The sequence below is a fragment of the Paenibacillus sp. ISL-20 genome (assembly GCF_018613005.1).
In the GTDB taxonomy this organism is placed as follows: Bacteria; Bacillota; Bacilli; order Paenibacillales; family Paenibacillaceae; genus Paenibacillus_AQ.
This window is the reverse complement of sequence record NZ_JAGGRD010000035.1, coordinates 115,343-173,013: the sequence shown is the minus strand read 5'-3', so window position 1 is coordinate 173,013 and position 57,671 is coordinate 115,343. Positions and strand designations below refer to the sequence as shown.

Here is a 57,671-nt window from a genome sequence, read left to right as displayed (position 1 = left end):
CTGCATGTACTGTATTTCAGTCATTTAGTCAATGAGGATCGGCTGGAGCGTGACCTGCTCCCTCCTTTATTGAATTCTGAAGCGCCGTTGGAGCTGTTAAGAGAGCAATCCCAATTTGAAAAAGTAACGGACACCAAAAAATGCGTTGAAGGCATTCTTGGCGGTATGGCGGTTTTCTTTTACGAAGAAAAAGCATACCTGATCGATGTCATTTTTCCGGTATCACGTACGGTTGCTGAATCCGAAACAGAATCCATCATTATTGGTCCGCACGAGGCTTTTACCGAACAAGCTTATACAAATCTGTCGTTGATCCGGAAGCGAGTTCAGAGTTCTCATCTCAAAGTCATTAAATTGTCCGTTGGTGAAGTGACCAAATCTGATGTCTATGTTCTTTACATCCAAGACATCGCAAATGAGAACTACGTAAAAGAAGTGATAAAGCGAATTAAGGATATCGAAATCGATGCTATCCATGATGCGAATATGCTGATTCAGTGCATTGATGATGATCCGTATTCGATCTTTGCACAATTTCTGACTACCGAGCGGCCGGATACGATCGCATCCAAGCTGGTTTCGGGTCGTATCGTGGGAATTATGGACGGGAGCCCCACTGCCTTCAGCGCCCCGGTCAACTTTTTTGAATTCTTCTCATCCTCCGATGATTATTACCAAAGGTGGAGCATAGGTACGGCAACCTTGTTCTTGAGGTTTGCAGCGCTCCTGATTACGGTGACGTTGACAGCCCTTTACGTCTCGGTGACCTCCTTCCACTATGAAATGATTCCGGAGAATCTAATCTTGACACTGACAGAGTCCAGAAGTAAAGTGCCTTTTCCCCCGATTTTTGAGGCGCTGCTCATGGAGACTACCATCGAGCTGTTGCGGGAAGCCGGTGCCAGACTGCCTACCAAAATTGGACAGACCATCGGCATCGTAGGCGGTATCGTCATAGGGCAAGCGGCAGTGCAAGCGGGATTAACCAGTAACATACTGATCATTGCCGTCGCCTCTTCTGCTATTGCTTCCTTTGTTATACCCAATTATGTCATGAGCGCATCCTTTCGCCTCTTCCGTTTCGGGCTTATTGTAATGGCTGGATTATGGGGGAATATGGGATTGGCTCTTGGCTTGGCCTATATAGTCATTCACTTAAGCGGTTTGACGAGTGTCGGCGCCTCCTACTTATCACCCATTGCTCCCTTTGAGCCCTATGACTGGAAAGACGTATTCATGAGACTGCCTTTTTCCGCATTGGCCAAGCGGCCAACCCAAGTTAAAGCCAGAAATAAAGTGAAGTTAAAAATGAAGAGGTGAGGACAATTGAAAGAAAAACTATCCCAATTTCACACCGCGATCCTCATCTATATGATTCAAACAGGTGTATATGTATTCAGCATTACCCAGGTCGAAGCCCAATATTTTGGTACAAACGGTTGGCTTATCACCATCCCGGTTTCACTTCTGGTCTGTCTGAATATATACATGATGTATTGGGTGTACCGGCTGGGCAAAGGACAGTCGATCTTCGTCATATTGGAGAAAAGCATTCCCAAGTTCATTCTGACCCCCTTCTATCTGGCGATCAGTACGGTATGGGCACTTATCGGCTGTCTCGTCGCCAAGGAGTATGTACTGATCTTTCAGATGTTCGCGTTCCCGACAACCAACCCCATGGTGTTCAAGATTGCGATCGATGTTCTTGCATTTATGCTGCTGACCAAAGGGCTCTATAACATTTCCAAGGCTTCGACCGTTTTCTTCTGGAGCACCATCTGGATGAGCTTGCTTTTGCTTTATTATGTAGGGGAATTCAGAATAGAGAGATTGACCCCCTATATTTTTAAAGACAGTTACAGCATGACCGAGGGTCTTTTTCAAATTTATTTGGCATACTTGGGTTATGAGCTGTGCTTACTTTTGTTTCCCTATACCGATAAGAAGACCAAACTGTTCAGGGCGGTATTCTATGGAAATTTAATTCGTACGGTATCCTATACGCTCTCGGGCTTTGTTACGTTTGGCGTAATTGGTTCGGATATGCTTAAGGTCATGTTATTCCCGTTACTGGATCTTCTGGCTTACATCAAGCTTCCGTTCATTGAGCGAATCGAGAACCTTTTCTACGGCTTCTTCCTGTTTACAACCATTATCTCCCTTGTCCTTTACTTCTGGGCGGCAGGCGAAAGCACCCAAAGAGTCTTCCCGAAGATCAAAATCAATGTACACTATTTCTTTATCATTTTAGTAGCTTTGCTCATCTCCTACATTCCAACCATATTGAATAAAATCAGGGAGTGGCTTTTGTTTCTGGGTTATATCCAGATTGGATTCGCCTACATAATGCCGTTGATATTAATTCTTCTGCTGCTATGGCAGCGGCGCAAAAAGGCAGCGTGATGAGATATGTTAAAAAAATGTACATGCTTGCTCCTCCTACTGTGTATCATCCCTATTTTCGGCTGCGGGGATCAACGCATTTTGGAAGATCTGGGATTCATCCAAACGACCAGCTATGATATGCTCCCAAATGGCGAGTTAAGCTTCTCGGTCTCCATACCCCAAGCGGATCCGGAGACTTCCGCTAAGCGCGAAGTGCTGACAGCAACAGCCAAGAGCAGTAAGGAAGCAAGAATGATCATGTCCAGACAAACGGGGATGTTGCTGGTGAGCGGACAATTGCGTAATGTGCTGTTTGGTATTTCGTTGGCGGAAAACGGACTGCACGGTCATCTGGATACCTTGTTTCGGGATCCTTCCATTTCATCACAGGTAAAAGTGAGTGTCGTTGATGGTAATGCAGGTGAACTGTTGATCGATGATTACAAGCAGCATCCGCGTACAGGTCGATATATCGATATGCTGCTTGAGAAGGAAGCATTCGGGCAGACCATTCCAAAGGTCACGTTATTTAATTTCGCCAGGGATTTTTTTGATCAAGGCGTAGATCCTGTTGCTCCGATTATTAAGAAGCATGGGAACAATTACATCACGACGAATGGCATCGCCTTGTTTAGAGACGATCGTTATGTTACGAAGATCGAACCTCAGGACGCATTGGTTTTCGCTTTACTAAAAAGCAAATTCAGAGAAGGCCAAATTAATATTGATCTGACGGAGATTAACGGCAAGAAGGAAAACGTCATGTTCAGTTCATTGATCAGCACACGAAAAGTCAAGGTTACCCGCGGAGTTCAAGGCGTTGAGAAGGTTACATTTCATGTGAAGGTAACCGGCTCTGTTCTGGAATACATCGGCGATGCCAAGTTAAACAACGACCAGGAACGGCATGAGTTAGAGCAGCGAATCAGTCAATATATTTCAAAAAAAGGCGATGCCATGATTGCGTTGATGAAAAAACATCAGGTGGATAATCTCGGAATCGGCAGTCATGTTCGTAATCGGGTTGGCTATGAACAATGGAAAAAGATGAACTGGCGGAAAGAGCTTCAAAAGCTCCCGGTGGAATGCTCGATTGAAGCGCATATTAAAGATTACGGCAAGTTTCGATAATATGGGAATGGGCAGTGTCACTACCTTTGTTGGGTGAGGACCGGGCCTCCTACGGGAATACTGAATAATTGTGCTTTTCGGGGTATGGAATTAGCAGCAGATCAACATAAAAACCATGAGCTGCTTGGTATGCGGCTCATGGTTTTGCTTCTAAACGGTTATACATCTCCATGGTTTACTTCTCAATCAGATGTTTCTTAGCAGCGCATGCGAGCATGCCGTCTGAAGATCCCTCCAGCAGCGATTGATTTCGGTGTCTTCCATCGCAGCGGATAAACCCAACAGTGGGAACACCTGCTGGCCGCAGGATAATGCTGTTTGGGCTGCTGCTACGCTTCGGGTGGTTACCTCTGCTTCTGTTGCATTCAATAATCCACCGTTACTCAGCAGCTCCTCCCATGAGCCCTCCACCGTCTCATAAAAATCCGAAACGGATTGCTCCAACATTGCTTTACGCTCCTCCAGCTTGCCGATCACATGAGAAGAGCTCCCTTTCTGTGCCGCAAGTGATTCTGCTGCTTCAAGGAAATGCTCGGCGATGCCAACGGCGACTCCAGCGAAAGATACTTGGGCAAACGGAAGGAAGGGATATTGATAGATTGTTTCGTTCTCATACCCTTGGGTTTCCGTAAGGGAGAACGTCATCTCCACCGGCACGAACGCATCCACAGCGGATATCGTATGACTCGCCGTTGCCCGCAGCCCGAAGGCATTCCAATCCTCCAGAATCTCGATTTGATCAGGATTCAGGATAAAGGATCGAATATGGGGCTCGTCCTGACCTGTAGCCGGTACGTCAGCTGCATCTTGTACCGTGGAACCCTGTTCAATAACTGCATTGGCTGTAAAGGTCGTTGCATAGGTAGAACCGCTGCAATACTTCCAGCTGCCGTTCACAATATATCCGCCGTCCACCTGTCTTGCCGTACCAGTCGGCATCCCGCTGCCCGCAATCACCGCTTCTCGATGCGCGAATACGCGGCGGCTCACTTCCTGGCTCATCAGTGCCGCGAAGAATCCTCCACCTGCTCCAATTGTAACCAGCCATCCCAGGTTACCGTCGATCCTGGCACTCTCCTGAAAAATGCGTGCAGCCTCCGGCAGAGAGGTCATTCGTCCTTCAAGCTCATCGGGCACAAATAAATGAAATAAACGATGATCGTATATAGTTGCCAGCACTTCGGGCGTAACTTGACGATGCTTGTCCATCCCAAGCGCTTGTTCTCTTATAGTTTGAATCTGCTGCTCCGTAAATAACATGTCTCCACCGCTTTCCACTTTCATTTCTCTGTCTGAATGATATAACGATTCCAACCTTGTACGAATGTGCTTAATTTATTCTTTCGGAGCCGTTTCATCGATCTGGGTTAACACCTTCTCCAGGGAACCCATGAAGGACACACGTTGTTCCTGATGATGTTGATACGTGCTCAACAGGCTATCGATTTGAGTTTGTATGCTGCTCCTAAATGCTTCCGGGTTGGTGGAAACAGATGATCCCAGTCCCTCTGCATCCAACTGGCGTAGTTCTTCCATGAGACCACTCTCCGCATGATTAATTTCCATCATCTCAAGCAGCAGCGACTTCAGCTTTACGACCTTGGCCAGGCGCTGTTCATGGGTCCACTGCTCCTCGGGAGTTGATGTATCTACAAGAGAGATACTGTAGTTTCGCATCGCTGTCAGCTCGCCGTTATAGGTTAAAGCCCCTTCCTGAATCAGATGCCGGACCCGATACTCGATGAAAGAGTCGGAAACGGTTAAATCACTCATTCCGATCACCTCGCCAATAATGCGGGCTGATTTCTTGAAGAACCCGTGTCTAGCCTCAAGGCGATATGCGGCTTGCAGTATATCTGCATCATAGTAAGATTCAGGAACGGTGCGTAACTCCTCGCCTTGAAGCACGCGCAGGAACCCATCATCGCTTACGAGACGCTGCCAATCCGCACGATAGCCAGCCTGATCTTGCGGCGACAATGGAACATGCTCCTCAGATGTGTCCATCACGATCTGAAGTTTTTCCGAAGCCATCTCAAACGTTCCTCGATACCAACTGTTTGGATTTTGCTGACGATGAATACTTGTCGCATTCACCAACCTAACATCGAGATGATCCGGTATCAGTGATAACAGCCTGCGCAGACCAAGTTGTTCCGAGGCGGAATCCCCTGCCCATATCAAGCATGGCAGCTCGTTCAGCTGCTGGGGCAAGGTCAGCCAAGCGAAGGCAGCTTGCAGCATCGTTAATTTTCTGTCATCCGCATGCGTAATGCTATATCGTTCCTGAAACCACTTATTTCGGATAGAGAACGAACGGGAGAAATCATGGTCCTTCGGGAGCGGTCCGATCATGAGGTCATCGTGCAATGTAACTACGATTTCTCCCGGTTTCGAGCGCAGCAGCATCTTTAACGACCCTGCCGTTGAATCATCGAACGCAATATGGACACGCGATACATTCCCGCGATGAATCGGGGATTCGTGCAGGTAGACTTCATTCCCCATTGCCCACTCTTTATCGAACAACTGGAGAAAGAGCTCGAGACTTTGATGCTTGCCATCTGCCAGCAGTCTTGCCGATTCCGTATTCATCTTGTCCTTTAGCTTCAGAAGCTTTTCATAGAAATGGTTAATGGCCGTGCTTTTGCCTTTTCGATATTCCTCTGGTGTCATTTGCTCCCGAAGAGGAATGAATGGATCATACATGCTTTGTCCCTTCCATCCGGAATAAGCAAATGTACGGGCAATACCGATTGCGCCAATCGCATCCAGACGATCTGCATCCTGTACAATTTGCCCTTCCAATGTACGCATGGCGTTCCCCGTGCCCCCAGAGAAAGACATCGTGCTGATAATCTCCAACACGGTTTCCTGGTCAGATGCTTCCACACCGGCTTGCTGCAACCACTGCTGAACCCGCTCGTAACCTGCTTCCTTTGATTCATTCAGCTTCTCGTCAGCTACGTCATGGAGATATGCTGACAATTCACATATGTATGGATTCGCGCCTTCAAGATACGCCAGGAGTCGGGCGATTCGGGTGACACGCTGCACATGCCACCAATCATGACCGCTTGCATCCCTTTCGTGCACTGTGCGCGCAAAATCTTGAGCTTTCTGAATAATATGACTATGAGTTGATTTCATTTGATTCAATTTCCCCCATCCCAGCTTCCTGCTTCTAAGCTCTATTATTCCTGATTTACTATAACGTCGCAACTTAGAGGATGTTATAAGCGAGTTGTATCCGCCTTACGCATGTGGGCATACGATAAACAGAATTGTGTTAAAGATATCCGTTTTGTAACAACTAAGATGAATACAGTAAGGAGCTGAACGGTCATGCTGGTGTTTATTCTTCCAGGTTTATATCCTCATTTAAGCGTAAATACCGCGTCCTCGGTTCAACGTGTATTTTCATATGCCCAATCTATAGTGATCCCTAGCGAAGAAGAGGCTGCAGCGATCATGAATGAGACGCTATCCCTGGAGACTGATCCGTGGTTCGTGACCCTCTATGCGGGAGATTCTGTTCAGCCACATGCAAACAAAGAAATCGAACGATGGCTTAGTACATGCAGTGACCGCTCAGCCGGCTGCATAATGAATCCCGTTTCTATTACAGGTCAACCGGCTCTATCCAACCACAGTCATCTTCCATCCTCCCCTTTTCCCCGTGGACCCCTGTTATGGCGCACGGAGATGGTCATGAATGGGCAGATACCGGGTTTTACGACAAAAGAGCAGCTGCCATTCCAGAAGTACGTGTTGATCGATAAACAGATCCAGCTGTCCACCCGATATGAATGGACGGAAGTTGATTCCGATGGGATCCTATACCATCAACGCGCTGCCCCTGCTTGGATGAGGGAAGCTGAGGAATGGAACGCAATCTCCCCGCTTCTCCATGCTTCATCCCGTGTTCAGTATATAGATGAAAGACAAAACTCTCCAATAGTTACCATTGCTCTATGCACATATAACGACGGTGAATACTTGCCATGGGCTATTCGCTCCGTATTATCACAGACGATCACAGCTTGGGAGCTGATCATTGTCGATGACGGTTCAAGTGATGATACTTCAAGTATTCTGGCGAGACTCCCTGTTGATTCAAGAATAAATACAGTGAGACAAAATCAAAACCTGGGTAAAGCTCATGCCCTGAACAGAGCACTTCAAATGGCGAGGGGTTCCTGGTTTCTTGAGTTGGATGCCGATGATTGGATGTCACCTGATTGTCTGGAAGTCCTTCTACATGAAGCATGCAAGGAGCGGAATGTTGGTGTATTCTATGCGAATCATGTTGAATGGCTCGAGCGGATGAATAAACAGCTCCTTTACCAGGGTATCAGAACTGGACCATCCCATTTCTCCTCCAGGCGACTCCTCGCTGAAGCCGTTGCAGTCGCCCCAAGAATGTTCAACGTCTCTATACTCAAGCAGGTAGGAGGTTGGAACACCATGGTCCCTTTCGAAGGACGTCTATACGAAGATATCGAGATGTTATCCAAGGTTTCCTGCTTCCATCCGGTTCATCATGTTCCTCAACCGCTCTATCATAGAAGGTTAAGAAGCTCCAGCATGACACATCGGCATCTTAATTACTATGAGAAATGGAAGAACGCCATGAGCGACATATTGAATTAGATTTATTGAAATAGATCTTGTAAAGTTCACCATTCGAGAAATCACTGAGGAAGTATACGGACTAACGATATATTATCGTTAATTATGGTAACCTGTCTTGATGTTGGCAAATAATTTGAGCTTACTACCTGTACCGTGATCAATCCGGCTGTAGCTGATAATAATTGTCCTTGAAGGAACTGATTGGCCTGGATTACCTCTACCGTCCTACCAAGGAAAGTTGCCAGTATCTCCGAAAAATCCATCCTCTCTTCCCTCCCTATTTATCATTATTCAATGGATAAAATACCACGCTGCGGTATAATGGCAATGCTTCCGTTAGGCTCCGAGATTTGAATATAATCTTCTCCAATAGATACCAATGTACCGAAAATTGGACCTGCTGGAGTTTCGATCGTTATACGTGTATTAAGTCGCGACCTTAAATAGGCAATGACATTACCTCGCGCCCCATAGCTGCTTTCTACTTGCCTCTGAAGTGTATTTACCCGCATGGTAAGTCGTCTGAGCTGTAATTTGATCTGAGAAATGCTCTTAATCAGTCTCCAGCGCAACCTATTCAGCTTGCCCAATACCGGGATAGACTTTTTAGCATGCTTATGTTTTCTCTTACCTTTAATGACCTTGCAATCGTTTGGATGGCTTCGGTTCCAATATCTCCTCACGCTAGCGGCCTCCCTCCATGTAGTCACTGGTACAATATGTATAAATCATAACAATGGAAACTCAAATAGCCAAAGATAAGAAAACCGCCTACAGCATAGATCTATACATCCTCCTCCAAGATATTTGAATGCTGGAACCATACACACTCATTTTGATAAATCCAATGTCAAATGGTGTTCTACCCATACAGATACTGTGGGTGATTCATACTTTGTTAAAGAGACAATCACACACGAGAGAGGAGGCTACTCTTGAATAAAATCACGAACAACCGGCGCAGATCTTTGACGATTCGCACCAGTCCCCATCAGATCAAGCTTCGGAAATCAAACCATAAATTGAACAAGAAGAAACGTTTGGTTCACTCGGTACCTCTGGTATCCCTATCACAATCAACTCATCAACAATCCACTGACCCGTTTCAATCCACGTCTGCTCCTAAATCGTTTGCGCCTCCGGTATCGGAGGTTATCATCCCAACGAAAGCTCCCCTATACGATATTATTCGTTTTCCTGTCATTGACTGGCAGTTCCGATGGCAACGTCCACAGCAATTATCAGAACAATTCGCTCAACAGGGGCATCGTGTCTTCTATGTAACAACAGAGATCATTGGTTTACGCAAGGAAGAGGCTTCCCAAGAAGAGGTAAGCCGCTTCGTCACCATCAAGAACATCGATCGAAACGTATGGCTCGTTACTCTGTGCGCGAATCAGCCTCTAAATCTATATAAAGATAAGATGAATCATTGGGATATCCAATACCTGAAATGGTCTATTGAGCACGTACGAGCCAAATTTGGCATATCCCAATTGGTATCCATTGTTGATTTACCATTCTGGACACCACTTGTTATGGCAATGGAGCAACATCATATCGTTTATGATTGCATGGATCATCATGCGGGCTTCTCGACAAATGAGCCTGAAATGCTTCAGCAGGAGGAACGCCTGCTTCGGGAGGCCGGTCTTGTCGTAACGTCCTCTCAGCACTTGTATGATTGGGCAACAGAATATAACCCAACCACCGTTCTTATCCGCAACGCAGCAGATATTACTCACTTTTCGATGCCGCCCGAAGAACCTTTGACGGAGCTTGAGTCCATAGAGCAGCCGATAATCGGTTACTATGGAGCGATTTCCGACTGGTTCGATATACGTCTAATCGAAACAGTGGCTAGAAATCGACCGGAATGGACATTTGTTCTGATCGGACACACTTTTGGTTGTGATACCTCTCAGATCGAGAAGCTGGGCAACGTAATATTTTTAGGCGAAAAGCCCTATCATGAGCTTCCGAGCTATTTGCATCGATTCCAAGTTGCGTTAATTCCTTTCATGAAGAATATGCTTACAAAGGCTACAAATCCTGTTAAACTTTACGAATATCTAGCTGCAGGAAAACCTGTCGTATCTACCCACCTTCCAGAGGTTGAAGCCATTGCTTCCGAAATCGTCTCCATAGCACATACTCCGGAGGAATTCGAGCAGGCGATTCAAGAAGCGCTTCAGAACAACGGTACGGAGTTGATCAAACGCAGGCAAGATTTCGTCCGGCATAATAACTGGGTTCAAAGATACAAGGTTTTGAACGAATACATTATCCAGCATCTGTTTCCCAAGGTTAGCGTTATTATTGTTGTTCATAATAAATGGTCTTACACTGAGCAATGTCTTCGCAGTCTGTTTCATAAGGGGCATTATCCTAACCTGGAAGTTGTTATTGTTGATAATGCCTCAACGGATCAAACTTCTCTTCAACTTAAAACACTTAGCAACCCGTTAATTAAAGTTATATCGTCTCCTGATAATCTTGGTTTTGCCGCAGGCAACACACTTGGATGCCAGGAGTCAACAGGCCAGTATATGATTCTGCTAAACAACGATACAATCGTACCAGATGGCAGTTGGATTTCCAGATTGCTTCGGCCATTTCACGAAGACCCGCAAATCGGAATGACGGGTCCCATGTCCAATTATGTGGGTAATGATCAAGCGCTTGATCATTTCATAGGCGACACAGTATACGGAGCCGATGCTCATTGGTTACATGATTTTTATGAACTGTACCGTCAGAAAATCAGATATACCGATTTACTTGGATTTTTCTGTGTGGCTATAAAACGGAGTGTATGGGAACAAGTTGGGTCTCTTGATCCAGCCTATGGAATTGGCATGTTCGAGGATGATGATTACTGTGAGCGTGTCCGACAGGCAGGATACCGTCTAGCTATCGTTGAGGATGCTTTTGTATATCATTACGGCAGTGCCACCATTAAAGAATTGAGGCCGCAGGTATACGAATCCTTATGGAATGATAATAAGGCATACTATGAACAGAAATGGAACAAATCTTGGAGAACACCGAAAGGTCCGCACAGCATCTTTCATTTAGCGGATCAGCCAGAGGATATTGCGAGTCGAGTCCGAGAAACAGGAAAGCAGTTCGCATTGGTTCTGGGCGAAAAAATATGGGAGACAAATTCAAGACGATGGCAGAAAATCGTCAAGGGATTGACTGAGGATGAAAATCTGTATGTCATCGTATATACACATGTATATCACGGCAACCAAGTAATTGGCACGCGCAAAGCGGGGCCTCAACTGTATTTCACAAACCGAATCGATTTATTCTCACAAGTCACATTTGATCATGTGCTGTACTGCGGTTCAACCGACATTTTCCCACACCTGTATTCCGATCATTTTGTCGCAGATTCGCTTTGTTATCACGATCATCAGCTAATAGCGCTTTTATCCCACTTACCCGATATCGATGTTTTGAAGGACGCACAAGTGACTCAAATTGTCCGCAATATCATCTCGTTCACAAAAAATATATCGACTGTATAGTTAAATATAATTTGAAACCTATAACGAAAATTAAAAGCCCCCCATGAATTTCTGAAGCTGGCTCAGAAGCTAGTTCAGAAACATGGTTAGGGGCTTTTTAGTTTGAATGAGGCTCGAATCCAATAGCCTTCAAGTGACGCCGAACCACTTCAGGATGTTGACCTTGAAACGGCGCTGTGGCAATCTCGTATTCGGAATGCTGGTAACTCCAATCTGGCATACCTTCGTTTTCGAGTAAATTAACGTCTCTTCTTCGATTATCATTAAATTTGATCTTTCTTCCTAAGGCGTAATGGTAGTGGTATATAAACACATCACTTCGCCCTCTTGGAATACTCCATATACTCTGGCCCTCGGCCGCCTCTAGCGTACAATGATGTTTCTCGTTACGATAACGGATTCCTTTATTCGCCCTCCACATCCTCGTTATATCATTGGACCATCGCTCATCGCCTGGACTGTTAATTCGAATTGTCCACGGATCTCCCCAGAAATTGACGAACGGGAACTGGTATATATCCACCTCTTTATTGCCCATAAGTTGCGGCAGTACCTCCTTAAAACGATCATCCATTAGTTCATCGATATCCAAGTTCATGATCCAGTCTCCTTGAGCTTGATCAATCAGAAAATTACGTACTAAGGATTCATTCCAATCCTCGGTGTACGGCATCCCGATCTGTTGGAAACGGAATAGCCGGATCGAACAAAGATTCTGTAACCGTTCAATATGCTTCAAAGTGCCATCTGTGCTTCCTCCATCCACTATAATTATTTCATTAGCAAAACGACTAACGCTTTCAATATATAAAGGAACGAACGTTTCTTCATTCAATACTGGTACAATCACCGACAGTTTCATAGACAACCTCTCCTTCTCCATTTAGGCCTTTATTCTTAAGGAATCAGTTTGCGCATAGATTGAACATGTCCCCTTGCCTCTTTGTACTTTTTAAACAAGGCATAGTTGGTTTCATAATGGGGATTTCCTTCGGGTCCAACAAATGGGTGCCAGAAGTGCACCATTTCCCCGTCCAGTCGTACGTGAGTTCCGATAAGGGTGTCCAATGCGTATGCGAAGGCTTCATCCTCTCCCCCCCAGCCGATAAACCGTTCATCATATCCCCCGACTGCTTCAAACGCATTTCGTTGTAATACATTCAATCCTCCAAAATAATAAGCGCTGTTCTCATCTCGATTTCCCAGCTCCGTAGAGATCGGCCAACCAGGTGTTTGAGCCAGGACTAGCTGTGAAGCGTCCTCTGGCAGCCGTAAAATACGGCTGAATGGAATAACCCATTGATAGTCATTCACATAAGATATAGATTCCAGCACGAGATTTGGATCATATACAATATCGCAATCTGCGATAATGAACTTATTTCTGGTTGCTTGACAGGCTGCACAGTTAATGGCCTTTGACCTGCTGAATGGATTACCAGAGACTTTTCCGATACATATTTCTATACTCGGCATCGACCGTGTGTAGAAATCCAATACCCACCTGAATGCAGCATCCCTCGGCCCGTCATTATCCGACTGGTAGGGAATCAGAACGGAAACTTGGTCAAACATCGTCTCTTCCTCCTCACCGACATGTCTGCGCTATTTTTGAAACAAAACCGTGAGCCATCGGCTCATCGCATGCTCAATGCCCCAGCCTGATTCTATTTGTCTCCTGCATTGCCGTCCAATTTCTTGAAGCTCTACCAAGTGATTCAACCAATGTCTAATCGAGCGTATAAAATCATCAGGATCGTCACTATCCAGAATCAAAGCATAAGCATTCGGGTGAGCTGCGTTCTTTACATTACCAACATTCGTGGAAAGAACCGGTACCCCGCAAGCATACGCTTCCAGCGCCGTTGCTCCACTTCCTTCGTTGGCCCCCGTGATCAACAACAAATCCAGCTTATGATAAAAATTCGGCATATCCTCATAGGTATAGGACCTAGAGGTTTCTATAAAAGTGACCCGTTCCTCATTCTTGAAATGTTCTTTAATTCGCATGTACAATGTGTTGTAATTTTTAGAGATTTTCGAGGGATCTCCAGCCCATCCAATAATGAATGAAGTGTTGTTTAATCGAGCTGTAGGCGATGGTTGAAACAACTTGTCATCCACGAAATGACCTATATATTCAACAGATGCGTTCGGAGCTACGGCCTGCAAGGTTAAAGCCAGCCTCTGATTTATGGCGCCTATCTTACCAATTTTAGGAATAACCAATCTAAGAAAGTCAGGATCTGGAATAAGTTCATCCACCCATTCTCGAAAGATTTCATAATGCTGACTGAAATAATAGTAGGAAACGGCTACTGCTGAATCGATCCGTACATTCTTGAAGATACAATAAGCTGCAATGCCAAGACACATGGCAGATATGTGTTCATATTGGTGATTTAACGCCCCACTGCTCTTATGCGCCAGATACAGATCCAATTCACTCATAGACATTAGGTCCAGAGATGGATGGTACTGCTGTATAACTTTGGCATTTTTGCCGAGGATCCACCAGTCTACATCATAGATCAGCAAGTGCCTTCCCATAGTTTTGTCCCCCTTACTCACTCCTAACAGATTATATTCGATTTCTTCCCAACAAGTTTGCGAGATAACATAAAATGATGAAACCGTCTATCATTAACAATAAAAAGCTGCCTTTAGTGTAGAAAGCATCTACATCTAAAGGCAGCAATTAAAATTCATTTATATCTGACTGATAACTACAGTCTTTTATCCACGATATGCTTGTTCTCTTTCAGCTCTTTAATGTCCTTTCGCAGCATTCTCATTTCTTGGAGCATGGCATCCATTCTTATGATGATTTTCGATGAATTGATGGCGAAACGAATGACAATAATGGCAACAATGATACTTAACACAGTCATAAAAATCCCAACAAACTCCATGAATATGAACCTCCGTTATATATGCTGAAAGAAGCCCTTGAGCAAACCTTGCATCATCGCAAAGACCAGCTCGGAGTCCTGCAGCTCGTTCTCCTTAATCCGGTGCAGGCATTCCGTTACACTCATTCTTACTACGTCAATGCGCTCGTATCCCTCGAGCTGTTGATCCGCTTGATTTATCACCTCATCGGTATAATAAACATGGGCGATTTCATTGCATCTCCAGGACGCCGGATACAGCTTGCCCAGATAATGAAGTTTGCCGCATGTGCAGCCCGTTTCTTCCAGCATCTCTCGGCGTGCTGCCGATTCCAGGTCCTCCTCCTCGAATACGCCACCGCCGGGTAACTGAATGACGTAGTCATCCACGGCGGCGCGATATTGACGGATTAGCAGCAGTTGATCGCCATGCTTAGCCAGAACAACAACAGACACATGATCCTCTTTGGTATAATACACTTTACCTGACGCTTCCTCGTAAATCGAAATTCCGTTATGACGGATCAACAAATTGGTATTATCCATGTAGGCAGGAGCTCCTTAACAATATGATAGATTTTAGACCTCGAATTCATCTTTGAGGATGGAGAATAAATAGGAATCATGGTAAGCACCTTTAAACCATAGGTGCTGCCGAAGATGCCCTTCCTGCTTCATTCCGATATGGCGCATGACCGCAGCTGACCCGATATTTCCCGGCCTGCAGGTGGCGTAGATCCGATGAACTCCCAGCTCCTTAAAACCAAAACGGCACATGACGCTAGCAGCTTCCGTTGCATAGCCCTGTCGCCAATAGGCGGAATTCAAGCAGTACCCAAGCTCTGCATTCGTCTTGGATCGGTGAAGACCCACACCCCCGATTAAATGGCCACTATCTTTCAGCACGATCGCAAGTTCAAAGCTGTCTCGAGGGCTCTGCTCTTTCATTTGGCGGATTTCCGTTAAATATGCTAAGGTATCCTCTTCCCTGTTCGGTCCCCACATCGTATACTCGGTCACTAATGGGTCCGAGGCGTAGGCATGAATACTAGCAAAATCCTCCTCCTGAAAATCCCGAATCACCAGTCTTGTTGACTCTATCTGCAAATGTACTCACTCCTTGAAATAATTTCATAACAACACGGTCATTTTTTCCTGATTATACCATACCCTAAGTTTTGGAAGACAAAAAGAAGCCTGGGCATCTTATCGCCCAAGCTTCATACAGCATTCTTTTTTAGGATACACCGTCCAGTTTCTCTTCACTGCCGTGTGTACTAAATTTATGAAGATAACGGGAAAGCACGCCATGTCTCGGAGAGAACAGGAAGCTGATAATAAATACAATTCCGGTGGCAAACGCCATAGATCCTGAGATGGAGGTGTCCAGCCATAACGCGACATAGTAACCCATGATTGCAGAAATGACGCCGAATGCTCCGCTTAACACCAGCATGATGGAGAGTTTATCCGTCCATAGATAGGCCGCGGCGGCAGGTGTTATAAGCATAGCCACCACCATGATCGCTCCTACGGCATCAAACGATGCAACCGTTGTGATGGAGAGCAGCGACATAAATACATAGTGCATGAGTACGACAGGAATGCCAATACTGGCCGCCAAAGCCGGATCAAAGGACGTAATCTTCCATTCCTTGTAGAACGCCAGGATGACGATAAGTACGACCATGAGCACGGCTGCCAGCATAAAGGTAGCCTTTGGCACATCTCCTAACAGAGGAACGTGCATTAATTCCCAAGGCACAAACGTAATCTCGCCCATGAGGGCATGCTTGGTATCCAGATGCGCATTGCCAACCTGAGTTGCAATCAGGATAACGCCAATTGCAAACAAGGTTGTGAATACAACCCCGATAGATGCATCCTGCTGAACGCCCCGGGAATGAAACCATTGAACGAGGACCGCTGTCAGCAATCCGGCAATAATCGCACCGATCAGCATATGAGGTCCGCTTAGTTCTCTTGTGACGATAAACGCCGTTACGATCCCAAGCAGCACAGTATGACTGATAGCATCAGCCATCATCGCCATTCTGCGCAATATCAGGAACACGCCAATGATACCGCAAGACAATCCGACGAGAGAGGCCGTAAGCAATATCCATCCTGTGTAGGTCATTGATTGCCCCCCCTTTCGGACAGCCGGGGACTTAAAACAGGTTGGTTATTGGAGTCCATATGTTCTTTTTTCTGAGAGCGGAGCTGCAGTGCCTGGATCAGCAACCCCTTCTCAGCACCGAAGATCAGGGAAACCGTGAACAACACGGAAGAGGCTACAACGATAAACGGCCCTGTTGGCCATCCTTTCCCCATTGTGCTGACCAGGGTACCGACAAACCCGGAGCCGCCTCCAAATATAGCTGACAAAATAACCATCATTTTGAAGGATTGAGTCCAATATCTTGCGCTGACGGAAGGTATGATTAGCATGGCTGCCATCAGAATGACGCCGACAGCCTGAATGCCAATGACGATGACGAGAACGAGCACCCCCATATAGAGGGTATTCATCACACGGCTATTCAACCCTAATCCCCGGGCAAAATCGGGATCAAACAGAAACAGCTTCCATTCCTTAAAGCCAATCGAGACAACCAGAATAACTAAAGCAGCCAGGATGAGCATCGTAAAAACATCCTTACGAACCATGGAAGCAGCCTGGCCGAAAATAAAGTTATCCAGTCCGCTCTGATTCCCGCCCGCTGTACGGTTCACAATCGTAAGCAGCATAATGCCCAATCCGAAAAATACGGATAGAATCATGCCCATGGCCGTATCTTCCTTAATACGGCTGGAGGTACGTATCCACTGGATCATCCAGGCCCCGATTAATGCGCTGGCAGCAGCCCCGAGTATCATCACCAGCAGATTCTTGCTTCCCGTCAATGCAAAAGCAACCACCACACCGGGAAGAGCCGCATGAGACAGCGCGTCACTCATCAAGCTTTGCCGCTTCCAATAGGCGAGACAGCCAATCATGCCAGCTGCCATGCCCAGGATTAACGTGCTCAACAGCACCCACTGCGTGTTTGGAGACAATAATGAATTTAGCATGCGTTACGCCTCCTTCATCCAGCGAAGCGAACCGCCGTAGGCGCGGTATACATGTTCCTTCGTGAATACGTCTTCCGTCTTCCCATGCGCAATGACCGTACGGTTCAGGAGCAGCACATGGTCGAAATAATCCTCAACCGTCTGGAGATCATGGTGGACCACCATTACGGTTTTACCGGCCATTTTCAGATCCTTCAGCGTGGTCATAATGGCCCGCTCGGTTGCCGCATCAACTCCGGCTAGCGGCTCATCCATGAAATAGAGGTCGGCATCCTGGACAAGCGCCCTAGCGAGGAATACGCGCTGTTGCTGTCCACCGGAGAGCTGGCTGATCTGCCGGTCGGCAAAGTCCGCCATGCCCATTTGATCCAGCGATGCCATCGCTTTTTCCTTATGGCTCTTATTCGGTCGCTTCAGCCAGCCCACCCGGCCGTATAAACCCATCATGACAACATCCAGTGCATCGGTCGGGAAATCCCAGTCCACGGATCCGCGCTGCGGCACATAACCGACACGAGTCTTGGTTTTGCTTAAGCTTGATCCAAAAAATGAGACACTACCGGACAGCTTGGGGTGAAGCTCCAGCATGACCTTTAACAGCGTTGATTTACCGGCGCCGTTTGGCCCGACAATGCTTGTTAAAGAGCCTTGTTCCACTTTAAAGGAGACATGGTGAAGCACTTTATTTTTACGATAGGATGCATTGAGGTCTTGAACTTGAAGTACAGACATTTTATTCACCACTTTCTGTTAATGCATGATAGATTGTTTCAACGTTATGACGATACATTCCGATATAAGTCCCTTCCGTTGTTCCCGCTTCGCCCATGGCATCGGAGAAGAGCTCTCCTCCGAGCTTTAAATCCAACCCTTTCTTGGCAGCACCTTCAATGACGGCATTAATCGAAGCCGGATTGACACTGCTCTCGACGAATACGGCAGGCACCTTGTGCTGCAGCAGAATATCGATCGTTCCGTTAATATCCGAGAGGCCGATTTCATCCTCCGTACTGAGCCCCTGCAGTCCAACTACCTCCAACCCATGCAAGCGGCCGAAATATCCAAAGGCATCATGAGCGGTTACCATGACCCGCTGCTTTTCCGGAATCTGACTCAACTTATCCTTGGCCTCGGCTTTCAATTCATCCAACTGGGCAAAATACTTCTGCTTGTTCTCTTCAAAATAATCGGCGTCATCCGGGGACAGCGACTTCAGCTTCTCTACCGCGGAATCGAGCGACGCTTTCCACAGATCGATGTCAAACCACACATGGGGATCGATGGCCTGCGTATCATCCTGCAGCAATTGATCCTTCGGGATGGCATCCGCAATCGCCAGTACAGGTTTGTTCTTACCGATCTGCTCGAATATTTCCGTCATGTTGCCTTCGAGATGAAGCCCGCTATAGAAAATAACATCACCACTATCCAATTTCTTGATATCGCCTTGGGTCGCATTATATAAATGCGGATCGACGCCAGGTCCCATCAAGCTTAGTACCTCGACCCGATCTCCTCCGATAACGGAGATGGGTTCCGCAATCTGTCCAATGGTTGTAACCACGCGAATTTTCTTATCCCCCTGTTCACCCGCTGCTCCGTCCTGCTTCACTTCTCCCGAAGCGCACGCGGATAACACCAGCAGCAAACTCAGAATGGCGGCCGCCCCTATAAATATCCTGCTTCTACTAGTCCTCTTGTTCTTCATCTTCTTCTCCTCCACTCCACATTAATAATGAGTTTGCTTAATCCTTAGACGATCTTGGACATCTCAAGCCTCGTCCTGCCATGAACCAATTATTTTGCTCTAATGCAACTTTAATTCCTATGTACAAAAAATAATCCATCTTCAGGTTTTTGTCAATGCAATTTTATGAATTCGTACATCTCATTCTGTTGGGCACCTCCATTTCCTCTTGATTTTATTGATAATATACGTACATCCAAAGCTTGTTTTTCATTAAGGCAACATATTTAGCTATATATAAAATATTTTTTTGGTTTGATTTTGTGTTATCTTAAAAACACAAAAAGACGACTTCTCCATTAGAGAAATCGTCTCTTTTTTCTATATCTGGGTATCGTTATATTCCAGCTCTCACTAAAACTCTACACCACGCACTTTTGAATAAACCTTCAAATGTGAAAATCCGCCACAATCCCTCAGCATCACATTTCTCAGCGTACCTTCTAATGTAAACCCGCAGCTTTCCGCAACCTTAATGACCAGATCGCTGCGCTCCATAAACTACAGACGAGCCGTTCGCACGTAAGCTTCAGATTCAGACACAGCGGGAATGCTTCTTGCAAACGGAAGCCAGGGTTTAAGCCCCTCTACACTTTCAAGTATGGCTTCATTGATATGCTCTCCGCCACCCCACTCCGGTGCACGGATAATAAGCCGTTCCGTCTCAAATCTGTCTGGAAAGGACAATAAGATCGGATTTGTTATGGTGTGTTCATGCCGTCTATCTCCTGTCCATCTACTTGTTATCCAAAAAATCGGATATGCGAAAATTTGGTTTTGATTCGATCGAGTTTCTTCTTAGCTGAGCTGCGATGATCAGGCAATAACTTCACATTTGCCAAAGCGCCAATCGTCTCTACAACCTGGTCGATCGATAAGCGATCTGTGTCGATATGATGCTGGAACAATTCATTCGAGAACCCGCTGATACACCGGTCAATTTGTTGTGCGGCCCATGAATTCGAACCTTCCCCTCTGCTTCGCAGTCGTCTAAGGAGTACTTCCTTGGACGCACACAATGTAAAATGCTGGACGACCACGCCATCACGTCTCAAATTACCAACGATTTCATCGAAATATTCCGCGTTCGTTATCGTCATCGGAGTTATGATCAATTGATCCGATTCCTGGTCCAAATACTTAAACATGGAGTAATTAAACTCCCTCCACATCGGATAATGCTGGAAGTCATCGCGTTTGGCATCCCTCGGCACATTATCGCGAATGAAGTAACCTGCATTCTCCGGATCGTACACGTATGAGTTCGGGATTCTTCGCTGAAGCTCATGCGCAGCCTGGGTCTTACCCGAACCGAATGCGCCGTTAACCCATATAATCATAGATGAATCCCCCTTCTTAACAGGGCAATCTTTTATAAATCCCTTTAATGATACCGTCCTCATATCCGAGGGATTGATAGAATTTATGACTATCAGCCATCTTACTCCCAGTAACGACTAATCCTTCCTAAGGAAATCTGGCATACGAGTCAATGTCTTTCCGTGATCGCGGACAAAACCGTATTGTTCGTACAGACCATGGGCATCCCGCGTAGACAATATACCGAATAAATTTCGGTAATCCTCGTGGGTGGTAATCGTTTCGATTAATTTCTTCCCCACGCCAAGTCCACGATAAGCCTCATCCACAAACACATCACACAACCAATAGACGGTTGCGCCATCCGTCACCACGCGAGCAAAGCCGATCTGTCGGTTGTCGTAATATGCTCCAAAGCATGTAGAGCCTTCTAGCGATTTCTTGATTTTATCGTCAGAACGTTCGTTAGCCCAATAGCTTTGCCGCAAAAAATGTACAATGGCGTCCAAATCCAACAGCGAAGGTTCGCTGCTAATAAGGACCTGCTTCATGTCGATTCCTCTCATTACACCACCTAGTCCCTCTTCCCGGAGCCAAATGCAATCACATAGCCGTCCGGATCTTGAATTGCAAAATCCTTCCACACACCCCAGGCTGCTTCCATTAATACAGGCTCCTGTACCACTTCGGCACCTCTGGAGGTCAGTTCCTCATACAATTCATCCAATTCGTGGTGAGTATCCACGTATGCGTATGTATCCCATGGTGTCTCTTGATCCTTGCCTGCTGGATTCGGTGTGACATCTGTACTCGATTTCGCCTGGATCAGCTTGAATCCGAGCGAAAAATCATCCCTGACCGCCCAAACGTCATTCACTTCGCAGCCCAGCACTTCTTCATAGAACTGTTTGGAACGGGTAAGATCGGACACCAATCGAACTTGGACTGCGAATTGAATCTTGCTCATAAGATCATCTCCGACTATTTTTTATTCCATATTACAACCGTCCAGTTCGCATAACAAGAACTTTTCGTAGGCTTATATTTAAGGCTGTTCTTTTCCGTAATATTCTCGCAAAATAGGTGCGACTTTGTTCACGACATACCCGCTGCCACCCCGGCCTTCAACATGCTCTACCATCATCGCGAGCAGGAGCTTGGACTCCGTCGTGTCAAACGCAACGAACCAGCCGTTCTCCTGTCCTTTTTCGGCTTTACTGATTTTCAGTTCGGCAGTTCCCGTCTTGCCTGCAAGTTCAATACCTGAAATATCGACACCATGTCCGCTACCTTTGGGATCTTGAACCACATCAACGAGCATACTCTTGATGATCTCGGCAGTGTGCTTATCCAGCACCTCTTCCGTTTCCTTAGGCCTCTTCTCTTGCTCTGATGAATCCAGCACAGGCTGAATCAGCTCCCCGCCATTTATAAAGGGGGTATAAGCCAATGCCAAATGTAAAGGACTCATCAGCACTTCCCCTTGACCATATCCGGAATCCGCGAGTTGAATTTCGCTTTTTATCCCCTCATTGGCCAAGCTTGCTTCCGGGAATGGGAATTGAAGCGGCAGTCCCTCTTCGAAGCCGAACTTTACAGCTTCCTTCAAAAAAGCATCCGCACCGATCTCCAATGCTTCCTGCGCCAGATAGATGTTATCTGAATACACAAGAGCATCTCTCAGATTCAGGACAGGAACTTCCTTCACGCGAGTCACGTAATAATTCCCCCAGCTCGGATCTTTGGACCAACGCAAGCCGTGGATCTCCCTGGTTTTTCCAGGGGTAGTGATCCCAAGCTTCAGACCAACCGCAGCCGTGATCGGTTTAAATACCGAGCCCGGAGCATACAGCTTAGTAAAACGATTCAATAGCGGCTTATCCGGATTGTGATTCCATTCATCCCACTGCTCTGTCGATAATCCAACGATGAAAGCATTGGGATCATAGGACGGGCTGTTAACCAATGCCAAAATTTCTCCGGTCTTGGGGTTGATGGCCGCTGCGGTACCTGCATCCTCACGAAATGAAGCATATATGGATTGTTGAAGTTCTGCATCAATGGTTAAACGGATATCTTGACCATTTACCGCTTTCTTCTCGGCTACGATTTCTTTGACCTGACCCGAGGAATCCACGATCGATATCCGCTTACCGTCCCGGCCGCGCAAAATCTCATTATATACTTGCTCGGATCCTGATTTACCGATAAGTTCATTCGGCCCATAATGCGCCTCAGGCGCATTGGTCAAATCCTCCTTTGTCACTTGTCGGATATAGCCTGTTAGATGTGCTGCCGCCGCACCGTAAGGGTAGACTCGAGCACGCTCATTCTTCTTCACAACGCCTGCCAAATCACTATAATCCATTCTGCCCTGCCGCGCATTCAGGTTCAAGATGGGTACGAACAGATCGTCTTTCACCCATGCCGCATCCAGCTTTCGCTTTATAATCTCGGTCGATATTCCCAACCGTTCAGCCAACATAGCCAAGGTCTGTTCTCCATCGTCACCGAGCTTACCCGGAATAATACCGATGACCTCAATCTTGCCATTAATGGCCAGACCGTGACCATTACGATCCAAGATCTCGCCCCTGCTGGATGGTAACGTCTGCACATTCACTTTATCCAAGGCATCCATGGCCGGCAAAATCAAGGAAGGATGCCATACCATTCGCCAAGACAGGCTCTTAGCATTGGTTTGATTGTCCTCTTTTAAAAGCTCAAACGTACCTTTAGCCTGCACTCGACCTGCCGATGTTTCCAATTGGAGTTGGTAGGGATAGAACACTCGCTCATCCGTTGTTTCGCTTGCTTCCTTAGCCGTAAAGTCAGCCTTTATGGTGAGGTCTTCTGCTCCAATCCCTTCATAGATGGTCTGTAATCGCGTTGCAAATTCTTCCTTTGTCATCTCCTGTCTGGACTCCTGTGACAGCAGATCATACATCGATTCATAGCTGCCTTCTTCCCACCATTCAACATACTGTTTCGCAATCTCTTCTGGATCCGGTTCCTTGTTGCGGTCACAGCCCGTATGTATTAGCACTAAACTCAGGCACAAGAAGACCCATATCCATTTAAAATACATCGCTTCCACTCCTCAGATCCCATAATTAATCGTCATTACATCGTTCGCCTAACGATAAAAATGATCATGATCAGGACACATTCCATCCCAATCAACATGAACAATTTGGCATGCTGTTTCCAATGAAACGTTATCCCGGTTTCTATGAGCGCAACAGCAAGTAAGCTCCACAGAGAGACCTCCATAATCGGAATAAGGAGGATAACCCAGATGATGGCAGCGTTGCTCACCATCAATAATAAACATAAAATGATGGCAATGATCGGAGGGAGCAATTTCACCCTTGTCGATTTCTTCGCGCGATATGCCCACAGTTGAAACAATCCCATCCCCATAAGCGTAAATACATATTCATTACGTAAAAAAGAGTCCATCCTGATCCCTGCCTTCTCAATTAAAAACAATCTCTAACCAAAGCATGCTGTATTCTAGAGTATACTTATAGCGTATTGTTGTGAGAATGCATGTTATCCGGCTCTGTACCCGTACAGATCGATTGGAGGAATTACGAGATATGAAATACACCGACATTATAAAGTCAATTGAATGTCAAATACAGGGTGGACTATTGAAACCCGGCAGCAAGCTGCCATCCATCCGTGCTTTGACAGCATCCTATTCATGCAGCAAAAACACAGCCATACGGGCCTATGCAGAATTGGAAAAGAGACATATCATCTATGCTGTTCCCAAGAGTGGTTACTATATCGTTGAGGGCAGAGTAAACATAAACTGGTCGAATTCCATGGATCAAGTGATCGATTTCCGATCTGCGGGACCTGACAAAGCGATCATGCCCTACCGAGACTTTCAGCATTGCATGAACCAAGCGATTGAAATATATAAAGAAGAGTTGTTCACCTATTCCCAGATTGCGGGTTTGCAATCGCTCCGTGTTGAGTTAGCCCGGCATTTACTCGACTTGCAGGTTTTCACGGTTCCTGAGCGGATCTATGTGGTGTCCGGTTCGCAGCAAGCGCTCCATCTGCTCGTCTCCCTCCCTTTTCCTAACGGAAAGAACCATATCTGCGTGGAGCAGCCCACGCATTTTAGCATGATGGACTCCCTCAAGATCCATCAAGCCGTGACATACGGGATTGAGGTTACGAAGGACGGAATTGACCTTGGGCGGCTGGAGGACATTTTTAAAACTCGGGATATTAAGTTTTTCTATACGGTCTCCAGGTTCCATAACCCTACAGGCTACAGCTATTCCAATGAGGAGAAGAAGCGGATTGTTGAGCTGGCGCAGAAGTATGATGTCTATATCATTGAGGATGACTATATGGGAGATTTGGATCCGGATTCTAAACATGATCCGATGTTTGCCTACGATCCGTCCGGTAGGGTGATCTACACGAAGAGCTTTTCCAAAGTCATGCTCCCCGGACTAAGGCTAGGCCTGGCCGTGATCCCCGAAGAGATGAGTAAAATATTCCAGCGAGCGAAGCACGCTGCGGACATCCATAGTCCCGTGCTCATGCAAGGCGCACTCGAAATCTATCTGAAGAACGGGATGTTCCGTGCACATATTCAGAAGATGAGGCAAACCTATAGTAACAAAGGGGCTTTGCTCCAGCAGGCTTACCAAACTCATCTGCCGCCCTTCTTATCCTTTACGGGTTCGCCATCCGGATTTTATTCCACGATCCAGCTGCCGGGGCCATTAAAAGCATATCAGTTGGTTAACCATCTGGAGAATGAGAACGTTTATGTTCAGGATGCCAGCAGCATGTTCTTGCCTGAGTTTAAGAACGAATCCATGATACGACTGAGCGTATCTCAGGTGAAGGAGGAACTAATCGAAATCGGTGTTCAGAAAATTGTGGAAGGAGCCGCAGAGTTGTTGAAAAGGCGCAGCGAGGTGAGGTTCATCTAGTCGGACCAAGCCGCAAGCGACTGGACCGACAGATGAAATAGGTTTAAGCGATGGGAGTTCCATTCGGCAGATCGACATCCGGCTTCAGGAGCACGACGTCTCCCTGCTCCGGTACCCCGCCGAGGACGAGCACTTCGGATTGATAGCCCGCTATGCGTCTAGGCGGAAAATTGACGATAGCCACAACTTGATTACCTACGATGGTGTCCGCATCATATCGATTCGTAATCTGGGCACTTGTGCGTTTGATCCCGAGCGGGCCGAAATCAATTTTCATTTTGATGGCCGGAACGCGTGCTTCCGGGAAAGGCTCTGCTTCCACGATCGTCCCGATCCGAATATCCAGTTTGGTGAAATCATCGATGGTTGCCATGACTAAATCTCCTTACAGCTAGGTTATGAGGCGAATGATGCTTCACAACACGAATTTTATGTACCATCTTACCACCTGTGTTTCTGAGTATTCAAGTGACAGATTGGTTTAGTTTGTTCTATGCCTCAAGAGACACCCATGAACCGAATTAAGGAGTAGCATTCGACGTCTTCTATACTCGCTCATTCTCCATAAGCTTCATCCAATTCTGATGCTGCTTGCATACCTTAGCCCATATCAGGTCCCGTTCGATTATGGAATAGTTGACGAGCGGCTCATTAAATATGTCCGCCAGGATCTCGAACCATTCCGACTTCGATGAAATCTCTACCGTATCCAGGGCGTTACCGCTCCACTTTCTCCATATGCAGCCTTTGAGTTCATTCATGCCCAGCTCGTGCCGTTGCCTGACAATGAACAGATCCATCCATGGAGATTCCGGTGATTGACTATAAAATGCATGGTTTGATTTAAACATATCCAGGCTGTTCACAACATCAGGGGCATAATCTACGCCTACATATGAATAATGGGGAGCATCGATCACCCGCTTTCAGCGTGATTTGGTCATAAACATTTTATTCGGCTTGGCCTTGGACTCTTTCATGGACATTTGGCCATGTGCCTCCGTGATTTTTTCAGCCTTCTTCATCTTCTCATCCGCTGCCCGGATCAAACAATGTTTCTCTTTTACGTACCTCTCGTGTATATCTTGCTGCTGGATTCGCTGTAGCTCCTTCTGTTTAACGTAATCTGTATAATTGCCTGTATATTCGGTTATACGGCCATCTTCTATTTCCCATATTTTCGTTACGAGCTGGTCCAGAACATAACGGTCATGGCTAACCGGCACGAGCGCGCCGTAATAATACGTAAGTTCCTCGATGAAAAACTTCGTCCCAGCTGCATCCAGATGCGTCGTCGGCTCGTCAATGAATAAGCTAGGAAACGCAATCTGAATAGCCACATCTTTAACCGTCCTCCTTGGATTCGAAAGTTACATTTGTTATAGAGTCCTCTTCTGACATTGTCAAAGTTAAAAATGAACATGCAGGATGAAATAAATCACATCCCCGCTGCTTAAATCTTCCTGAATATGTTATCATTACTATCGAAGATGCCTTAGGGAGTCACTGTTCGCGCAGGTCTTATTAGGGTAAGTCATTAGGAAGTATAACCATTCACCAAATTTCATTAACTCAGTACAAGGGAGAGAAACACTTATGACAAAAAATGAAGCTCAGCGCCCGTCCCGCGTGGTGATCATCGGTACAGGAGCTGTAGGAGCAACGACTGCGTACACCTTATTCTTGCGTGAGAGAGTATCTGAACTGGTATTAATCGATGCGAACCATGACAAAGCTCTTGGCGAAGCCTTGGATATGAATCACGGCCTCCCCTTTGCCGGAGGCGTGAAGCTTTGGGCTGGAGATTACAGCGATTGCAAGGATGCAGACATCATTGTCATTGCCGCAGGCTCCAACCAAAGACCTGGCGAGACCCGAATTGATTTATTGAAGCGCAATACGGCGATATTTGACGACATTATCCAAAATATCGTGAAATACAATGATCATGGCATCATTCTTGTGGCTACGAATCCGGTTGATATTCTGTCTTATGTCACGTTGAAGAAGAGTGGCTTCCCGGTCAATCGCGTAATCGGTTCCGGTACCTTGCTAGATAGCGCCCGTTTCCGGTATTTGATCGGACAAAACAAAGGCATTAATCCGCGCAGCATTCACGCCCATATTGTCGGGGAACACGGCGATTCCGAGCTGCCGCTCTGGAGCATTGCCAACATCGCGGGGATCGGAATCGATCTGACAGACGGTGAGAAAGAGGATATTTTCGACCGCACCAAGAATGCGGCTTATGAAATCATTAACGCCAAGGGCTCCACTTCCTATGCGATCGCCTTGGCGCTCGATCGGATCATCGTCTCCATTTTGCAAAACGAAGGTTCCGTTCTCAATGTATCCACGCTGCTCACGGACTACCACGGTGTGTCCGATGTATACTTAGGCGTACCATGTGTGGTTGATCGTACAGGGGTTCGGGAAATTCTGAATCTTGAGTTAAATGACGAGGAACTAAACCAGTTCCAGGCATCCGCTAACAAACTGAAAGAGCAAATCTCCAACATTTTCGAATAAAACAAGGCAAGGCTTTCCGAATGAGTAATCCGGGAAGCCTTTTTCTTTTAGTTAAAGCGTCGATAACACCACGATGAAGCGAGCATATCAGTTGGCGGCATAAATAGAAAATGCGCTGTAAAGGAGCAGCAACCCCATCGATATATTAAACGGGCGCTCATATCGGGATAACAGATGCTGGAACAGCGAACCGAACAACGCCCAGGTCATGTTGGCACAAATGCCGACGATCGTGAGCAAGAACGAGTATGATAACAACTGCGCATGGGAAGTAGAGATTGGCATTACGAAGGTCGATATGGCCGTAATCCCGTATAAAATAACCTTTGGATTCATGAACTGAAAGATGAATCCGAAGTAAAAGGTATTGAATCCACGCGCCTTATCGTCTGCACGTTGCGGCTTGCTCTTCATGATTTTAATGGCAAGATAGATCAGGTACAGGCATCCGATGATGTTCATAACAAACCTAATCTTCGGGATGAATGGATATAATACCAGATTGAAATAGCTGGACAACAACATAATCACCAAGCATCCAGCCGCTACCCCTCCGATAAAGCGCATCGTTCTTTTAAATCCGTGGCTCCGTGCATTCGTCATCGAAATGATGTTGTTGGGGCCAGGCGTAAATGATGCGACAATCGCATAAGTCAACAGCGGAACGATGAACACGCGCTCCCTCCTTTCACATATGTTATAGTAGTTGTAATTGTGCGTTATAGCGTCTGTGCGTTATAATTATACATTATGTATGTCATAACGCACAATCTATAAAAAAGGCGGTGTATGATGTTGAAGCCCATTCATTTAATATTGGCGAATAATATGAAGCTGCTAAGGGAGCAGAGGAAGCTAAGCCTCGATAAAGTCGCGGAATTGACTGGAATCAGCAAAACGATGCTGGGCCAGATCGAACGTGGAGAATCGAGTCCCTCCATAACAACCGTATGGAAAATCGCGAATGGGTTAAAGCTTTCTTTTACGTCTTTGATTAATGAGCCTCATTCCGAAACGGTCGTGGTATCTCAAGAAGAGATACAAGCGCTGGTAGAGGATAACGGAAAAGTTCGGATTTATCCTTATTTCCCATTTGAGGACGGGCGGCGCTTTGAAATGTATTCGTTAGAAATGGACTATGGTGGTTATTTAAGTTCAGAGTCGCATATCGAGGGGACGGAGGAGTTTATTACCGTATTCGAAGGGGAGATCACCATTCGTATCGATCATGAGGAATATACAGTAAATCAAGGGGAATCCATTCGGTTTAAGGCTGATAAACCTCATGTTTACCATAACTCCGGCGCCTCCATGAACCGGCTAAGTATGGTGATCCACTATTCCAAATAACCAGGATATATGAAAAAGCAGCAGCCCCCTCCAAAAGAGAGAGCTGCTGCTTCGTATCATGCACCACGTTCAACGACGCAGTGAATTTGTACTGACCACCCCGTAACGGGACAACAACTTGCGACCGAGCAGACCCACGGCACGGTCCGTTATAAACCCCATCAAACCCAGACAAATCAATCCGACAAAAATCCAATCCGTACGGAAGAACAAACGTGAATTCCAGATCAGATACCCCACGCCTTCATTGGACGCGATCATCTCTGCCCCGATAATCGCCATGAACGAGGTACCCATGGCAAGCCGGATGCCGGTGAACATAAAAGGGACCGTCGCAGGGATGATGACATGTTGCACAATCTGCCATTCGGATGCCCCCATGCTGCGGGCGGAGCGAATCTTATCCTCTTTCACGGCTAAGACGCCCGTCAACGTATTTAATACTACAATGAAGAAGGTTGCATACAGAATAAGCATAACTTTCGATGTTTCCCCGATGCCAAACCAGACCAGAAACAAGGTGATGAAGGCAATCGGCGGGATGAACCTGATGAAATTTAGGAAAGGCTCGGCGAAAGCGCGGATCGGCCCGACCTTTCCGATGATGAGTCCGATCGGAATCGCAATCAGACTACCGAGGGTCCAGCCGAGAAGCACCCGGTACGAACTGATCCCGATATACTGTATCAGGGTGCCATCCGTCAACAATTCGTATCCGCCCTTGGCGGTATAGATAGGACCCGGCAGAATTTCAGGCCCATACGCAAGGGAAAGCAACTGCCAGACGCCAAGGGCAGCGATCCAAAGCAGGAAATGAAGCGACCATTTCTTAAGTTTCTTGCTCATGGGTTTTCCTTCCTCTCTACTCGTCAAAATGCGATTGAATTTGGTTATACAGCGCATGGAAAGCCGGATCTGATAAATCTCTCGGGTAAGCCAGAGGCACCTCGTAGATATCCGTTATTTTCGAGGAGGGTCCCGCTGACATGATGCCGATACGTCCTCCTAATAGGAGGGCTTCCTGAATGTCGTGCGTCACGAAAATGACGGTTTTGTCGGTGTCCTCCCATATGCGTACCAACTCCCTCTGCATGGTCCGCCTTGTCATCGCATCCAAAGCGCCGAACGGTTCATCCATGAGCAGAATCGCCGGATCATTGGACAATACCCTTGCCAGCTGTACCCGCTGTTTCATACCGCCTGACAGTTCGCGTGGATATTTGCTCTCATGCCCCGCAAGACCTACTAGCGAAATAAACTGGTTGGATATGTCCTTTCGCTTCGCAGCGGGTATGCGTTTCATGCGAAGTCCAAATTCCACATTTTCTCTTACGGTCAGCCATGGGAACAGGGAGGAATCCGCTTGCTGGAATACCACGGCGCGATCCTGGCCCGGGCGCTCTACCTCCTTCTCGCCCACTCTCACCTGGCCCGACGTCTTGGATACAAAACCGGCAATCAGATTTAGCAGCGTCGACTTACCGCAACCGCTCGGACCCAGAAGAACAAAGAACTCGCCGCCTTTTATCACCAGATTGACGTCCTGGATAATATAGTGTAAGTCACCTGCCGAGGGTTGCTGTATGTAGCTTTTGTTCAACTGTTCAATATGGATTTCATTCTGCCTTGACGCTGCTCTCATCGTCTTCATCTCCTCAATTTAATTCAATGACTCGATCCGGGAATGCTTCTCTCACCAATTCCAGGTTCAATTTCTCGTTGAGTTCGAAATCCTTCTCAATGATGCCGTTTTCCACCATATATTCCTTCTGTCCCTGCAATCCTTCGTAGGCTTTCTCCGTAAAACCAATATTCCATGGATTCTTCGGCAGATCCTTTAGGGTCGCTTCTCTCGGCTGCTTGACTTCTTCATACATCAGGTCCGCCGTTTCCTCCGGATGCGCCTGGGCATAATCTGACGCTTCATCCAGCGCTTTCAGAAGCGCTACAAATCCTTTCTTGTTGCTGTTGATCAATTCATTCGAAGCGATTAATCCCGTTCCAAGCCTTACCGGTGTCTTGGACATATCCGACAATTCTTTGGCTTCGGTAAGGACGCCGAACTTCTCATTCAGCACTGCCCCATATACCCAGGCAGCGTCGATGTCGCCTTTTTTGAGCGCCACATATGCCTCGTCGAAACCTCCCTGTCCGATCAGCTCCACATCCGTCAACGCAACTCCGTTATCAGCCAAATAAACATCCCATAGATAGGGGATGAACGTGCCTCTTGAGAAACTTAACCTTTTACCTTTGAGATCGGCAGCATTCTCAATCTCTTTACGAACGAACAGCTTCCATTCGCTCGCGCTTAAATCCGTTGCAGTTCCGGATGAAGCGAAGATGGAGTAATCGCCTTTGCTGACAGCGTTCAGGAGCGGAAAGTCCGCTCCGAATGCAACGTCTACCTGTTTGATGAATAAGGAGTTCACGCCTTCAGCTGGCGTAGCAAAGTTAACCAATTCGGTATCAATTCCGTGTTTGTCGAAGAAACCCTTGTCTTTAGCCACACGAAACACGGTATTGGTGGAAATATCCGCGATTTTCAGTTTGAGCTGACTCCCCTGCTGCTCGCCCGAACCATTGCCACACCCGCTTAGCATACTAATAGTGAGAATCACCGACAGAAACCAAAACCTCCATAGCTTCAGAGATGGGTTTCTACTCATCGCGATCCCTCTCTTTGTGCACAACTTCATCCGTTCTAGCTATGCAAAGCGCACCCTCACCATATGAGATTGTACCTTCGATTTCCACGCTCGTAATGGCACCTCTCGGCGCGGCTCCCGGCAGGCGGTAATCGGCAACATCAAGCGGAGCAATCTCTGTCTCAACGGGCAATTCAAGCTGTGGTACCCATTCATAAGGAACCCGGTATGCACGATAGACCATGTTGGAGTTGCGTGCGTTTTTATATGGCGAAATATATTCCCACACCAGCTCGAATTCTCGTGTCACTTCGAATATTCGCCCGTCCGCCCCTTCAGTGATCAAGGTATTGCCGTTCGGAAGCCGCTGAGCCGAGCTAATATATGGGCTGTAAAAACGGTAAGAGTCAAGCGGAGCCTGGAATCCGGCTTCCGTCGGCGTATATTGCCATTCAATCTCTAAAGAAACGGGGTTGATCTCCAAAATGCGGGAATGGTCACGCCGAGCTATTTTCAAACCATCCCCCGCTTCCGGATTCGGCTTTCCGTAACCGCCCCAGCCACCGTTATCAAAGATCAGGATGTTGCCTTCGCCCGGCAGGCCCTTTGGAATGAGATGCACATGATGCTGGCCGATAATCCAGCCGATATGCTTCGTTTCCTCCGTGGAATAATCCGGCCCAAGCTTCCAGACGATGTCCCCGTTTTTTTTATCAATGATGGCAATAATATTCGTTTCCCTAGCATCCCAGATAATATTATCGGGGTGGAAGCGCTCGTCCCCTACATCATAAAATCGGTTTGGCCCGAGCACCGATGCCGAATTAATATGCATCCAGTCCCCCGCATGAGCTCCAAAGCCGCGAGTATTCGGATCACGGGATAATGCGAGCTTCGCATCCTCATCAAATCCGAGTTCATCAAAGTGATCGCTGACGGCCCACTCCCATACTACATTCCCTTCCCAATCCACTTCGATAATCGCGTCGTCCAACAGCTCGATATCGGATATCTCGGGACGTTTCACATTTTTGTGGGCCAGAATGAGTGTATTGCCCGAATCCACTTTCGGATCTTGCCCTGGAACATAATAACCGACGGGATTGCCTTCCCGCTGATAGTCATGATGCTGGCGTGCCATCCACTGCGGCGAATGCCCCGGATCCTCTATGTATTCATAACGGTCAAATTTCCAGACGATATTACCGTCCCAGTCGACCTGCACCAGATTGGTCTCATCCTGAAACCCGTATTTCGGATCGCGCTCTGACGTGCTGCCAAGCACGTAACCACCCGGAAACAGCTTGTTGGGAAAACCTCGAAGTCCTTTCCACAAATGAACCTCTTTCCCATTCATGTCGATGAGGAGAGCCCCTGTATCCGCTGCTTGATAAATCGTGTAACCGCTCCAAGCCTTCTTTGGGTTATATACCGTTGTACCTGTTGGATAAATCGTCGGATGTCCCATCGTCACAAACTTCCTTTCAAATTTGAATTTAGTAAGAAATAAATGCATTCGAACGTTTCAAGGAGCCGCGATGACCTTGAACATTTCCTTCGTTGGGTTCGGTGGATAATGCGCACTGTCGCTGCACGGAATCCGAGAAACCTTCAAGATGTTCATTGAGCCGTTTAAAATAATGAATCTGTTCCCTGAGCTCCTCGTGCGAGAATGCGCCGAAGATCAGCTCAATCATGTACCCGCCAACATTTTCGTTACGCTGCAGCATCTGTCTTCCTGCTTCTGTAATGTCTAAGGCAATCGCTCTCCGGTCTGTCTTGCTTCGCCTTCTGATCGCGAATCCGGAAGTCTCCAGCTTGTCGCATATCGCCGTTACCGCTCCAGATGTGAAATCGAGCTGTTCCGCCAGCTCGCCAAGCCTTTGCTCACCGTCCCGGAATATCGTGTTGAGGATCAACAAGCCTGGTAGTGAGATGCCTTCTACCGAGATTTTGTCACGCTCTTTGACAAATCTGCGTACCACTTTACGAAAATGCCAATCAGCCTCCTCCAATAAATCCCAATCCTGCTCTTCCATGTCGCTCCTCTCTCGGGTCATATACCTTCGTATGCAGTCCTTATCTCCCGCAGCTAACTCTTGAAATACAGAAAGACCCCCATCTACCCCTTTTGTCGTACTAACGACAAAACGAGTAAACAGGAGCCTTTGGTGGACCAATCGGCTGACCGTATCGTTCAATGCTAAGATAATGAATGATCATTTAATGATCATTTAAGGGAAATGCCTGTGGCTAGATTAAACCAATTAATACCACCTGTCAAGTAGGATTTACTCTCCATGGTTCGAAAGAAATGAATAGTTAACTAAATGAACGACAACCGCGCACCAATTTGACGGATATGGTTGACGTCAGCGAACAAGATAAAATAATTGTAGAACGTTTCCCCAATTTGGACAGGGCGTGGGTATCTTACGATCAGGGCGGACTGCTTATTCATCTCCGCTGGTTGGTCGGCTGACGGAAAAATAAAACACGCTTCTTGATTTTGTATCTTCACAGGAACAACTCTTGGTGACGAACCGTAAGGCATCAATGGGTGAAAGGCTTCAGAGTGGCACACTTCGGTAATACCTTCACTCGATGAAATCGCAGATACTTGAAAAAAACCGTCGGCCCCTTCGTATCTCTCTTCACTGACCCGACGCCAGTTTGCGGGATATGGAAAGGATACCCGGAACACAAAGCTGGTGAAGATGTTTTCCAAAATCCTTCTGGCTCTAGGAGACCACTGCAAGGCTGTAATCCGGCCGCCGCTGACAACGTTCATCGGCACCTGATCCCTGAGATCCACAATCCAGAGCTGACTTGCACTTTCTACACCTGCGCATCCCGATAAATACGCGATTTTCATACCGTCCGGGGACCACCCTACGGGAGTGGCAAAACAGTCGGATGCCGCAATCGTTCGTTGATTCTGACCGGTGCGGCTGTCGATCTGGATAAGAGAATAATAATTGGGCTCTTCATAAGCGGTTGCGCTGTAGGCGATGCTCTGGGAGTCCGGGGACCATGACGGAAAATAGTTTTTGGCGAGTGGTCCGCCTTCCAGGGTATAGATGGTACCCGTTGCCAAATCCACAGTTGAAATTATGGAGATGCTTGCACCAGGGAATGTATACAGTGCGAAGGTTCCGTCCGGGGATATCCGAACGTCGTGTAGCGGTCCGTTCGTATTTTGCGTGATTTGTCCCCGGTTCGTGCCATCGGTTCGCATGCGGAAGAGCTGCGTGATGCCGCTGGCATCGGGAGCCGCAAATAGAAGCTCCGTACCCGAAGGAAACCATTGGACATCACTAGCTCCTGGCTCTGAGAAGGTATAGCTCCGATGCGTGATAGTATCATAAACGACGATTCGGTCGTTTTTAACATACACCAGAGACCGGTTGTCAGGAGACCAGTCCAACAGCGTGAAGAGGTCGATTTGGTCAATCCTGGCTACAGTACGCGTGGCGATACTCAGCAAGTAGACCACATTTCCAATTCCGATAAATGCGATATTCCTGCTGTCGGGCGACCAATAGGGAACGGAAAATTCCGCGCCAAGTCCCCGAGTAAGTTGAACATGAAGTCCATCCTGCGGTCGGTACAGCCAAATATCGAACGGTCCGCCGCGATTCGATGTGTAGGCAATCCACCCTTGATCGAGAACATGAGAAACAGCTTGCAAGGCCAACATCCTCTCTTGAATCATCTGATACTCCAGATATATTCAGTGGAGGACGGTTAGGCGACCGTCCCGGATGGATTTATAACGCTTCTTCATTTCCATTTGTCTTATCCTCTGGAAAAGATAACGCTCCACCAGAAAAATGATGGCCGATTCATGCCTAAGAGGCGTATCGAGCAAAGCGACCCTAAACCAGGGGTAACGATTCTCAATAAGTTCACCTCAAATTGCGATTGTGTAATGAGTACAAAGGTTCCCATCCGATGACGTCCAAGAAATTCTATCATAAAGATTTCTCATCAATTTTTATGCATAAAATTTAATTGCAGGGTTACCTGAGAACATGGTTTTGGAATATTCGCCGGCCTTGTATTCTGAGATAACTTTTGTCCAAAAAGCTTGGGCTGACAGATTTTTTTCCAACCAAGCGATACTCCAATTGCCCTTAAACATTTCGAACACTTTGAAAGCTGCCTCTTTACCAATTGCCTGCTTTCGGTATTTTTTTAAGATGAAAAATTCCGCCATGGAGTAGTTTGTAGTTGCATCACTTGCTGTTTTGATTTCTCTCACCAATACAAATCCGGCCAGCTTCCCCGATTGTATAACAAGGTAAGGATACCGCCCATCTTCCGTCCAGTAATGGTCTAAGTACTTATAATCGTACAGGCCAAATTCGTTAACGTCATTCTCACGCTCATCTTCATATTGACTCATATCGTACTGATAGAGCTCCATGAGGTTACGTAATATTATTTTCTGCTCATATGAAACCCTTAGAAGTTCCACCTACCCACCTCCATTCCTCCGTATGTATGTAAAAAAACATTCAATATGGTTATGGATCAATCCTGCCTATATTAGAGAATACCGCAGTCAAAAAACGTTCCCACATCGGCCAATCATTCGTGTTTTTCTAGTATTGCCCAACACAATAAAGGTTGGTAGAATATAACAGTTATACTATCGCGCATTTATAAGGAGAGAAACACAATGACAGTACAACAACAAGCAGCTAAGGATTCCATGATCGAATGGCTGGCAAATGAACAAGAGCTCGGCCATAAACCCAGCAAAATCGAATTAGCGGGAGAATTTGTTCTCCACGACATGCATTATTATATATTCAAATATAAGAAGACGGTGTTTGGCAAATGGCTGGTCGGCGTCTGTGGCGGTTATGAAAGTCCCTCAGACACCGAGCATTGTGGACATGTATTCAGTGAGATGCAGCCATATCATCCTGCCACTGCGGAACAGGAGGCTGTAGCCATGGTTAACATGATTCGTGAGTATTGGATGAAGCAGGCGGCACGATATGAGGCAGGGGAAGCTCCAGAGGATAACACGCTGGATTCCAATGAATCATCCGGGATATTTAATGGCTTCGTTCTGTTGAACTCCCCGGAATGCGACCTGGAACAGATCAAAGCAAATCTTCTGCACGATTGGAATATTTCCTCTTCCCCGGAGGATGGCAGCTCCGGAGAGGAAAAAGAAGGAATTCTGGTCTTTGAGGCAGACGGCTGCATGATCGCGGTCAGCTTCGTTGATGCTCCGGTACCGGATGGCGAGGCTGAGCATTACGCGCAAGGCAACTACTTGTGGCCAGAGGCTGTGGAGGTAACCAAAACCCATGTCAGCCAGCTTATTCTGGCTGTGTTTTCGCGTGCTGCCTCCCCGCTTGATAGCGGCAGGGTGTACACCAAGCTGGCGGCGAGCTGTTTGAAGCTGCCTAATGCCGTCGGCCTCTATTCATCCGGCACGGTATTTCAGCCTGAGCTCTTTGTGGAAATGGCTGAAACCATGAAATCCGACGATCTTTTTCCACTGTTAAATCTGGTATACTTCGGGCTAGTTCGTACGGAATCCGGAGTCAATGGATATACATATGGGCTCAGAGCCTTTGGTAAAGACGAGATCGAAGTGCTGGACAGCCAGGTGACACCTGCCGAGCTTCGTGAATTCCTTATGGATATTTCTTTATATATCGTTGAACAGAACGTCACACTAAGGGACGGGGAAACCATTGGCTTTTCGGCGGAGCAGAAGCTGCCGATTATGCGTTCCGAGGGTGTCTATCTTGATGGTGACACGCTTAAAATCAAGTTCTGATTCAATGTAATCTTCTCCAATAATAAGGCTCTCCAAGTCATTCAATTAATTTGGAGAGCTTTTCACACTTTCCAGCTCGTAGCTTGCCAAGAGATCCAATAATTGTTCTGGTTGTAACATATAGTCGTCCCCTCTACATAAGTCCATCCTCTAATCGTTGTCACCACTCATCTTCTTCCTAAACGCGAAAATGGCTACAACCATGATTACAGCGGAATATCCAATCACCCACCACAGGTGAGGTAAGATCGAAGCGTATTCTCCGGAGATGGCGGCTCTTCCCGCATCAACCGCATGAGCAAAAGGGAGAACATACGCAATCTCTTTAAACCAACCGCCGACAAGATTCAGATCAAACCAAGTGCCGCTAAGCCATGCGCTAAGATTCGTCAATAACGCTCCACATATACCGCTTACCTGCTTATCATTAAATATACTGCCTGCCAGCAACCCGATTCCTATAAACAGAACAGCTGTTGGAAGGAGCACAAGAACGGAGAGCAGAACATTCAAAGTTACTTGTAGTCCCAAGAAGGTTGCCGCAGCAAAGGTTATGGCAACTTGGAGAATCGCCATCGGAATTAAGGGTAATGTGTATCCCACGATATAATCCGGTGCTGTTAGCGGCCCCGTGTACAATCTCATCAAAAATGATGAGCTCCTATCTTTCGCTATGAGCATCCCAGAGAAAAGTGAAATGAAGGAGAACCCAAACACGGCAACGCCCGGAACAAGATGATCAATCACAAATAGTTCAATTTCAATATTCCGCTGAAGGGCAGAGAGCAGCAACAGTATCACCAATGGGAAGCCGATGCCAAAGGCCAAATTCAGCGGATCTCTAACCATTTCTTTGTGGTTTCGTGTGGCAAATGCTGTAGATCTCATCCTGTTGCCTCCTCTAATGCAGCTAAAGATACAAAAGCATCCTCAAGTGTTGGAGTATTTGTCTTTTCTGTTAATTCTGCAGCAGTTCCAACTGCCTTTAATCTCCCATTCGCCATAATTCCGATTCGATCCGAAAGCGCTTCTGCCTCCTCCATATGGTGAGTTGTCAGAATGATGGTGATTTTTCCTTTGAGCTTTTTAATAGCTGTCCAAAGCTGCCTCCTTGCGATGACATCCAGTCCCAGTGTGGGTTCATCCAGGAAAAGGATCGAAGGGTTCGTAATGAGGGCCATCGCAATACTAAGTCGTCTTTGCATGCCTCCCGATAGCGTTTTTGCTTTATCTTGAGCTACCTCGCGAAGACTAAAAGTATCCAGCATTTCTTCCACCTTAACGGCAATAGAAGGACTGTCAAATCCGTATACTTTAGCAATAAACTCAAGATTTTCTTTCACAGACAAATTCCGAGCAATAGCCGTTTCCTGAGGGGACACATTAATCTTTTCTTTTACTGCATACGGATTGGCAACGATACTATCTCCTAACAGAGCGGCGTCGCCGCTACTCGGCTTACTGAGACAGGTTAGCATCTTGATCGTCGTCGTCTTTCCTGCACCATTCACGCCAAGCAGAGCAAACAGCTCCCCATGCTCAATCTTAAGGTTTAGTGAATCAACCGCGGTTTTGGTCTTGTATCTTTTGGTTAAATTCATCGTTTGTATGGCAATCACTCATCTTCCTCCTCGAATGTCTGCGCATTTAATATATCCTCTGCAAACTGCAGCAAGCCATGGCTTTTCATAATTGCAATTCCCTTCTGCTCCTCATCACCCAGAACCACCAGGCTATCACCGGGGCGTATATCGAATATATCTCTGGCTTTTTTGGGAATCACGATCTGTCCTCGTTCCCCAACCCGTACCATTCCAAAAATATGTTTTCCCTTCGGCCGCAGGCCGATTTCTGAATGCTTATCGGAGTAATGGACCAGATCATCCAGTACTACGCCATACAGATCCGCGAGAGCTGTACAATGCTGAATATCTGGTACAGTCTCTCCATTTTCCCACTTCGCAACAGCTTGTCTTGACACGCCGATCTTTTCGGCAACTTCTTCTTGGGTGAATCGGTGTTTTTTTCGCAATTTCTTCAAATTCATATGAATCATATGGATCACATCCTTTTTTCCCATTATAAAGCCATTTTCCGAGCAAACCACCAATCAGGGATAACATTCCATGTTGCTTTCAGTTGCCGCAGAACAACCTCACATAAAAAAGCCCCCATTTCTGAATTTCAGAAGGGAGGCTTATTTGCAATTATGATAGTAGAATTACGCCTGGATAAACAGGCTGAATTCCTGGCCGTTTTTGACTGGCTCCTGTGCCATGGTGTAGCCGTGTTTTATGACTTCCTCCGGCACGTTGCGAAATGCGGACGGACAGTCCGAAATGACCTGAAGCGTTTGTCCTTTTTTCATATCACGGAGCGTTTCGAGTGTGTAGATGACCGGGTATGGACAAGATTCCCCCCGGAGGTCCAGTGTGAAATCAACGGACATGGGTTGCATCCCCTTTCTTGAATCCTACGCCGAAGCGGTAGTTTTTTTGCCAGTATGCGGCGACAGCGAATCCGCCACCGAGTACGAGCAGCGTAACAATCAATGCAGCCGCCGGACCCATGACGGTGATCATGTTAATAGGCGAGCCACTCTTCACGAGAAGGTTAAATACTCCCATATGATCCCATGCATATGCCAAAGCGGTTGCGCCTATAATGTTGCCGATAAACACGGGTAAAAAGACAACTTGTCCCTCCATCAGCCGGTACATCATGCCGGTTTCGCAACCGCCGGCCATGACAATACCCAGGCCGAAGAGCAATCCACCGATAAAGGTGCTGGGCGCGGCAATTTTTGTGATCGGGTCCAGACCGTATACAAGAATAACGATAAGCGTAGCAACGGAGCTGACTGCCATGCCAACAGCAATCGCTTTTGTCATCGTGGCTCGGCCGCTGATCCACAGATCACGGAAAGCCGAAGTAAAGCAGATCTGCCCCCGCTCGATCAGGATGCCGAATGCCGCTCCGAAAAGGGCGGCTGTCCCCAGCATCGTGCGGCCAGTTACATAGAAGTATACGATCAGCGCGATGTACGCAAGACCTAGCACAGCCCCCAATAGAGGTTGCCTGTTCTTACCCGATTTAACCGACGGCACAGTACCGCCCATTTTCAGAACGGGCTTCCCTTTCCACCACCTTGTGTTAACCAGCCGTGCACCCAAGAATGTGCCCGCGCCAGTAGCAACGATGAAGATCCAGGAATGAAGGGAGAATTGAGGCACGCCGGTAAAAAAGGCTGCGAGATTGCAGCCCAGAGCCAGCCGGGCTCCGAAGCCCGCGATGATTCCGCCGGTAAATCCCTGAACGTACCGCCGTTTCTGTCTCGGCATCCGGATCTTGAAATTGCTGCTCAGCAGAATCGTAATGAGGGCTCCGATAAACATGCCCCATACAATCCAGCCGTCGGTCCGCGTCCATGTCGTTCCGTCCATATGGACGAGGTCGAAATACGCCCAATCCGATATGTCCACCCCGATGAATTCCAGAATATGCCCCCCGAGACGGGTAAACTCACCGGTTACAGCCCATACCGTATGGGTGATTCCAAAGTAGACCGCGCTGAGAATACCGGCCAGAGCCATAACCAGATAAGGACTCCAATAACTTCCGAACCATGTTGAATATAACTTTTTCACTTGCTCAAAAACTCCTCTTCCCCTAAAATCACGACACTAATCTATAAGAAAACCCACAAATACCATTGTACTATAAAAACTGCAATGCGGGGATGAAATTTGTTCATGAACTTACATCGTAAAAACAAAAAAGCCGCGATTGTTCGCGACTTTGAATGCGTGTAAGCTCTTGTTCCCTGAGCTTTATTCTTGTTTAAAGTGGCGGATTTTCTACTCCCATTTGTATCCACCCTTCTTTTGAAGGTCCATATACCGCAGGAATATTTAACCCCGCCTGACGCATAAGAACAGTAACCTGTCCTCTATGATGAGCAATGTGCTTAATCAATCCCATAAAGATAGTAGCATTTGATTCCTCACGTCCAAAGGCATTCTGAAATTGCTTTAAAGTATCATCCGTCCATTGTGCTTCAAGAGCTGCTACTACTTCAGAGCTTATTTTTCTAAAGGTCTCGGCGATTTGGTTCGCGGAGGGTACTTCCTCAGAATCTTGTACCTGATCGAGAACAAGCCCGAATTCACTCAAGTATTCAGGGGTATTCGTTACGAAATGCCATGCAATTCTCCCCAGAGTCCTGCCTTCAGGATATACTTGCTGCCGTAATGATTCATCTGTCAAACTGTCTAACACCTTTTGCGTTAATTCTGCTTCTCTCTTCCATTCTGTAATAAAATCTGAAACGGTTATATACATGATTAGTTCATCCCTTCTTATCATTCAATATTTGATGAAAATCGTAACTTCTCTTCCCCCACTATGAAAAAGAATGTAAGATGATTATCCTTAGCTCAATCATAACTGCTAATAGTGACAAGGATTGTCATAGTTATATTTTTTCAACCTCTTTCTGGCTACTTTGCAAAATCTGATCCCGCCTCCATAATGATTCCGTCCCCTATACCCTTATTGCATGTTCAGTGTTTTATCGTAAGCGAACAATCGGCCTGCTAACAAGAGCGCTACCAAAACCATGACAAACCCGGACCAGCCCAGGTTGCCAATGGAGGAGCAGCTGATCACCAATCCCCCGATTCCTGAGCCGAGGGCGAAGCCAAATTGGATAAACGAAGTGTTGACACTTAAGGCTATATCCGGCGACTGTGGGACCAAGGTAACTAAATACAACTGCTGTGCCGGGGATGTCGCCCATGTGGCGGCCATCCATATCATGATTAATGGAATAACAGCATAGATCGAACCGTTGAACAAAGTCAGGAGCAGTAATGTTCCGGCTTGGATGGACAGTCCGGCGTAGATTGTGAACCTGGACCCCTTCGCATCCGCAATCCCCCCTCCAACTTTGGAGCCGGCAAAACTGCAAATGCCCGCAATCAATAAAATACCGGAAAGCGCCGTTGCCGTTAAGTCGGTACTCTGTTGCAAATAGGGGGATATAAACGTAAATAGCGAAGAGTATCCCCCGATATAAAACAGCGTAATGGTAACAGCCAGCACCATTTTTTTATCCTTCAAAATCGACAGCTGCATTCCGAGTGTAATGGCTTTTTGTTCGGTAATGGACGGGACTTTGGCAAAGACTGCAAGAAGCGGAATTACCGTCAGCAATCCAGCGATGATGAATAAGATTCTCCACCCCATGGTTTCGCTTAAAAGCGTACCGATTGGCACGCCGAGCACCAGAGAACTGCTAAGTCCCATCAAAATCGTGCCGATCGCGCGGCCCCGATTCTGTTCTTCAACCATACGGGTGGCTACAGCCATTGCAATGACTGTGGCAGTTCCACCGCTGAGGCCCTGGATCATTCGAGTCATCAGCATCATCTCAAGTGAGTCACTAATATAAACGAGACAACTGCTTAATATAAAAATGCCTAGCATGATGAGCAGCATTTTTTTACGGTCCACTCGGATGGTTGCGGCGATCACCACGGGTGCGCCAATCGCTGCGGAAAGGGCGAATGACGTAACGAGTGATCCGGCTGTGGACGTCGTAATCCCAAGGTCTTCTGCTACGATGGGAAGGATGCCGCTTATAATGTACTCGATCGTCCCAATGAGAAACACGGCTAGGGCCAGCAAATAAACGATCCATTTATTTCTCATACCCGTTCCTCTTTATTTTCAATGGGTATTTGAATTTCGATGAGACAAATCCCCGGCTCACCGGATAAAGGTACATAGGTTTCTCTTCCGGGCTGGTCGCTTCGAATGAAGTAACCATGCTGCTCAATCCATTCGGCAAGATCCAGGCATGCCGTTTCGGAATACATTGAATCCGAGCGGAATAACAGCGTGGCCATGGTCTCAGAAGGCAAGGATCGATACTGGAGGTGCTCGGGCAGCTTGAAAGTGTCCGATTTCACGGCATAACCGGCTTCGAACTCAAACACTTGCTCCTTGCTGCCGGATACGTTCCACAACAACGTCTGCGGCCCGTATAATAGCGACTTGGCTCGGCTATCAAGCAGACCACTGAACATTTCGAAAAGACTTGGGATATCCTCAACAGTGCCATGGGAAGCATAAGTGATCATGTGCATGGCTTCAACGCGTTTCATGACAACCTCTTGTTTTTTATCTACCTTTCCATCACGTTCCAGAAGCTGCATCCTTTCTTTAACCCGGGCGAGCCTAGACCGCTCGATATCAAGCTGCCGCGCGATTTCACTCTCCTTGAGCCTTAGCATGCCGCGAATCTGTTCCGTTGATATATCTTCATGAAGGAGCCGCGCGATCTGCTGTAACGTGAACCCCAACTCCTTAAATATGACTATCCGGTTGATCTCTAGTAGCTGTTCGGCATAATAATACCGATATCCAGTCGATTCATCGGTCTTGGCCGGCTTCAGGATGCCGATCTGATCGTAATAGCGCAGGGTTTGTAACGGAATCCGGCTCAGCCTGGAAAATTCGCTGATTTTAAACAATGCTTTCACCATCTCTCTTGATTTGTTGGTTTGAGTATAAACTCTCTAGTTAGGTATAAAGTCAAGAGGGCTAAATAAATTAGTGCACAAGCCGCGATGGTAAGGACAGTTCCGTTAAACATGTTGATAGATGTAAAGCCTCTCCTTACGTATAACAATTGTCCACCAAGCTAATTCCTCTCTATGACGATTTCCCAATTGTGATTACATGCAGCCGCAATGTTTCCGCGCTCCGAGATATACCGTTCCACTAACTCCGCGCTGTCGATCAGAACCTCCCGAATCACTCCTTTCCCCTGGAACATGCTGTAATCCCCTCCGCCTCTTGCCCGGTAGCTGTTCATGACCACATCCAGCGCCATCTCGCCCGGCAAGTCGGCGCCGTTATATTTCAGCCTGCTGACCCTAGATCCTGGGGGCTCTGCAAGGTTTATTGTATATTCAATGCCTTCCCACATGTCGTAATTATAGTGCTGCGCTTTCGGTTCCACATATGCCGGGTTCACGGCAGGGGTCCCGTTCAGGCCGACCGCAAAATAACAGGCTGTCTGTTCCAGCGCATCCCGAATGTCGCGCCCGGTCAGACGCAGAACGACCAGCGTATTCGGATACATGAAATTCGTAAGGATATCCCGCCTTGTAATAATCTCTCCAAAGCCCTTGGAATCTTCACTTAGCAATGCCGTGCAGGATACATTGACTCCTGCATATTCCATTTGCACGCGATGGATGAACTCAATAAAGGGATGTTCCTCTAGCCGACAGGCCATTGGATCGTTCATGCTCATGTCACCCTCTACCCGTCCGATCGGCTCGTCGAGCCATGCCTGGGTCCGGTCTTCAATATCCCGGCTGGAAGCGAGCAACACCGTATCGGCCGTTGTCCCTGTCTCCGGTCGCAGTAACTCGGCCCGCGTATCCGCGATAATCCAGCGTTCCTGTTCTCTGATCAGATCCAAGCTGATCTTGCCAATGGCCTGTCCGTTGAAGCCGGGTTGGACCACCGTCACTCCGTGCACCTGCCCTGCAAGCATCCGATGCTGATGCCCGGTGATGAGCACATCAATGCCTTCCACCTCGGCACACATGGCGTAAGCCTGGTTTTCTCCGGTGATGTTTTCCGCTGGTTCACCGGTTTCTATATCCCGCTCAAAACCGCCGTGGTACGACACGATCATTACATCGGGCTGCTCCTCCAGACGGATGCGCGGCACCCATTCCTTCACGGTTTCCAAGGCATCCTGGAATTCGAGACCCTGAATGTGGGAGGGATTCTCCCAGTTCGGAATGTAGTGCGTCGTCACACCCACCACCGCCACATGGATGCCACCGATGTGCTTGATTAGATAGGGCTTTCCGAGGGCGGGCTCCCTTCTATCCTGCAACCGGATACCAGCAGACAGCCAAGGAAACCGGGAATCCCGCACTGCTTGTCCGAGCGTCTCCATACCATAATTAAACTCATGGTTTCCCGGAATGGCTGCATCATAACCCAGTTCATTCAGCGCACTAATCATTGGGTGGATATCGGTTCCACTTTTCACTGCATAGGAAGCCAGCGGAGAGCCTTGAATCAAATCTCCGTTATCGATCAGCAGCAGGTCCGGATGTATACGCCGTTCTTCACGGATCAGGGACGCCAGCTTGCCGAGCCCCAGATTCCGTTCGTCCTGAGTCCGGTAATCCGTTGGGTACAGATGCCCGTGCATGTCGCTGGTAGCCAGCACGGCAATCGTCATTTTATTCATCAAATTCATACCATCTCTCCTGTTCATATCGTCTTCAAGCCATTCTATCAACCGAAATGCAGGTTTATATTAAAATTCCATGGCTTTACAAAAAGTTATCATTTCATTGACAGGCCATTAACACTCCCTCCGTATAGTTGAGCAGGTAAGACATATCACTAACTTATAAAATGGAGGTCATTGCTTTGAAAAAATGGATGAAATTCACGATGCCCCTGTTACTGTCCTTCGCTGTCATCAGCGGATGCGGCGGTAATACCGACACCGGCGGCAAAGCCGCGGCGAACAGCGGCCAGGAGAACTCGCAAGGCACAAATACAGGCAGCAGCACAGCTACGGTATCAACCGGGTATGTCCCTGAAAAACTGACCGTCCAATTTGTTCCTTCCCAGAATGCCGACACGCTTGAAGCCAAAGCCAAGCCTCTTGAAAAGCTGCTGTCCGACAAAATCGGGATCCCCGTTGAGGTCAGCGTTTCGACTGACTATAACATAATTGTAGAAGCGATGGCTTCCAAAAAAGTGGACGTCGGCTTCCTGCCGCCAACCGCGTATGTTCTTGCCAAGGAGAAAGGCGCTGCCGAGGTTATTCTGCAGGCCCAACGCTTTGGCGTTAAGGATGAAACCGGGGAGCCTACGGATGAACTTGTGGATTTCTACAAGGCGATGATGATCGTGAAAAAGGATTCCGCCATCCAATCCATTGCCGACCTGAAGGGCAAAAAAATCGCCTACCAAAACGTGTCTTCCTCTGCCGGTTATGTATGGCCGGCCGCGGTTCTGATGGATAACGGAATCGACCCGTTGAAGGACGTCGAGCCGATTACGGTTAAAGGTCATGACCAAGCTGTCCTTGCCGTGTTGAATGGCGATGTCGATGCAGCAGCCATTTTCCAGGATGCCCGCAATGTCGTTAAGACCGATTACCCCACCGTGTTTGAAGATACACGCGTACTGACCTATACGGAGAAAATTCCGAACGATACGATCAGCGTACGTTCCGATATGAGTACAGAATGGACCCAGAAGCTGCAGAATGCATTTATTGAGATCGGTCAGGACGAAGATGGCCACAAGATCATTTCTGAAATTTACACCCATGAAGGATATGTAAAATCGGATGACACTCAATTTGAGATTGTCCGTGAGTACGGCGAAAAGGTAAAGACAGAGTAAAGGATAAGGGACTGGGTGCCATGATTGAAATTCGCAACGTTTCGAAAACTTACGCTAATGGAACCAAAGGACTGAACCATATCAATCTGACGATCGGCCGCGGTGAATTCGTGGCGATCGTCGGGCTGTCGGGCGCCGGGAAGTCAACCCTGCTGCGGTCGATGAATCGGCTTCACGACATTACCGAAGGCGAAATCGTGTTCGACGGTAAATCGATTACAGCGGCCAAGGGCAAAGAACTGCGCCGCATCCGAAGGGATATCGGGATGATTTTTCAGAGCTTCAATCTTGTGAAGCGCTCTTCCGTACTCCGCAATGTGCTCGCCGGACGCGTCGGATACCATTCCACCCTGCTCACCCTTCTCGGCCGATTTCCGAAGGCCGATGTGGATCTGGCCTTTCAGGCGCTGGACCGGGTAGGCATTGTCCAGAAGGTGTATGCCCGTGCCGATGAGCTATCTGGCGGACAGCAGCAGCGGGTCGCGATTGCTCGAGTGCTCGCGCAGGAGGCCAAGATCATACTGGCGGACGAGCCGGTTGCTTCCCTCGATCCTTTGACCACGAAGCAGGTCATGGATGATCTCAAACGGATTAACACGGAATCCGAAATTACGACGATCGTGAATCTGCATTCGATCGATCTGGCCCGGCAGTATGCTACACGGATTATCGGATTGCGTGCCGGGGAGGTTGTCTTTGATGGAGCGGTATCGGAAGCAACGGACGAGCGGTTTACGGAAATATACGGTCGGCCATTCGGCAAGGATGTGGTATTGGAGGAAACGGCTGTATGAAGATGGAACTGGAAACGGCGCCATTCAAGCAATCAGGTCAGGCCCCCCTTCCTCGCCCGAAACCGCCGGGCAAACTGAAGCATTACATGACAGCGGCTATACTGCTGCTTCTCGTCTGGGGTAGTGCGCTGCAGACGGACGCTACCTTCAAGGAGCTTGTGGAAGGACTGCCGAACATGCTTGACCTGCTGCGGGAAATGTTCCCGCCGAAATGGAGCTATCTCGACAACATTTGGGAGGCGATGCTGGAGACGATACGCATGGCGCTGATCGGCACGACGCTCGGCGCCATCCTGGCGGTTCCGGTTGCGCTGCTGTGTGCAGGCAATTTGGTCAAAAGCCGGTGGGTCACCTATCCTGTTCGCTTCCTGCTGAACTTGATCCGGACCATTCCTGACCTTTTGCTCGCCGCTTTTTTTGTCGCGATATTGGGACTGGGTCCGTTACCGGGGATTTTTGCCCTATCCGTCTTTTCACTGGGTCTGATTGCTAAACTCACCTATGAAGCGCTGGAAGCGATAGACCCTGGCCCGCTGGAGGCGATGACCGCTGCGGGGGCAAATCTCCCGCAGTTAATCGTATACGGTGCAGTCCCGCAGATTCGGGCACATTTCGCTTCTTATACGCTGTACACGTTCGAAATCAATGTTCGTGCCGCTGCCGTGCTCGGTCTGGTGGGAGCTGGCGGGATCGGTCATTATTATGAAGTGACACTCGGATTTTTCGAGTACGACAAGACATGTATGATCATCATCTTCACCCTGATTGTCGTCCTGATGATCGACTTTCTTAGTACGAAATTGCGGGAGAAATTGTTATGAGCAAATCATGGAACGATATCGTTCCCCAACCGAAAAAAAGCCGCCTCCGCTGGCTTATCTACATCGTGCTGGCGGTCGTTTATGTCTGGGCTTTCTCGGGGATCCCGTACTCTGGCATTAAAGAAACGGCAGGTCAGGTGACAAAAGCTATTCTCTCCGGTCTGTTTTCACCCGATTGGGATTTTGTTTATTTACCAGACGGAGAGGATTTGCTGCGCGGCTTGCTGGATACGTTGGCGATTTCCATTCTAGGGACGATCATCTCGGCTGTCATCTGCATCCCATTCGCTTTCTGGGCCGCGGCCAACATGACCGGGTCCATATTCGCCTCCGGATCAGGCAAAGTGCTGCTCAGCCTGATCCGCGTCTTTCCTGAAATCGTAATGGCGCTATTGTTCATCAAGGCGGTCGGCCCCGGCTCTTTTGCAGGCGTGTTGGCACTCGGTCTGCATTCAGTAGGCATGCTCGGCAAACTGTTCTCCGAAGAGGTGGAGCAGATCGATACGGGCCCGACCGAAGCGCTGATCGCTGCTGGTGCGACTAGGCTGCAAATTGTGCGGTTCGCCGTTTTGCCACAGGTACTGCCCGGGTTTCTGTCGTATATCCTCTACCGCTTCGAAATCAACCTCCGCTCCGCCACCATCCTCGGCATCATCGGCGCAGGCGGCATCGGGACACCGCTTATATTCGCGCTGAGCTCACGAAATTGGGACCGCGTCGGCATTATTTTGCTCGGGATTATCGTCATGATTACCTTCATTGATTTGATATCAGGGGCGATTCGAAAAAAGCTCGTTTAACTGAGGCCGTGAATCATGTGAGAATAGGAAGTCCGATTGAAATGGCATGAGACTTCGGAACTCTCCATGATTAAAAAACCCGTATCCATGAAGGATACGAGTTTTTTTTAGTTGTGCTATTGCTCCTCAATCTGCTTGATCAATGTCTTCATTGGATCGATCGGACGGTTTGCGTCATATGGATAGCGATTCAATACCTGAAGCAGTAATTGATGCAGTCTATATCAATTTAAAACTTAATATGGTTATTTTTCTTACTTTTTGACTGCCGTTTTAGCCATTTTAATCAGCTCTTCTTCTGTCAACGGATTTCCCGGATTGGTTGAGATGCTGAATGACTTGCCATTTTCGTTCCAGGAAAGCGTGTTGATTATAAATTCCTTACCAAGCTTGGGATGTTTCTTTTTCACTTCCTCAGCGGTTATATAGGTATACCCTTTCTGCTTCTTATCTTTCGGATCAAGTCGTGTGCTTTGGAATTTAACATAATCGGTTCCGTTCTTATATTGTAATGAAATCATGCTTGATTTCGTCCAATTCACTTTTTTGGAATGGACCTGCTTTTTCAGCTTTTTAGCTTCTGCCTTCAATTCATTATGATATTCGGTGCTGTATGGACCGAGTATTTCCCCCGATACAAAGCGATAATTCTCTGGCAGTTTATTCGGCTCTTTCAGTACCGGTTCTTTTAAAGTAGAGGCTTTCTTCCAATAATCATTATAGGTAGTGTACTCTGGATGTATGTTCCCCATAGCGAAAGTCTCTAGACCTTTTCTATTGGTCAGTTCATTGCTTACGTATACCATATAAGAGTCATTCGGATTCTCCTCGAGCAATTTACTAATTCTGGCTATTTCCTCCTTTTCCAATTGTGCCACTTTGCTCACAGCGGCTGCCGTGCTTGCAGGTTTACCTGGTGCTGCCTCCGCGGCAATATTCATGGCGCCCAGCATCAATACGCCGCTTAGCGCAGCAACTGTTATTTTCATACTTTTGTTCATAGGTCATTTCTCCTTGTGGTTTCTTTTTTCAATATATATAACAATACCGAACAAGGCTTTTGTGACATTGACGCCTAGCTAAATAGTCGAATGTAAACGGACTGTATAATAGTTAAGTAGCCGGGTTGTCCTACTCGTTCTCGAAAAAAATAAATAAAAAAACCGAACCTTTTTGTGTTCGAGAGACAATATAGTGTGTAAGCTGCTTACCCAGGAGGGCCCTCTGAATGCAAAGTGAATATATGTACGAATTACTCAAACAAATGAAAGACGGTGATCAACAGGCGTTTCATACGATGTATGATGCCACCTATCAGGACGTCTACCGAACCGTTTCCTTTCTGGTGGATCATCAGCAGGATCGGGAAGATGTCATGAATGAGATTTATATGCAAATGTGGACGTCACTCGCCAATTACGATACGAATCGACCTTTCCATTTCTGGCTGCACGGCTTGGTCATCCGTCAAGTGCAGAGATTTCGGGTCAAGCGCTGGCGGAGATTCCGAATTTTTGAACGCATCCGTTCCTTCTCTCGGGAAGAGTCGCATTGGGATCAACCTGCTGTGTTGATGGACGGCACGAACCAAATGATATCGCAGGCAATGCAAAAATTGACTGATAAACAGCGAACGGTGATGATCCTCCGCTTTTTTCATGACTATACGCTGGAGGAAATCGCGACATTGCTCGAAATTCCAGTGGGTACAGTCAAGTCCAGATATCATGCAGGCATCCAGGCGCTTCGAAAAAACATATGGAATCTCCCCCCAGAAAGGATGGAAGAGATCAATGACTATTGAACGCAATATCCGTGAACATCTGAACAAAGAAGCAGAAACGATAGATTGCCCACCGGCAATTTCCACCCGAATAGCACGATCCTATTCACAATATTTGCAACAAAAAAGGAGCGAGAAACCTATGAAAAAACGACTAATTGCTGGAATCGTTACAACTGCCATTTTGATTCCAACCGCAGCATTTGCGGCACCTACTCTGATTGAAATGCTGACCAGATCACCGATGACGGCTGAACAAGTCAAGACCGATGAGGTTGGCAAAGCAACACTTGAGAAGCTTTATCACGCATTTCCCGAAACAAAATCGTTTGAGATTATCGAGGCAAGCAACGTTCAAGGTGTCCAAACCAGCATCATCCTCCAGGAAAAAGGGGGAATCGGCAAAAAAATCACCCTTCATACAAACAGTACGACGGGTGAGGTTGAACACGTGATTCAAGAAAATTGGGAGCCTAAGGAGAAGCCACTCACTGCTTTAACCGATCGGGACATCAAGTTGAAGGTGGATCATCTCATAAATAAAATGTATGGCAATATCGAAGAGTACGAGTTTGCTATGGAGCAAATGGAGAACCCGGATCAAAAAACGCTGATGCTGAACTACTCCCAAAAGGGATCCAAAACACCGTTCTACCAGGTATTCGTCCAAGGCAATTCAATCAGTGTTTCACTGATTGGAGGCGAGACTGTATCTTCAAACGGTAAAGTAGAAGGCTTCTTCTCTACCAATGGTAAGCCTGATTATTTTGCAGATGCCTATTTAAACGATGACAAACTGTTTTCTTTACTAAACATGAGCCCAAGCGAATTAAAACAAGAATTAGCAAAAGGTAGTTCTGTAGTGGAGATTGCGGCAGCTAAACATGTCTCGAAGCAGCAAGTAATAGATGTCATTGCAAAAACACAGGTTGATTTACAAATGCAAGGTGAAGCTAATGGCAATGTTCCTAAAAGCAACCTTTCAAATGAGCAAATGTTAAAAGCTATTGAACCAAAAGTATTACAAGTTATTGAATACAAAACGGTAACACCATCAAAGAAATAACGAGTTGAAGGGCATCAAAAGCGTTGAATAATACTTAAAAGCCGGATTCCTCAAAGTAGGAAAACCCGGCTTTATAAATTTCACCTCTGGATACATGTCGTTCGGACCCTGAATCAGATTTCCACCCGTTCCTTTCAGCTGCTTATTAAAGAAATCGAGTACATAATGATTTACGATGCTTGATCCTCTCTTACCATTTATATCTCCTGTTATCCCAGTCAGTTTAATCAACTCAGAATAGAATTGAAGGTCCGTGAAATTGAAGTGTTGGGTTCCTTCTACATAAATCGCACTTCCCCCTTGATGGATAACATTTTTAATAATGTGCAGCTCATCTGAAAGTTGTTTAGTTATTTCGTTATCCAGATTTTTATCCTTTTTAAAATCGACTAACTAGTCTTTAAAACTTCCCGATCTTATGAACATAAACGGTTTGTTTATAACATCTCTATTTTCGACTTCAAATAAGACTTTCGATTGCCCCTGAATTTAACATTTCAATTTGATTGATTACAAACAAACTCTACATCCTTTATCCATATATTCCCAATTTCCCTGCGATCTTCTATTGTTGTCATCTTTGTTTTATAGTCCGTTACACGTCCATCCGGAAAAATGGTAGCAAAGGTGCTATACGTATGATCGATTGTGACCACGATAAACCCATGACTGGCAAGATTCTCAGCTTGTGATGCATGCAGAACTCTACTGGTTCCCATGCCGTGAGATAGCAGTACCAAGGGATAAGGACTTGTAGAAGGTAATATTTCTACATTTTCATAAGAGTTGGTTTTACTATACTTCCAGTAATCGAATACAAAATCGTGCTGTTTTCAGTAGGGTACCAAACTTGAACCATCAGCTCCCTCTTATCGCTTTGATCTTCAGTTAAGACTTCATCCCTATTAAGATCCGTAAAATGAAATGTTTGAGTACCCACTTTTTCTGGACCATCAGGCTTCGGCAAATGAAAGACAGGCAAGTATACAGACAAGCCGGTAGATACAACCAGTAGAATGACGATTAGGGAAGATGAACCATATTTCAACTTTTCTAAAATCAATTGTGGTACTAAGCTTATTTTATTTCGTTCATAAACTTCCTGAAGTTTTCGGCAATTTCTTTGGATCGGGTATGGTGTAAATAATGTCCTCCTTCGAAGGTCATCACTTTTCCATGTACAGAATTTTTGACTTGCTCTTCATGCAATGGTATCCATCCTTCCGTTTCGGTATCATTCGCTTGTAAAAAGAAAATAACAGGCAGATCTTTGGGGAAGGTCAAGTTTTCAGCAGCTTTGAAATTGGGACCAAAATTTTCGCCTTCACTTAAGTTGTTCGGATTAAACGTATTTTTGAGTGAGAGCATTCTAATTTGTTCTCTGGTTTCATCATCAACGGCTGGTGCAACCAGTTGGTCTTCGGCCAGTTTCATTAACAATCGGTAGAACCCTGATTTTTTAAGCACTTTGTACACATCTGTTGGGAATGGATCATCTGTTCCACCCTGCGTTGGAACACTACTATCGATCCCGACAAAAGCACTTACTTCGTTAGGATATTTGTTCACATAATCCAGTCCGTAAATACCCGAAATGGAATGACCCATTAGTGTGTAATGAGTAATATTAAGCTGCTGTAAAGCTTCATGAATTTCACTGACCATATGATCAATAGTTCGTTCTTTTTCGCTTACATCACTTAATCCATAACCAAAAGGCTCAATCACGACGACTTTGTAAAATGGGGATAGCTCATCGATTAGCGGTTTAAAATCAAGGGCTGGTGCTGCTGTTCCGTACCCCGGAAGTAACACCACGGTTCCTTCACCTTTTCCTTGGATCAGCACATTCATGTTTTTCCCGTCAACTGCTACAAACTGACCATAGGGTTTTATTTTCCCTTCCTCCGATTTGTTGCTAACTACATTAACAATAAAGACAGTCGCAATAAATAATGCAAAAGCGATAACGATCGCACCGAATATTTTGAGCAAAATGATTAATATTTTTTTCATCATGATGGTTCTCTCCTGTTGAGTTCGTTTATTGTACAACCGTTTGAAACTCTACTCCTTTTACTTTTTTAATGAAATTTGAAATTGGGAACCAGCCTCACCTGCAAATACAATACGGCCGTTCTCTGGTAAAACAACAACATTCTTACCGCTGACCACGCTGTGATTAATACAAATTCCGTTCTGATCATAGATAGCAAAGGCTCCATTTGCAGGTAACTTCACTGTCATGACTTTTCCTTTCGCAGTAGCGGGTACCGAAAACCATTTGGCATGTCCATCTGCTTGAATCGTTGTTGCGGATTGTTTACCCGAATAGATTGGTTTCACCATTTCCTCACTGGCGAATACATAACCTGAAAATGTAAGATACTCTCCTCCGTTCTTTTTGGAGAAATGAATGTCCATCGTATCTCGTCCGGCAGTACCCGGAATCTGCAATTGATTGGCTGCTTCGTTGGCTCCAATAATTTTATTATTGGACATATACCCTGGATTCTCTTTATTGATATGAATAGGCAGGATCGATGTAGCATTAAGATAGAGCATTGATGTGTATTTCTCATTCACCAGATAATATTTTTTACCATCGCGCTTTGCCCATGCAGCGTTAATCTCCTTGGGTAATGTATTGGCTTTGAGCTTCTCCGCATTATATTCTGAGAAAGCCACCTGTCCGAGTCCTGGAATGGAGATATAAGATCGAGACCACAGGTAGGTATTCCCATTTTTCTCCACAACGAATTTCAACTTTTCTGTACCATCATCACTCACAAAAGTACCATCTGATGTATAGGTGTATTCTTGAACCGGATTACTTGGAGCCGTGAGAGAGGAGACCGTCATTTGTCCAGCCTTATTTATTTTGATCTTCGTAACTGAATTATTGCCACCATATATCCCTGCAAACTTGGAGATTTCTTTAGGCATATCGGCCTTCACAGGTACGCCAAATGATTTTTCCGGTTTCCGTTCTGTAATAATGCCCTTATCTTCAAGTGCGCTGAGTAATAACTCACTCGCAATGAATTGATTGGTTATGCTTGCTCCGCCTGAAGAGATAACGGCTGCAGCCATGTTGTATTCCGGAAGTACCACAAGTGAAGAATGATAAGATAACGTATCTCCACCTTTTGTAACCGCCTTGATGCCGTAGTCACTGAATGGGTACAAGTCCACGCTATCCCATCCTAATCCGTAAGAGATAGACGCATCGCTGTCCTATGGCCACATGCCCTTTTTGTATTCTTTTTGTTCCATGGCCTGTACCGATTTGCTGGATAAAATGCCTTTGACTTCTCCAGTGAAGATTTGCGAGAATTTCACCAGATCTTGAGCCGTGGAATAGATGCCTCCTGATGCAATGGTATTATAATTCTCTTGTGGAAGCTGGCCTTCATATAACGGCGAATAGATTCCTGCCATATCTGCCGGGTTAACCACATCTTGTGGTGTTTTCGTATGATCCATTTTCAGAGGCTCTGTAAAGTGTTTGTGTATAAATGCCGTAAAGCTCATGCCACTGACTCGCTCCACCAAAATTTCAGCTAAAGTAAACCCGGCGTTTGTATAAACCGAATACGCACCAGGTTCTGCCTTCAAATTCTGTGTGGTCAATTGTTCCAAAAAGGTATCATGTGCAAATGTATCATTGTCCCCATACAAGGTTGCATTGTGGCTCGAAGGGACAAGAAGGCCGGCCGAATGGTTCAACAGCATGCGAGGTGTGATTTGCTTATATCGATCATCTTTCATCTTGAATTCCGGAATATAGGTTGTCACTGGCAGATCGAGATTCACCTTGCCTTCATCCACCAGCTTCATCACTGAAGCTGTAAGAAACATTTTACTGGTTGACCCTATGCCATAGATCGTGTTCGTAGTAAGAGGTACCTTGTCGTTTAGATCGTTCTTCCCCGTTTGACCGGACACCATAATCTCTCCACCATCAATGAGTGCATATTGTAGACTCGTCGTACCGTACGTCTCCGTCAGCAATTTAGCTTTTTCGATTACGGTTTTCTTTGTTGTCTCATACGTAAGGTTAATGCTGTTATTCATGGCAGCCGGTGCGGCCATTGCAGATAGCGGGGCTAACATGGTTAACACTAGCGTTAAAGCTGCAATTGAAGTTCGTTTTTTGACTGTTCTCTTGACCACGTTCGTTTTCTCTTGTTGTATCATCTGCATCTTCTCCTGTCATTATCTCTTTATTAGAGCATCTTTCTTGGTGCTAAAATAATCTTAACGAATATAGATGTACTCTTCGTGACGGCTATATGAACCGAATATGAACAGGCAAATTTATTTTTGTGTACATGATGATTCACGATCCTCGATTCTTCCTTTTTTCTCCATAAAAATATCCCCGTTAAGTGTCTACTTAAAGGGGATATTATCATTCTGCAACTTTTTTTCTGTTACTGTCTTACTACCTTCGCATGCTACCTTATTAGACTTAGCCTATTTCAATGAAATTTCAAATCGGGAACCAACCTCACCTGCAAATACAATACGACCGTTTTCTGGTAAGAAAACCTCATTCTTACCACTGACCACGGTGTGATTAATACACACACCCTTTTGATCATATACTGCAAAGGCTCCATTTGCAGGCATCTTCACTGTCATGACTTTTCCTTTCACCGTTGCGGGTACCGAAAACCATTTGGCATATCCGTCTGCTTGAATGGTTGTAGCGGATTGTTTACCCGAATAGAGTGGTTGTACCATTTCCTCACTGGCGAATACGCTACCTACGGCTGTAATGTATTCTACTCCGTTCTTTTTGGAGAAATAAATTTCCTTTGTATCACGCCCTGCCATGCCAGGGATTTGCAGCTCAGTGACTGCTTCATTTGCTCCAATAATCTTATTATTGGACATATATCCTGGAGTCTCTTTATTCATGT

The 57,671-nt window shown here is 46.6% G+C and carries 57 protein-coding genes and 3 pseudogenes (2 of these 60 running past the window's edge); 15 read left to right on the top strand and 45 right to left on the bottom strand.

From position 1 onward, the window contains the following. The 3 genes in view from J7E85_RS20625 to J7E85_RS20615 are tightly spaced (at most 6 nt apart) and all read left to right on the top strand, a layout consistent with a single transcriptional unit that may run on beyond the window. Positions 1–1,320: the 3' portion of a spore germination protein gene (locus tag J7E85_RS20625; RefSeq protein WP_251035891.1), read on the top strand. The gene continues 180 nt to the left of window position 1, outside the view; 1,320 of the gene's 1,500 nt are visible here — the last part of the coding sequence; its start codon lies beyond the left edge, outside the window; it ends in the stop codon at positions 1,318–1,320. Positions 1,321–1,326: 6 nt separating this feature from the next. After that, the gene (locus J7E85_RS20620; RefSeq protein WP_251035890.1) at positions 1,327–2,403 is read left to right on the top strand and encodes a GerAB/ArcD/ProY family transporter; all 1,077 of its coding nucleotides are present in this window, start codon (positions 1,327–1,329) and stop codon (positions 2,401–2,403) included. 6 nt (positions 2,404–2,409) lie between these two features. Further along, a complete protein-coding gene (locus J7E85_RS20615) occupies positions 2,410–3,516 on the top strand; it encodes a Ger(x)C family spore germination protein (protein WP_215160980.1) in 1,107 nt (368 codons plus the stop codon). A 186-nt stretch (positions 3,517–3,702) separates the two neighbouring features. Here the strand turns inward: J7E85_RS20615 and J7E85_RS20610 are convergent, their stop codons facing one another. Together J7E85_RS20610 and J7E85_RS20605 are read right to left on the bottom strand one after the other, a co-directional pair. Then, on the bottom strand, positions 3,703–4,800 hold the full coding sequence (locus J7E85_RS20610; protein ID WP_215160978.1) for an acyl-CoA dehydrogenase family protein: 1,098 nt from the start codon (positions 4,798–4,800) through the stop codon (positions 3,703–3,705). A 51-nt stretch (positions 4,801–4,851) separates the two neighbouring features. Continuing rightward, the gene (locus tag J7E85_RS20605) at positions 4,852–6,666 is read right to left on the bottom strand and encodes a DUF3658 domain-containing protein (RefSeq protein WP_215160976.1); all 1,815 of its coding nucleotides are present in this window, start codon (positions 6,664–6,666) and stop codon (positions 4,852–4,854) included. 195 nt (positions 6,667–6,861) lie between these two features. On the opposite strand from J7E85_RS20605, the gene J7E85_RS20600 reads away from it, so the two are divergent. Further along, complete coding sequence (locus J7E85_RS20600) at positions 6,862–8,169, top strand: glycosyltransferase family 2 protein (RefSeq protein WP_251035889.1); 1,308 nt, start codon at positions 6,862–6,864, stop codon at positions 8,167–8,169. A 269-nt stretch (positions 8,170–8,438) separates the two neighbouring features. On the opposite strand, the gene J7E85_RS20595 is transcribed toward J7E85_RS20600, so the two are convergent. Next, positions 8,439–8,834, bottom strand: a complete 396-nt coding sequence (locus J7E85_RS20595) for a hypothetical protein (RefSeq protein WP_215160974.1) — start codon at positions 8,832–8,834, stop codon at positions 8,439–8,441. A 252-nt stretch (positions 8,835–9,086) separates the two neighbouring features. On the opposite strand from J7E85_RS20595, the gene J7E85_RS20590 reads away from it, so the two are divergent. After that, positions 9,087–11,687 carry a glycosyltransferase gene (locus tag J7E85_RS20590; protein WP_215160972.1) on the top strand — a complete coding sequence of 867 codons (2,601 nt, stop codon included), beginning with the start codon at positions 9,087–9,089 and terminating at the stop codon, positions 11,685–11,687. Positions 11,688–11,784: 97 nt separating this feature from the next. Here J7E85_RS20590 and J7E85_RS20585 read toward each other — a convergent pair whose 3' ends face one another. From J7E85_RS20585 to J7E85_RS20510, 16 genes are all read right to left on the bottom strand, one after another. Next, positions 11,785–12,549, bottom strand: a complete 765-nt coding sequence (locus J7E85_RS20585; RefSeq protein WP_215160970.1) for a glycosyltransferase — start codon at positions 12,547–12,549, stop codon at positions 11,785–11,787. 35 nt (positions 12,550–12,584) lie between these two features. Beyond that, entirely contained in the window at positions 12,585–13,262 is a 678-nt protein-coding gene (locus J7E85_RS20580; protein WP_215160969.1) for a galactosyltransferase-related protein, read from the bottom strand. A gap of 30 nt (positions 13,263–13,292) precedes the next feature. Beyond that, positions 13,293–14,237: a glycosyltransferase family 4 protein gene (locus J7E85_RS20575; protein WP_215160967.1), complete on the bottom strand. Its 945-nt coding sequence runs from the start codon at positions 14,235–14,237 to the stop codon at positions 13,293–13,295. Positions 14,238–14,413: 176 nt separating this feature from the next. Next, positions 14,414–14,599 carry a hypothetical protein gene (locus J7E85_RS20570; protein ID WP_215160965.1) on the bottom strand — a complete coding sequence of 62 codons (186 nt, stop codon included), beginning with the start codon at positions 14,597–14,599 and terminating at the stop codon, positions 14,414–14,416. Between the two features lie 15 nt (positions 14,600–14,614). Continuing rightward, positions 14,615–15,124, bottom strand: a complete 510-nt coding sequence (locus J7E85_RS20565) for an NUDIX hydrolase (protein ID WP_215160963.1) — start codon at positions 15,122–15,124, stop codon at positions 14,615–14,617. A gap of 33 nt (positions 15,125–15,157) precedes the next feature. Continuing rightward, positions 15,158–15,685: a GNAT family N-acetyltransferase gene (locus J7E85_RS20560; protein WP_215160961.1), complete on the bottom strand. Its 528-nt coding sequence runs from the start codon at positions 15,683–15,685 to the stop codon at positions 15,158–15,160. Between the two features lie 130 nt (positions 15,686–15,815). Then, positions 15,816–16,718 (bottom strand): metal ABC transporter permease, encoded by a 903-nt coding sequence (locus J7E85_RS20555; RefSeq protein WP_215160959.1) that lies wholly within the window; start codon positions 16,716–16,718, stop codon positions 15,816–15,818. Further along, entirely contained in the window at positions 16,715–17,653 is a 939-nt protein-coding gene (locus tag J7E85_RS20550; protein ID WP_215160957.1) for a metal ABC transporter permease, read from the bottom strand. The genes J7E85_RS20555 and J7E85_RS20550 overlap by 4 nt, the downstream gene beginning before the upstream one ends. Positions 17,654–17,656: 3 nt before the next feature. Next, complete coding sequence (locus J7E85_RS20545) at positions 17,657–18,385, bottom strand: metal ABC transporter ATP-binding protein (protein WP_215160955.1); 729 nt, start codon at positions 18,383–18,385, stop codon at positions 17,657–17,659. Position 18,386: 1 nt separating this feature from the next. Next, entirely contained in the window at positions 18,387–19,361 is a 975-nt protein-coding gene (locus J7E85_RS20540) for a metal ABC transporter solute-binding protein, Zn/Mn family (protein ID WP_215160953.1), read from the bottom strand. A gap of 540 nt (positions 19,362–19,901) precedes the next feature. Beyond that, positions 19,902–20,087 carry a hypothetical protein gene (locus J7E85_RS35165; RefSeq protein WP_483311332.1) on the bottom strand — a complete coding sequence of 62 codons (186 nt, stop codon included), beginning with the start codon at positions 20,085–20,087 and terminating at the stop codon, positions 19,902–19,904. A gap of 56 nt (positions 20,088–20,143) precedes the next feature. Further along, positions 20,144–20,740 carry an AAA family ATPase gene (locus J7E85_RS20530; RefSeq protein ID WP_215160951.1) on the bottom strand — a complete coding sequence of 199 codons (597 nt, stop codon included), beginning with the start codon at positions 20,738–20,740 and terminating at the stop codon, positions 20,144–20,146. Between the two features lie 117 nt (positions 20,741–20,857). Further along, entirely contained in the window at positions 20,858–21,286 is a 429-nt protein-coding gene (locus tag J7E85_RS20525; protein ID WP_215160944.1) for a GNAT family N-acetyltransferase, read from the bottom strand. An 8-nt stretch (positions 21,287–21,294) separates the two neighbouring features. Then, positions 21,295–21,687, bottom strand: a complete 393-nt coding sequence (locus J7E85_RS20520) for a VOC family protein (protein ID WP_215160942.1) — start codon at positions 21,685–21,687, stop codon at positions 21,295–21,297. Positions 21,688–21,765: 78 nt separating this feature from the next. After that, complete coding sequence (locus J7E85_RS20515; protein WP_215160940.1) at positions 21,766–23,808, bottom strand: penicillin-binding transpeptidase domain-containing protein; 2,043 nt, start codon at positions 23,806–23,808, stop codon at positions 21,766–21,768. Between the two features lie 35 nt (positions 23,809–23,843). Then, positions 23,844–24,182 (bottom strand): hypothetical protein, encoded by a 339-nt coding sequence (locus J7E85_RS20510; RefSeq protein WP_215160939.1) that lies wholly within the window; start codon positions 24,180–24,182, stop codon positions 23,844–23,846. Positions 24,183–24,322: 140 nt separating this feature from the next. Here J7E85_RS20510 and J7E85_RS20505 point away from each other — a divergent pair, with 140 nt between their 5' ends. Beyond that, positions 24,323–25,687: an aminotransferase-like domain-containing protein gene (locus J7E85_RS20505; protein WP_215160937.1), complete on the top strand. Its 1,365-nt coding sequence runs from the start codon at positions 24,323–24,325 to the stop codon at positions 25,685–25,687. Positions 25,688–25,730: 43 nt separating this feature from the next. Here J7E85_RS20505 and csaA read toward each other — a convergent pair whose 3' ends face one another. The 3 genes and pseudogenes from csaA to J7E85_RS20490 form a co-directional block, all read right to left on the bottom strand. Beyond that, positions 25,731–26,060 (bottom strand): chaperone CsaA, encoded by a 330-nt coding sequence (gene csaA, locus J7E85_RS20500; RefSeq protein WP_215160935.1) that lies wholly within the window; start codon positions 26,058–26,060, stop codon positions 25,731–25,733. 172 nt (positions 26,061–26,232) lie between these two features. Continuing rightward, positions 26,233–26,487 carry a hypothetical protein gene (locus tag J7E85_RS20495; protein ID WP_251035888.1) on the bottom strand — a complete coding sequence of 85 codons (255 nt, stop codon included), beginning with the start codon at positions 26,485–26,487 and terminating at the stop codon, positions 26,233–26,235. A 129-nt stretch (positions 26,488–26,616) separates the two neighbouring features. Beyond that, positions 26,617–27,000: pseudogene (locus J7E85_RS20490) on the bottom strand (ABC-F type ribosomal protection protein); the annotation flags it as partial. 283 nt (positions 27,001–27,283) lie between these two features. Between J7E85_RS20490 and J7E85_RS20485 the strand changes: the two are divergent. Beyond that, positions 27,284–28,216, top strand: coding sequence for an L-lactate dehydrogenase (locus tag J7E85_RS20485; protein ID WP_215160919.1), 933 nt, complete (start codon positions 27,284–27,286; stop codon positions 28,214–28,216). An 87-nt stretch (positions 28,217–28,303) separates the two neighbouring features. On the opposite strand, the gene J7E85_RS20480 is transcribed toward J7E85_RS20485, so the two are convergent. Then, positions 28,304–28,891 carry a LysE family transporter gene (locus tag J7E85_RS20480; RefSeq protein WP_215160913.1) on the bottom strand — a complete coding sequence of 196 codons (588 nt, stop codon included), beginning with the start codon at positions 28,889–28,891 and terminating at the stop codon, positions 28,304–28,306. A gap of 120 nt (positions 28,892–29,011) precedes the next feature. Between J7E85_RS20480 and J7E85_RS20475 the strand changes: the two genes are divergently transcribed. Continuing rightward, positions 29,012–29,566, top strand: coding sequence for a helix-turn-helix domain-containing protein (locus J7E85_RS20475; protein WP_215161101.1), 555 nt, complete (start codon positions 29,012–29,014; stop codon positions 29,564–29,566). Positions 29,567–29,635: 69 nt separating this feature from the next. On the opposite strand, the gene J7E85_RS20470 is transcribed toward J7E85_RS20475, so the two are convergent. From J7E85_RS20470 to J7E85_RS20440, 7 genes are all read right to left on the bottom strand, one after another. Continuing rightward, positions 29,636–30,412, bottom strand: a complete 777-nt coding sequence (locus J7E85_RS20470) for an ABC transporter permease (RefSeq protein ID WP_215160911.1) — start codon at positions 30,410–30,412, stop codon at positions 29,636–29,638. Between the two features lie 16 nt (positions 30,413–30,428). After that, positions 30,429–31,208, bottom strand: a complete 780-nt coding sequence (locus J7E85_RS20465) for an ABC transporter ATP-binding protein (protein ID WP_215160909.1) — start codon at positions 31,206–31,208, stop codon at positions 30,429–30,431. Between the two features lie 13 nt (positions 31,209–31,221). Then, the gene (locus tag J7E85_RS20460; RefSeq protein WP_215160907.1) at positions 31,222–32,235 is read right to left on the bottom strand and encodes an ABC transporter substrate-binding protein; all 1,014 of its coding nucleotides are present in this window, start codon (positions 32,233–32,235) and stop codon (positions 31,222–31,224) included. Next, positions 32,228–33,682, bottom strand: a complete 1,455-nt coding sequence (locus J7E85_RS20455; protein WP_215160905.1) for an aryl-sulfate sulfotransferase — start codon at positions 33,680–33,682, stop codon at positions 32,228–32,230. Before J7E85_RS20455 ends, J7E85_RS20460 begins: the two co-directional genes overlap by 8 nt. A 28-nt stretch (positions 33,683–33,710) precedes the next feature. Continuing rightward, on the bottom strand, positions 33,711–34,253 hold the full coding sequence (locus J7E85_RS20450; protein ID WP_215161099.1) for a MarR family winged helix-turn-helix transcriptional regulator: 543 nt from the start codon (positions 34,251–34,253) through the stop codon (positions 33,711–33,713). 287 nt (positions 34,254–34,540) lie between these two features. Next, the gene (locus J7E85_RS20445; RefSeq protein ID WP_251035886.1) at positions 34,541–35,929 is read right to left on the bottom strand and encodes a hypothetical protein; all 1,389 of its coding nucleotides are present in this window, start codon (positions 35,927–35,929) and stop codon (positions 34,541–34,543) included. Between the two features lie 282 nt (positions 35,930–36,211). Next, a complete protein-coding gene (locus J7E85_RS20440; protein ID WP_215160903.1) occupies positions 36,212–36,694 on the bottom strand; it encodes a GNAT family N-acetyltransferase in 483 nt (160 codons plus the stop codon). 204 nt (positions 36,695–36,898) lie between these two features. Between J7E85_RS20440 and J7E85_RS20435 the strand changes: the two genes are divergently transcribed. Beyond that, a complete protein-coding gene (locus tag J7E85_RS20435) occupies positions 36,899–38,020 on the top strand; it encodes a DUF4261 domain-containing protein (protein WP_215160901.1) in 1,122 nt (373 codons plus the stop codon). A gap of 150 nt (positions 38,021–38,170) precedes the next feature. Here J7E85_RS20435 and J7E85_RS20430 read toward each other — a convergent pair whose 3' ends face one another. From J7E85_RS20430 to J7E85_RS20390, 9 genes are all read right to left on the bottom strand, one after another. After that, a complete protein-coding gene (locus tag J7E85_RS20430; protein ID WP_215160899.1) occupies positions 38,171–38,908 on the bottom strand; it encodes an ABC transporter permease in 738 nt (245 codons plus the stop codon). Beyond that, complete coding sequence (locus J7E85_RS20425) at positions 38,905–39,636, bottom strand: ABC transporter ATP-binding protein (protein WP_353049541.1); 732 nt, start codon at positions 39,634–39,636, stop codon at positions 38,905–38,907. Before J7E85_RS20425 ends, J7E85_RS20430 begins: the two co-directional genes overlap by 4 nt. Further along, a complete protein-coding gene (locus J7E85_RS20420; RefSeq protein ID WP_251035885.1) occupies positions 39,636–40,100 on the bottom strand; it encodes a helix-turn-helix domain-containing protein in 465 nt (154 codons plus the stop codon). Before J7E85_RS20420 ends, J7E85_RS20425 begins: the two co-directional genes overlap by 1 nt. Positions 40,101–40,241: 141 nt before the next feature. Then, positions 40,242–40,469 carry a sulfurtransferase-like selenium metabolism protein YedF gene (gene yedF / locus J7E85_RS20415; RefSeq protein WP_215160897.1) on the bottom strand — a complete coding sequence of 76 codons (228 nt, stop codon included), beginning with the start codon at positions 40,467–40,469 and terminating at the stop codon, positions 40,242–40,244. Beyond that, on the bottom strand, positions 40,459–41,613 hold the full coding sequence (yedE, locus tag J7E85_RS20410; protein WP_251035902.1) for a selenium metabolism membrane protein YedE/FdhT: 1,155 nt from the start codon (positions 41,611–41,613) through the stop codon (positions 40,459–40,461). The genes yedF and yedE overlap by 11 nt, the downstream gene beginning before the upstream one ends. A gap of 247 nt (positions 41,614–41,860) precedes the next feature. After that, entirely contained in the window at positions 41,861–42,361 is a 501-nt protein-coding gene (locus J7E85_RS20405; RefSeq protein ID WP_215160893.1) for a DinB family protein, read from the bottom strand. Between the two features lie 210 nt (positions 42,362–42,571). Beyond that, positions 42,572–43,732: an MFS transporter gene (locus J7E85_RS20400; protein WP_215160891.1), complete on the bottom strand. Its 1,161-nt coding sequence runs from the start codon at positions 43,730–43,732 to the stop codon at positions 42,572–42,574. Continuing rightward, positions 43,729–44,556: a MerR family transcriptional regulator gene (locus J7E85_RS20395; protein ID WP_215161091.1), complete on the bottom strand. Its 828-nt coding sequence runs from the start codon at positions 44,554–44,556 to the stop codon at positions 43,729–43,731. The genes J7E85_RS20400 and J7E85_RS20395 overlap by 4 nt, the downstream gene beginning before the upstream one ends. Positions 44,557–44,726: 170 nt before the next feature. Then, on the bottom strand, positions 44,727–46,304 hold the full coding sequence (locus tag J7E85_RS20390) for a bifunctional metallophosphatase/5'-nucleotidase (RefSeq protein ID WP_215161089.1): 1,578 nt from the start codon (positions 46,302–46,304) through the stop codon (positions 44,727–44,729). Between the two features lie 185 nt (positions 46,305–46,489). Between J7E85_RS20390 and J7E85_RS20385 the strand changes: the two genes are divergently transcribed. The 4 genes from J7E85_RS20385 to phnE (J7E85_RS20370) are packed head-to-tail and all read left to right on the top strand — an operon-like array spanning position 46,490 to position 49,894. Next, on the top strand, positions 46,490–47,479 hold the full coding sequence (locus J7E85_RS20385; RefSeq protein WP_483311331.1) for a phosphate/phosphite/phosphonate ABC transporter substrate-binding protein: 990 nt from the start codon (positions 46,490–46,492) through the stop codon (positions 47,477–47,479). Between the two features lie 20 nt (positions 47,480–47,499). Continuing rightward, complete coding sequence (gene phnC / locus J7E85_RS20380; protein ID WP_215160887.1) at positions 47,500–48,273, top strand: phosphonate ABC transporter ATP-binding protein; 774 nt, start codon at positions 47,500–47,502, stop codon at positions 48,271–48,273. Then, a complete protein-coding gene (gene phnE, locus J7E85_RS20375) occupies positions 48,270–49,094 on the top strand; it encodes a phosphonate ABC transporter, permease protein PhnE (RefSeq protein WP_215160885.1) in 825 nt (274 codons plus the stop codon). The genes phnC and phnE (J7E85_RS20375) overlap by 4 nt, the downstream gene beginning before the upstream one ends. Further along, positions 49,091–49,894: a phosphonate ABC transporter, permease protein PhnE gene (gene phnE / locus J7E85_RS20370; protein ID WP_215160883.1), complete on the top strand. Its 804-nt coding sequence runs from the start codon at positions 49,091–49,093 to the stop codon at positions 49,892–49,894. The genes phnE (J7E85_RS20375) and phnE (J7E85_RS20370) overlap by 4 nt, the downstream gene beginning before the upstream one ends. A 254-nt stretch (positions 49,895–50,148) precedes the next feature. Here phnE (J7E85_RS20370) and J7E85_RS20365 read toward each other — a convergent pair whose 3' ends face one another. Continuing rightward, the gene (locus tag J7E85_RS20365; RefSeq protein ID WP_215160881.1) at positions 50,149–50,895 is read right to left on the bottom strand and encodes a hypothetical protein; all 747 of its coding nucleotides are present in this window, start codon (positions 50,893–50,895) and stop codon (positions 50,149–50,151) included. 227 nt (positions 50,896–51,122) lie between these two features. Here J7E85_RS20365 and J7E85_RS20360 point away from each other — a divergent pair, with 227 nt between their 5' ends. Further along, positions 51,123–51,698 (top strand): sigma-70 family RNA polymerase sigma factor, encoded by a 576-nt coding sequence (locus J7E85_RS20360; RefSeq protein WP_215160879.1) that lies wholly within the window; start codon positions 51,123–51,125, stop codon positions 51,696–51,698. Continuing rightward, positions 51,688–52,743 (top strand): hypothetical protein, encoded by a 1,056-nt coding sequence (locus tag J7E85_RS20355; protein WP_215160876.1) that lies wholly within the window; start codon positions 51,688–51,690, stop codon positions 52,741–52,743. The genes J7E85_RS20360 and J7E85_RS20355 overlap by 11 nt, the downstream gene beginning before the upstream one ends. A 497-nt stretch (positions 52,744–53,240) precedes the next feature. On the opposite strand, the gene J7E85_RS34175 is transcribed toward J7E85_RS20355, so the two are convergent. From J7E85_RS34175 to J7E85_RS20335, 5 genes and pseudogenes are all read right to left on the bottom strand, one after another. Then, a complete protein-coding gene (locus J7E85_RS34175) occupies positions 53,241–53,483 on the bottom strand; it encodes an alpha/beta hydrolase (RefSeq protein WP_251035884.1) in 243 nt (80 codons plus the stop codon). 29 nt (positions 53,484–53,512) lie between these two features. Beyond that, complete coding sequence (locus J7E85_RS34170) at positions 53,513–53,806, bottom strand: hypothetical protein (RefSeq protein WP_251035883.1); 294 nt, start codon at positions 53,804–53,806, stop codon at positions 53,513–53,515. A gap of 14 nt (positions 53,807–53,820) precedes the next feature. Continuing rightward, the gene (locus tag J7E85_RS20345; protein WP_215160875.1) at positions 53,821–54,762 is read right to left on the bottom strand and encodes an alpha/beta hydrolase; all 942 of its coding nucleotides are present in this window, start codon (positions 54,760–54,762) and stop codon (positions 53,821–53,823) included. A gap of 57 nt (positions 54,763–54,819) precedes the next feature. Then, positions 54,820–56,943: pseudogene (locus tag J7E85_RS20340) on the bottom strand (serine hydrolase domain-containing protein). Positions 56,944–57,222: 279 nt separating this feature from the next. Then, positions 57,223–57,671 (bottom strand): annotated as a pseudogene (locus tag J7E85_RS20335) (serine hydrolase domain-containing protein); it runs 1,642 nt beyond the window's last position.

Excerpts from the sequence above, each read along its gene's own strand:
- J7E85_RS20615 (WP_215160980.1), top strand. The coding sequence starts at position 2,410 with ATGTTAAAAAAATGTACATGCTTGCTCCTCCTACTGTGTATCATCCCT.
- J7E85_RS20610 (WP_215160978.1), bottom strand. The coding sequence starts at position 4,800 with ATGAAAGTGGAAAGCGGTGGAGACATGTTATTTACGGAGCAGCAGATT.
- J7E85_RS20605 (WP_215160976.1), bottom strand. The coding sequence starts at position 6,666 with ATGAAATCAACTCATAGTCATATTATTCAGAAAGCTCAAGATTTTGCG.
- J7E85_RS20600 (WP_251035889.1), top strand. The coding sequence starts at position 6,862 with ATGCTGGTGTTTATTCTTCCAGGTTTATATCCTCATTTAAGCGTAAAT.
- J7E85_RS20585 (WP_215160970.1), bottom strand. The coding sequence starts at position 12,549 with ATGAAACTGTCGGTGATTGTACCAGTATTGAATGAAGAAACGTTCGTT.
- J7E85_RS20580 (WP_215160969.1), bottom strand. The coding sequence starts at position 13,262 with ATGTTTGACCAAGTTTCCGTTCTGATTCCCTACCAGTCGGATAATGAC.
- J7E85_RS20575 (WP_215160967.1), bottom strand. The coding sequence starts at position 14,237 with ATGGGAAGGCACTTGCTGATCTATGATGTAGACTGGTGGATCCTCGGC.
- J7E85_RS20570 (WP_215160965.1), bottom strand. The coding sequence starts at position 14,599 with ATGGAGTTTGTTGGGATTTTTATGACTGTGTTAAGTATCATTGTTGCC.
- J7E85_RS20565 (WP_215160963.1), bottom strand. The coding sequence starts at position 15,124 with ATGGATAATACCAATTTGTTGATCCGTCATAACGGAATTTCGATTTAC.
- J7E85_RS20555 (WP_215160959.1), bottom strand. The coding sequence starts at position 16,718 with ATGACCTACACAGGATGGATATTGCTTACGGCCTCTCTCGTCGGATTG.
- J7E85_RS20550 (WP_215160957.1), bottom strand. The coding sequence starts at position 17,653 with ATGCTAAATTCATTATTGTCTCCAAACACGCAGTGGGTGCTGTTGAGC.
- J7E85_RS20545 (WP_215160955.1), bottom strand. The coding sequence starts at position 18,385 with ATGTCTGTACTTCAAGTTCAAGACCTCAATGCATCCTATCGTAAAAAT.
- J7E85_RS20540 (WP_215160953.1), bottom strand. The coding sequence starts at position 19,361 with ATGAAGAACAAGAGGACTAGTAGAAGCAGGATATTTATAGGGGCGGCC.
- J7E85_RS20530 (WP_215160951.1), bottom strand. The coding sequence starts at position 20,740 with ATGATTATATGGGTTAACGGCGCATTCGGTTCGGGTAAGACCCAGGCT.
- J7E85_RS20525 (WP_215160944.1), bottom strand. The coding sequence starts at position 21,286 with ATGAGAGGAATCGACATGAAGCAGGTCCTTATTAGCAGCGAACCTTCG.
- J7E85_RS20520 (WP_215160942.1), bottom strand. The coding sequence starts at position 21,687 with ATGAGCAAGATTCAATTCGCAGTCCAAGTTCGATTGGTGTCCGATCTT.
- J7E85_RS20515 (WP_215160940.1), bottom strand. The coding sequence starts at position 23,808 with ATGTATTTTAAATGGATATGGGTCTTCTTGTGCCTGAGTTTAGTGCTA.
- J7E85_RS20510 (WP_215160939.1), bottom strand. The coding sequence starts at position 24,182 with ATGGACTCTTTTTTACGTAATGAATATGTATTTACGCTTATGGGGATG.
- J7E85_RS20505 (WP_215160937.1), top strand. The coding sequence starts at position 24,323 with ATGAAATACACCGACATTATAAAGTCAATTGAATGTCAAATACAGGGT.
- csaA (WP_215160935.1), bottom strand. The coding sequence starts at position 26,060 with ATGGCAACCATCGATGATTTCACCAAACTGGATATTCGGATCGGGACG.
- J7E85_RS20495 (WP_251035888.1), bottom strand. The coding sequence starts at position 26,487 with ATGGATCTGTTCATTGTCAGGCAACGGCACGAGCTGGGCATGAATGAA.
- J7E85_RS20485 (WP_215160919.1), top strand. The coding sequence starts at position 27,284 with ATGACAAAAAATGAAGCTCAGCGCCCGTCCCGCGTGGTGATCATCGGT.
- J7E85_RS20470 (WP_215160911.1), bottom strand. The coding sequence starts at position 30,412 with ATGAGCAAGAAACTTAAGAAATGGTCGCTTCATTTCCTGCTTTGGATC.
- J7E85_RS20465 (WP_215160909.1), bottom strand. The coding sequence starts at position 31,208 with ATGAGAGCAGCGTCAAGGCAGAATGAAATCCATATTGAACAGTTGAAC.
- J7E85_RS20460 (WP_215160907.1), bottom strand. The coding sequence starts at position 32,235 with ATGAGTAGAAACCCATCTCTGAAGCTATGGAGGTTTTGGTTTCTGTCG.
- J7E85_RS20455 (WP_215160905.1), bottom strand. The coding sequence starts at position 33,682 with ATGGGACATCCGACGATTTATCCAACAGGTACAACGGTATATAACCCA.
- J7E85_RS20450 (WP_215161099.1), bottom strand. The coding sequence starts at position 34,253 with ATGGAAGAGCAGGATTGGGATTTATTGGAGGAGGCTGATTGGCATTTT.
- J7E85_RS20445 (WP_251035886.1), bottom strand. The coding sequence starts at position 35,929 with ATGATTCAAGAGAGGATGTTGGCCTTGCAAGCTGTTTCTCATGTTCTC.
- J7E85_RS20435 (WP_215160901.1), top strand. The coding sequence starts at position 36,899 with ATGACAGTACAACAACAAGCAGCTAAGGATTCCATGATCGAATGGCTG.
- J7E85_RS20430 (WP_215160899.1), bottom strand. The coding sequence starts at position 38,908 with ATGAGATCTACAGCATTTGCCACACGAAACCACAAAGAAATGGTTAGA.
- J7E85_RS20420 (WP_251035885.1), bottom strand. The coding sequence starts at position 40,100 with ATGGGAAAAAAGGATGTGATCCATATGATTCATATGAATTTGAAGAAA.
- yedF (WP_215160897.1), bottom strand. The coding sequence starts at position 40,469 with ATGTCCGTTGATTTCACACTGGACCTCCGGGGGGAATCTTGTCCATAC.
- yedE (WP_251035902.1), bottom strand. The coding sequence starts at position 41,613 with ATGGCTCTGGCCGGTATTCTCAGCGCGGTCTACTTTGGAATCACCCAT.
- J7E85_RS20405 (WP_215160893.1), bottom strand. The coding sequence starts at position 42,361 with ATGTATATAACCGTTTCAGATTTTATTACAGAATGGAAGAGAGAAGCA.
- J7E85_RS20400 (WP_215160891.1), bottom strand. The coding sequence starts at position 43,732 with ATGAGAAATAAATGGATCGTTTATTTGCTGGCCCTAGCCGTGTTTCTC.
- J7E85_RS20390 (WP_215161089.1), bottom strand. The coding sequence starts at position 46,304 with ATGAATAAAATGACGATTGCCGTGCTGGCTACCAGCGACATGCACGGG.
- phnC (WP_215160887.1), top strand. The coding sequence starts at position 47,500 with ATGATTGAAATTCGCAACGTTTCGAAAACTTACGCTAATGGAACCAAA.
- phnE (WP_215160885.1), top strand. The coding sequence starts at position 48,270 with ATGAAGATGGAACTGGAAACGGCGCCATTCAAGCAATCAGGTCAGGCC.
- phnE (WP_215160883.1), top strand. The coding sequence starts at position 49,091 with ATGAGCAAATCATGGAACGATATCGTTCCCCAACCGAAAAAAAGCCGC.
- J7E85_RS20365 (WP_215160881.1), bottom strand. The coding sequence starts at position 50,895 with ATGAACAAAAGTATGAAAATAACAGTTGCTGCGCTAAGCGGCGTATTG.
- J7E85_RS20360 (WP_215160879.1), top strand. The coding sequence starts at position 51,123 with ATGCAAAGTGAATATATGTACGAATTACTCAAACAAATGAAAGACGGT.
- J7E85_RS20355 (WP_215160876.1), top strand. The coding sequence starts at position 51,688 with ATGACTATTGAACGCAATATCCGTGAACATCTGAACAAAGAAGCAGAA.
- J7E85_RS20345 (WP_215160875.1), bottom strand. The coding sequence starts at position 54,762 with ATGATGAAAAAAATATTAATCATTTTGCTCAAAATATTCGGTGCGATC.